The sequence below is a fragment of the Azospirillum sp. B21 genome (assembly GCF_008364825.1).
Taxonomy (GTDB): domain Bacteria; phylum Pseudomonadota; class Alphaproteobacteria; order Azospirillales; family Azospirillaceae; genus Azospirillum.
The window spans coordinates 55806-110542 of sequence record NZ_VTTO01000019.1 but is presented as its reverse complement, the minus strand read 5'-3'; the positions used below and the strand labels follow the sequence as shown (position 1 = coordinate 110542).

44 protein-coding genes and 3 tRNA genes (1 of these 47 only partly in view) are annotated in these 54737 nt (G+C 68.6%); 24 read left to right on the top strand and 23 right to left on the bottom strand.

Features of this window, described 5'->3' with window-relative positions; all coding sequences use genetic code 11:
• Positions 1 to 110 precede the first annotated feature (110 nt).
• Positions 111 to 187: transfer RNA gene (locus tag FZ983_RS28665), tRNA-Met, on the top strand.
• 150 nt (positions 188 to 337) lie between these two features.
• Positions 338 to 1243 carry an NAD(P)/FAD-dependent oxidoreductase gene (locus FZ983_RS28660; protein WP_149227816.1) on the top strand — a complete coding sequence of 302 codons (906 nt, stop codon included), beginning with the start codon at positions 338 to 340 and terminating at the stop codon, positions 1241 to 1243.
• 78 nt (positions 1244 to 1321) lie between these two features.
• Here the strand turns inward: FZ983_RS28660 and gyrB are convergent, their stop codons facing one another.
• The 5 genes from gyrB to FZ983_RS28635 form a co-directional block, all read right to left on the bottom strand.
• Positions 1322 to 3811: a DNA topoisomerase (ATP-hydrolyzing) subunit B gene (gene gyrB / locus FZ983_RS28655; RefSeq protein WP_149227814.1), complete on the bottom strand. Its 2490-nt coding sequence runs from the start codon at positions 3809 to 3811 to the stop codon at positions 1322 to 1324.
• 90 nt (positions 3812 to 3901) lie between these two features.
• Positions 3902 to 5080, bottom strand: a complete 1179-nt coding sequence (gene recF / locus FZ983_RS28650) for a DNA replication/repair protein RecF (protein ID WP_149227840.1) — start codon at positions 5078 to 5080, stop codon at positions 3902 to 3904.
• 64 nt (positions 5081 to 5144) lie between these two features.
• The gene (dnaN, locus tag FZ983_RS28645) at positions 5145 to 6275 is read right to left on the bottom strand and encodes a DNA polymerase III subunit beta (protein WP_014249284.1); all 1131 of its coding nucleotides are present in this window, start codon (positions 6273 to 6275) and stop codon (positions 5145 to 5147) included.
• A gap of 290 nt (positions 6276 to 6565) precedes the next feature.
• Positions 6566 to 8278, bottom strand: coding sequence for a hypothetical protein (locus FZ983_RS28640; protein WP_149227812.1), 1713 nt, complete (start codon positions 8276 to 8278; stop codon positions 6566 to 6568).
• A 168-nt stretch (positions 8279 to 8446) separates the two neighbouring features.
• Entirely contained in the window at positions 8447 to 9322 is an 876-nt protein-coding gene (locus FZ983_RS28635; protein WP_149227809.1) for an SDR family oxidoreductase, read from the bottom strand.
• Positions 9323 to 9431: 109 nt separating this feature from the next.
• Between FZ983_RS28635 and FZ983_RS28630 the strand changes: the two genes are divergently transcribed.
• Positions 9432 to 10256: a tetratricopeptide repeat protein gene (locus tag FZ983_RS28630; RefSeq protein WP_149227807.1), complete on the top strand. Its 825-nt coding sequence runs from the start codon at positions 9432 to 9434 to the stop codon at positions 10254 to 10256.
• A gap of 240 nt (positions 10257 to 10496) precedes the next feature.
• On the opposite strand, the gene trxA is transcribed toward FZ983_RS28630, so the two are convergent.
• The 9 genes from trxA to FZ983_RS28585 all read right to left on the bottom strand — a co-directional run bounded on the left by trxA (position 10497) and on the right by FZ983_RS28585 (position 21258).
• Entirely contained in the window at positions 10497 to 10820 is a 324-nt protein-coding gene (gene trxA / locus FZ983_RS28625) for a thioredoxin TrxA (RefSeq protein ID WP_149227805.1), read from the bottom strand.
• Between the two features lie 149 nt (positions 10821 to 10969).
• Positions 10970 to 14491, bottom strand: coding sequence for a double-strand break repair helicase AddA (gene addA / locus FZ983_RS28620; protein ID WP_149227803.1), 3522 nt, complete (start codon positions 14489 to 14491; stop codon positions 10970 to 10972).
• A 97-nt stretch (positions 14492 to 14588) separates the two neighbouring features.
• A complete protein-coding gene (locus FZ983_RS28615; RefSeq protein WP_247884021.1) occupies positions 14589 to 14849 on the bottom strand; it encodes a BrnA antitoxin family protein in 261 nt (86 codons plus the stop codon).
• Positions 14836 to 15165: a BrnT family toxin gene (locus FZ983_RS28610; protein ID WP_247884020.1), complete on the bottom strand. Its 330-nt coding sequence runs from the start codon at positions 15163 to 15165 to the stop codon at positions 14836 to 14838. The genes FZ983_RS28615 and FZ983_RS28610 overlap by 14 nt, the downstream gene beginning before the upstream one ends.
• Positions 15166 to 15349: 184 nt before the next feature.
• Complete coding sequence (addB, locus tag FZ983_RS28605; protein ID WP_149227799.1) at positions 15350 to 18310, bottom strand: double-strand break repair protein AddB; 2961 nt, start codon at positions 18308 to 18310, stop codon at positions 15350 to 15352.
• Positions 18311 to 18503: 193 nt separating this feature from the next.
• Complete coding sequence (locus FZ983_RS28600; RefSeq protein WP_149227797.1) at positions 18504 to 19244, bottom strand: nucleotidyltransferase family protein; 741 nt, start codon at positions 19242 to 19244, stop codon at positions 18504 to 18506.
• A gap of 1 nt (position 19245) precedes the next feature.
• Entirely contained in the window at positions 19246 to 20274 is a 1029-nt protein-coding gene (locus FZ983_RS28595; protein ID WP_149227795.1) for a phosphotransferase, read from the bottom strand.
• On the bottom strand, positions 20274 to 20756 hold the full coding sequence (gene tsaE / locus FZ983_RS28590; protein ID WP_149227793.1) for a tRNA (adenosine(37)-N6)-threonylcarbamoyltransferase complex ATPase subunit type 1 TsaE: 483 nt from the start codon (positions 20754 to 20756) through the stop codon (positions 20274 to 20276). Before tsaE ends, FZ983_RS28595 begins: the two co-directional genes overlap by 1 nt.
• Positions 20757 to 20823: 67 nt before the next feature.
• On the bottom strand, positions 20824 to 21258 hold the full coding sequence (locus FZ983_RS28585; protein ID WP_149227791.1) for a hypothetical protein: 435 nt from the start codon (positions 21256 to 21258) through the stop codon (positions 20824 to 20826).
• A 313-nt stretch (positions 21259 to 21571) separates the two neighbouring features.
• On the opposite strand from FZ983_RS28585, the gene FZ983_RS28580 reads away from it, so the two are divergent.
• The 4 genes from FZ983_RS28580 (at position 21572) to FZ983_RS28565 (ending at position 26239) form a co-directional block, all read left to right on the top strand.
• A complete protein-coding gene (locus FZ983_RS28580; RefSeq protein ID WP_149227789.1) occupies positions 21572 to 22609 on the top strand; it encodes an NAD(P)/FAD-dependent oxidoreductase in 1038 nt (345 codons plus the stop codon).
• 322 nt (positions 22610 to 22931) lie between these two features.
• Positions 22932 to 24437 (top strand): ABC transporter substrate-binding protein, encoded by a 1506-nt coding sequence (locus tag FZ983_RS28575; RefSeq protein ID WP_149227787.1) that lies wholly within the window; start codon positions 22932 to 22934, stop codon positions 24435 to 24437.
• 27 nt (positions 24438 to 24464) lie between these two features.
• Positions 24465 to 25415 carry an ABC transporter permease gene (locus FZ983_RS28570; RefSeq protein ID WP_149227785.1) on the top strand — a complete coding sequence of 317 codons (951 nt, stop codon included), beginning with the start codon at positions 24465 to 24467 and terminating at the stop codon, positions 25413 to 25415.
• Positions 25412 to 26239 carry an ABC transporter permease gene (locus FZ983_RS28565; protein WP_149227783.1) on the top strand — a complete coding sequence of 276 codons (828 nt, stop codon included), beginning with the start codon at positions 25412 to 25414 and terminating at the stop codon, positions 26237 to 26239. Before FZ983_RS28570 ends, FZ983_RS28565 begins: the two co-directional genes overlap by 4 nt.
• A gap of 30 nt (positions 26240 to 26269) precedes the next feature.
• Here FZ983_RS28565 and FZ983_RS28560 read toward each other — a convergent pair whose 3' ends face one another.
• Together FZ983_RS28560 and gpt are read right to left on the bottom strand one after the other, a co-directional pair.
• Positions 26270 to 27922 (bottom strand): hypothetical protein, encoded by a 1653-nt coding sequence (locus FZ983_RS28560; protein WP_149227781.1) that lies wholly within the window; start codon positions 27920 to 27922, stop codon positions 26270 to 26272.
• Positions 27923 to 28088: 166 nt separating this feature from the next.
• Entirely contained in the window at positions 28089 to 28583 is a 495-nt protein-coding gene (gene gpt / locus FZ983_RS28555) for a xanthine phosphoribosyltransferase (protein WP_014249303.1), read from the bottom strand.
• 231 nt (positions 28584 to 28814) lie between these two features.
• Here gpt and FZ983_RS28550 point away from each other — a divergent pair.
• Together FZ983_RS28550 and FZ983_RS28545 are read left to right on the top strand one after the other, a co-directional pair.
• Positions 28815 to 28891: transfer RNA gene (locus FZ983_RS28550), tRNA-Arg, on the top strand.
• Positions 28892 to 29076: 185 nt separating this feature from the next.
• A tRNA-Arg gene (locus FZ983_RS28545) sits at positions 29077 to 29153 on the top strand.
• A gap of 310 nt (positions 29154 to 29463) precedes the next feature.
• Here FZ983_RS28545 and FZ983_RS28540 read toward each other — a convergent pair.
• The 3 genes from FZ983_RS28540 to FZ983_RS28530 are packed head-to-tail and all read right to left on the bottom strand — an operon-like array spanning position 29464 to position 31439.
• Complete coding sequence (locus FZ983_RS28540) at positions 29464 to 29748, bottom strand: hypothetical protein (RefSeq protein ID WP_149227779.1); 285 nt, start codon at positions 29746 to 29748, stop codon at positions 29464 to 29466.
• Positions 29749 to 29808: 60 nt separating this feature from the next.
• Entirely contained in the window at positions 29809 to 30630 is an 822-nt protein-coding gene (locus FZ983_RS28535) for a hypothetical protein (protein ID WP_149227777.1), read from the bottom strand.
• Between the two features lie 53 nt (positions 30631 to 30683).
• A complete protein-coding gene (locus FZ983_RS28530) occupies positions 30684 to 31439 on the bottom strand; it encodes a M48 family metalloprotease (protein ID WP_188092565.1) in 756 nt (251 codons plus the stop codon).
• A gap of 368 nt (positions 31440 to 31807) precedes the next feature.
• Here FZ983_RS28530 and FZ983_RS28525 point away from each other — a divergent pair, with 368 nt between their 5' ends.
• The 8 genes from FZ983_RS28525 (at position 31808) to FZ983_RS28490 (ending at position 39736) form a co-directional block, all read left to right on the top strand.
• Complete coding sequence (locus FZ983_RS28525; RefSeq protein WP_149227773.1) at positions 31808 to 32587, top strand: LuxR C-terminal-related transcriptional regulator; 780 nt, start codon at positions 31808 to 31810, stop codon at positions 32585 to 32587.
• Positions 32588 to 32707: 120 nt separating this feature from the next.
• Positions 32708 to 33658, top strand: a complete 951-nt coding sequence (gene pip, locus FZ983_RS28520) for a prolyl aminopeptidase (RefSeq protein ID WP_149227771.1) — start codon at positions 32708 to 32710, stop codon at positions 33656 to 33658.
• 255 nt (positions 33659 to 33913) lie between these two features.
• Positions 33914 to 34756: a bifunctional DNA-formamidopyrimidine glycosylase/DNA-(apurinic or apyrimidinic site) lyase gene (gene mutM, locus FZ983_RS28515; protein WP_149227769.1), complete on the top strand. Its 843-nt coding sequence runs from the start codon at positions 33914 to 33916 to the stop codon at positions 34754 to 34756.
• A gap of 12 nt (positions 34757 to 34768) precedes the next feature.
• Positions 34769 to 35200 carry a hypothetical protein gene (locus FZ983_RS28510; protein ID WP_149227767.1) on the top strand — a complete coding sequence of 144 codons (432 nt, stop codon included), beginning with the start codon at positions 34769 to 34771 and terminating at the stop codon, positions 35198 to 35200.
• A gap of 106 nt (positions 35201 to 35306) precedes the next feature.
• Complete coding sequence (locus FZ983_RS28505) at positions 35307 to 36083, top strand: enoyl-CoA hydratase (protein ID WP_149227765.1); 777 nt, start codon at positions 35307 to 35309, stop codon at positions 36081 to 36083.
• Positions 36084 to 36278: 195 nt separating this feature from the next.
• Complete coding sequence (gene rpsT / locus FZ983_RS28500) at positions 36279 to 36539, top strand: 30S ribosomal protein S20 (protein ID WP_044549314.1); 261 nt, start codon at positions 36279 to 36281, stop codon at positions 36537 to 36539.
• Between the two features lie 612 nt (positions 36540 to 37151).
• Positions 37152 to 38693 (top strand): chromosomal replication initiator protein DnaA, encoded by a 1542-nt coding sequence (dnaA, locus tag FZ983_RS28495; RefSeq protein ID WP_149227763.1) that lies wholly within the window; start codon positions 37152 to 37154, stop codon positions 38691 to 38693.
• Between the two features lie 116 nt (positions 38694 to 38809).
• Positions 38810 to 39736 carry a diguanylate cyclase gene (locus FZ983_RS28490; RefSeq protein WP_188092564.1) on the top strand — a complete coding sequence of 309 codons (927 nt, stop codon included), beginning with the start codon at positions 38810 to 38812 and terminating at the stop codon, positions 39734 to 39736.
• 26 nt (positions 39737 to 39762) lie between these two features.
• Here FZ983_RS28490 and FZ983_RS28485 read toward each other — a convergent pair whose 3' ends face one another.
• Together FZ983_RS28485 and FZ983_RS28480 are read right to left on the bottom strand one after the other, a co-directional pair.
• Positions 39763 to 41250 carry an ATP-binding protein gene (locus FZ983_RS28485; RefSeq protein ID WP_149227759.1) on the bottom strand — a complete coding sequence of 496 codons (1488 nt, stop codon included), beginning with the start codon at positions 41248 to 41250 and terminating at the stop codon, positions 39763 to 39765.
• Positions 41247 to 41990, bottom strand: coding sequence for a response regulator (locus tag FZ983_RS28480; protein ID WP_149227757.1), 744 nt, complete (start codon positions 41988 to 41990; stop codon positions 41247 to 41249). Before FZ983_RS28480 ends, FZ983_RS28485 begins: the two co-directional genes overlap by 4 nt.
• Before the next feature lie 256 nt (positions 41991 to 42246).
• On the opposite strand from FZ983_RS28480, the gene FZ983_RS28475 reads away from it, so the two are divergent.
• The 4 genes from FZ983_RS28475 to FZ983_RS28455 all read left to right on the top strand — a co-directional run bounded on the left by FZ983_RS28475 (position 42247) and on the right by FZ983_RS28455 (position 47609).
• Positions 42247 to 42900 (top strand): Spy/CpxP family protein refolding chaperone, encoded by a 654-nt coding sequence (locus tag FZ983_RS28475; protein WP_149227755.1) that lies wholly within the window; start codon positions 42247 to 42249, stop codon positions 42898 to 42900.
• Between the two features lie 336 nt (positions 42901 to 43236).
• Positions 43237 to 45765, top strand: coding sequence for a helicase-related protein (locus tag FZ983_RS28470; RefSeq protein WP_247884019.1), 2529 nt, complete (start codon positions 43237 to 43239; stop codon positions 45763 to 45765).
• A gap of 206 nt (positions 45766 to 45971) precedes the next feature.
• On the top strand, positions 45972 to 46403 hold the full coding sequence (locus tag FZ983_RS28460; RefSeq protein WP_149227751.1) for an RNA-binding S4 domain-containing protein: 432 nt from the start codon (positions 45972 to 45974) through the stop codon (positions 46401 to 46403).
• Positions 46404 to 46517: 114 nt separating this feature from the next.
• Positions 46518 to 47609 (top strand): Tim44 domain-containing protein, encoded by a 1092-nt coding sequence (locus FZ983_RS28455; RefSeq protein WP_149227749.1) that lies wholly within the window; start codon positions 46518 to 46520, stop codon positions 47607 to 47609.
• 123 nt (positions 47610 to 47732) lie between these two features.
• Here the strand turns inward: FZ983_RS28455 and FZ983_RS28450 are convergent, their stop codons facing one another.
• The gene (locus FZ983_RS28450) at positions 47733 to 48800 is read right to left on the bottom strand and encodes an ABC transporter ATP-binding protein (protein WP_149227747.1); all 1068 of its coding nucleotides are present in this window, start codon (positions 48798 to 48800) and stop codon (positions 47733 to 47735) included.
• A gap of 186 nt (positions 48801 to 48986) precedes the next feature.
• Positions 48987 to 50186 (bottom strand): extracellular solute-binding protein, encoded by a 1200-nt coding sequence (locus FZ983_RS28445; RefSeq protein ID WP_188092563.1) that lies wholly within the window; start codon positions 50184 to 50186, stop codon positions 48987 to 48989.
• 334 nt (positions 50187 to 50520) lie between these two features.
• Between FZ983_RS28445 and FZ983_RS28440 the strand changes: the two genes are divergently transcribed.
• The 3 genes from FZ983_RS28440 to tssM all read left to right on the top strand — a co-directional run.
• The gene (locus tag FZ983_RS28440; protein WP_149227745.1) at positions 50521 to 52938 is read left to right on the top strand and encodes a penicillin-binding protein 1A; all 2418 of its coding nucleotides are present in this window, start codon (positions 50521 to 50523) and stop codon (positions 52936 to 52938) included.
• Positions 52939 to 53172: 234 nt separating this feature from the next.
• Positions 53173 to 54396, top strand: a complete 1224-nt coding sequence (icmH, locus tag FZ983_RS28435; protein ID WP_149227743.1) for a type IVB secretion system protein IcmH/DotU — start codon at positions 53173 to 53175, stop codon at positions 54394 to 54396.
• 10 nt (positions 54397 to 54406) lie between these two features.
• A protein-coding gene (tssM, locus tag FZ983_RS28430) for a type VI secretion system membrane subunit TssM (protein ID WP_149227741.1) crosses the window boundary here: on the top strand, positions 54407 to 54737 show its 5' portion. The gene runs 1727 nt beyond the window's last position; 331 of the gene's 2058 nt are visible here — the first part of the coding sequence; its start codon is at positions 54407 to 54409; its stop codon lies off the right edge, out of view.

The window sequence follows — 54737 nt, the reverse complement described above, 5'->3', positions numbered from 1 at the left end:
TAAGACGTGGGAGAGTAGGTCGCCGCCAGGTCACTCAGGCTCAAGAGACGTCAAACCAAAGCATATACGCTGGCATCGTCACGACATCCATCATCCCATACTGAGACATCCGCGGGGTGGAGCAGCCCGGTAGCTCGTCAGGCTCATAACCTGAAGGCCGCAGGTTCAAATCCTGCCCCCGCAACCAAATCAGCAAAAAGCCCGCCGAGCTTACGCTCGGCGGGCTTTTTGCTGTGCATATTTTGTCCGATGGGCGCGGGGCGTGACATCCGGCCGCTCCGCTTGTCTATGAGCCGAAGGGCACGCTTCGTTTGCCCGGTTCAGGACAAGGAACGCGATGCCATCCATGCTCGATTGCCTGATCGTCGGCGGTGGTCCTGCCGGGCTGACTGCCGCCATCTACTTGGCCCGCTATCGCCGCTCGGCCCTGGTGGTGGACGAGGCGAAGAGCCGCTGCGCCTGGATTCCGACCTCCCACAATCTCGCCGGCTTCACGGGAGGCATCCGCGGCACTGATCTGCTCGCCCGCATCCGCGCCCAGGCCGAAACCTATGGCGGCCACATCGAAACCGGGTCGGTGGCCGCGCTGGAGCGGGTGGCAGGCGGCTTCCGCGCCACGCTGGGAGACGGCAGGGAGGTAAACGCGACCGCCGTTCTGCTCGCGACCGGCGTCATCGACGGCCAGCCGCGGGTACATCATCTTTATGAGGCGATGCAGCGCGGCCAAATCCGGGTCTGTCCGATCTGCGACGGCTACGAAGTCATCGACAAGCGGATCGCCGTTCTCGGCCATGGCGCACAGGCCGTCGGAGAAGCGCGCTTCATTCGTACCTACAGTCCCGCGGTCACGCTGCTGACACTGGGCGAACCGATGACTTTGACGATGGAGGAGCGCACCGACCTCGATGCCGCTGGCATCGCGGTGATCGAGGAGCCGGTGACTGCAGTCGATGCCGGGGCGGACCAGAGCACCCGCCTGACCTTGGAAAGCGGTCAAATCCTTGAATTCGATACGCTCTACTCGGCGCTGGGCATAACCGCCCGGTCCGGTCTGGCCGAGCAGGTCGGTGCCGAGATGGATGCTGATGGGCGCCTGATCGTTGACCGGCACCAGCGCAGTTCGGTTCCCGGCTTCTATGCCGCCGGCGATGTCGTCTCAACTCTCAACCAGATCGCCGTCGCCATGGGAGAGGCGGCGATCGCCGCAACCGCCATCCACAACGATTTGCGGCACCGCGGTTGATCTGCAAAGAAATCCGCAAAGAAAAAGGAGCGGAGCCTTGCGGCACCACCCCCTTTCCGACGTCTCAGGGTACGTGGATCAGACGTCCAGGTTCGACACCTTCAGTGCGTTGTCCTGGATGAACTCGCGCCGCGGCTCGACGATGTCGCCCATCAGGGTGGAGAACACCTCTTCCGCCTGATCGGCGTGGCTGACGCGGACCTGGAGCAGCGAGCGCTTGGTCGGGTCCAGCGTGGTTTCCCACAGTTGGTCCGGATTCATCTCGCCCAGACCCTTGTAGCGCTGGATGGTGACGCCGCGACGGCCCAGTTCCATCACCGTGTCGAACAGGGCGACGGGACCGGTCAGCGCGCGGGTCTCCTTCTGCTTCTCGAAGGCCTTGCCGGCGGTGCCGAACACCCGCTTCAGGTCGGCGGCCAGCCCGTCCAGCCGCCGCGCCTCGCCGCTCTTCAGCAGGTCGACGTCGAACAGATGGCGGTGGGTGACGCCACGGCGGGCGCGGATGACCGCATAGCCGCCCTGGGGCAGGGCCTCGCCGCGCCAGCCGCCATCAACGTCCATCCTGTTCATCCGCTCGGCCACCGCCCTGGCCGCGGCTTCGGCGGCGACCTTGTCCTCGGCCAAGCTGGCGGAGAGTGTGCCGGCTACCGCCGCTTGCTCCACCACCATGGCGTTGCCGACCTTGCGCGACAGCGTGTCGATCGCCGGCCGGGCGGTGCGGGCCTGATCGACCAGACCGGACAGCTGCTCGCCGATCAGCAGGGTTCCATCGGACAGCTGGACCGACAGGTCCCCCAGCGCCGCTTCGACCAGATACTCCTCCAGCGCCCGGTCGTCCTTCAGGTACCGCTCCTTGGCGTTGCCGCGCTTGATGCGGTAGAGCGGCGGCTGGGCGATGTAGAGATAGCCGCGCTCGATCAGGTCAGGCATCTGCCGGAAGAAGAAGGTCAGCAGCAGGGTACGGATGTGGCTGCCGTCCACGTCCGCGTCGGTCATGATGATGATCTTGTGGTAGCGCGTCTTGTCGGCGTTGAACTCGTCGCGGCCGATGCCGGTGCCGAGCGCGGCGATCAGCGTACCGATCTCCGCCGAGCCCAGCATCTTGTCGAAGCGGGCGCGCTCCACGTTCAGGATCTTGCCGCGCAAGGGCAGGATGGCCTGGAACTGGCGCGAACGGCCCTGCTTGGCCGAGCCGCCGGCCGAGTCGCCCTCGACGATGAACAGTTCGGACGCCGCCGGGTCGCGTTCCTGGCAGTCGGCCAGCTTGCCGGGCAGCGAGGCCATGTCGAGCGCGCCTTTGCGGCGGGTCAGCTCGCGCGCCTTGCGGGCGGCCTCGCGGGCGGCGGCGGCTTCCACCACCTTCTGGACGACGCGCCGGGCGTCGGCCGGATGTTCCTCGAAATACTGGGCCAGCGCCTCGCCCACCACCGCCTCGACGACGGGACGAACCTCGCTTGAGACCAGCTTGTCCTTGGTCTGGCTGGAGAATTTCGGATCCGGAACCTTCACCGACAGGACGCAGGTCAGGCCTTCACGGGCGTCGTCGCCCGACAGGTTGACCTTCTCCTTCTTGGCGATGCCGGACTCGGTCGCATAGTTGTTGATGGCACGGGTCAGCGCCGCGCGGAAGCCGGCGAGGTGGGTGCCGCCGTCCTTCTGCGGGATGTTGTTGGTGAAGCACAGCGTCGTCTCGTGGTAGCTGTCGTTCCACTGCAGCGCGCATTCCACCGTCACCACGCCGCCATGCTCGGTCGGGCGCTCGTTCTTCAGCGTGATCGCCGGCTTGTGCAGCGGCGTCTTGGAGCGGTCGAGCCAGCTCACGAAGGCTTCCAGGCCGCCTTCGTAATGCAGGTCCTGCACCTTCGGCTCCACTCCGCGCGCGTCGGTCAGAACCAGACGGACGCCGGAGTTGAGGAAGGCCAACTCGCGCAGCCGGTGTTCCAGCGTGGCGTAATCGAACTCGATGTTGGTGAAGGTCTCGGCCGAGGGCATGAAGGTGACTTCCGTGCCCGACAGCTGCTTGCCCTTCTCCGGCACCATCGGCGCCTCGCCGACGTCGGCCAGCGGCGCCTCGGCGACGCCGTGGCGGAAACGCATGGTCCAGGTGCGGCCGCCGCGCCAGATGCGGAGATCCAGCGTTTCGGAGAGCGCGTTCACCACCGACACGCCGACGCCGTGCAGGCCGCCGGAGACCTTGTAGCTGTTCTGGTTGAACTTGCCGCCGGCATGCAGCTGGGTCATCACGACCTCGGCCGCCGAGACGCCTTCCTCCGAATGGATGTCGGTCGGAATGCCGCGGCCGTTGTCGCGCACCGTGACCGATCCGTCGGCGTTCAGCAGAACCTCGACCTTGTCGCAATAGCCGGCCAGCGCCTCGTCGATGGCGTTGTCGACCACCTCATACACCATGTGGTGCAGGCCGGACCCGTCGTCGGTGTCGCCGATGTACATGCCGGGGCGTTTGCGCACGGCATCGAGCCCGCGCAGAACGGTGATCGACTCCGCCCCGTAGTCCGCCTGCTGGGGCTCCGACTGCGGGAGGTCGTTCTTCAGTGCTTCCTGTGCCATGCGTCGACTATAACAGATTCGGTTGCGGATTCGGCGGTTTAGCGTGCGTGAACACGCCTTTTTTTTGGGTCACGGCCCAAATTTCCACCCCTATCCGGGGCGAATGTGGGCGTCTTCGATGCGGAACCGGCGGGCGTCGTCCCCAAGCGGGTCGAAAACCCCCTCGTCGGTGCCGGTCATCCAGGCCTGGGCGCCCAGAGCCAGGATTTCGCCGAACAGCGCGGCGCGCCGGTCGGGGTCGAGATGGGCTGCTACTTCGTCCAGCAGAAGGATCGGCGCCGCGCCGCGTTCGGCGGCCAGCAGCCGGGCGTTGGCCAGCACGATGGCGATCAGCAGCGCCTTCTGTTCGCCGGTGGAGCAGAAGGCGGCCGGCATGTCCTTGGGCGCATGGCGGACGGCGAGGTCGCTCTTGTGCGGTCCCACCGTGGCACCGCCGGCATCGGCATCGGCGCGGCGGCCGGAGCGCAAGCTGTCGCGCAGCGCGTCCTCGGCCGCCAGCGCCGGACCTTCGTCCAGCCAGCGTTCGACCGTACCGGCGACGGCGAGGTCGGCGCCGGGGAAGGGACCGACCGAGCGGGCGCAGGCGGCGCGCAGCCGCTGCACCACCTCGCGCCGAGCCGCGGCGACGGCGATGCCGGTGGTCGCCATCTGGTCCTCCAGCGCGCCGAGCCAACCTTCGTCGAAGCGGCCGTCGCGCAGCAGCCGGGCACGTTCGCGCAGGGCATGCTCGTAGCGCGACAGCCGGCCGGCATGGGCGGGATCGAAGCCGAAGACCAGCCGGTCGAGGAAGCGGCGCCGTCCGCTCGACCCTTCGATGAACAGGCGGTCCATCTGCGGGGTCAGCCAGACCATGGCGACATGGTCGGCAAGTGCCGTCTGGCCCTTGGCCGGATGGCCGTCGATGCGCACCAGCCGGCGGTCGCGCTCCGAATTGCGGCTGCCGTCATGGGGTTCGCGGCCGGTGCCGATCTCCACCGGGCCCATCGGGGTGTCGAGCGTTGCCGCCACCGCCCAGCCGGCGCCGGGGGGCGAGCCCAGCCGTTCCACCTCGGCCAGCCGGGCGCCGCGCAGACCGCGGCCGGGGGCAAGGAAGCTGACGGCTTCAAGCAGATTGGTCTTGCCGGCGCCGTTCGGGCCGATCAGGGCGACGGGGCGGCGGTCGGGCTCCAGGCGTGCCGACTCGTAGCCACGGAAACGCGTCAGCGTCATCCGCCGCACGGCCAGGGCCGGCGTCAGGGGGGCGGCGGGCACCGAAGCGCCGCCGTTCATCGAAACTGCCGTGTGCTGCAACTGGTCCGTTCCGCCTGGGGCGGGGAGGATCCCCGCAGCCCCATCACACACGCATCGGCATCAGGACGTAGAGCGCGGTGGAGTCGGCGACGTCGCGGATGATGGTCGGCGACGCGGCGTCGGCCAGCGTGAACTGGGCGCCCTCGCCCTCGATCTGCTGCGTGATGTCCAGCAGATAGCGAGAGTTGAAGCCGATTTCCAGCGGGGACTCGGCGTAATTGACCTCCAGCTCCTCGGTGGCGCTGCCGGATTCGGGGCTGGTGGCGGACAGGGTGAGCGCGCCGCGTACCAGCGACAGCTTCACCGCCCGGCTCTTTTCGGTGGAGATGGTGGCGACACGGTCGACGGCGGCGGCGAACAGCTTGGCGTCCACCTCCATCACCTTGTCGTTGCCGACCGGGATCACCCGCTCATAGTCGGGGAAGGTGCCGTCGATCAGCTTGGAGGTGACGACGACGCTGTCGAAGCCGAAGCGGATCTTGTTATCGGACAGCGACAGCTCGATGCGGTCGGCGGCCTCGTCCACCAGCTTGCGGATTTCGGTGACGGTCTTGCGCGGAATGATGACGCCGGGGATGGCGTCCGCCCCATCCGGCAGCGGCATCTCGACCCGGGCCAGCCGGTGGCCGTCGGTGGCGACCGCGCGCAGCACCGGCGTCTCCAGGCTGCCCATCTTGCTCTTGGCGGCGTGCAGGTAGATGCCGTTCAGGTAATAGCGCGTCTCCTCGGTGGAGATCGCGAAGCGGGTGCGATCGATCAGCCCGCGCAGGTCGGCGGCGGCGACCGAGAAATTGTGCTTCAGCTCGCCGCTGGACAGCTGCGGGAAATCCTCCACCGGCAGGCAGGACAGCTTGAACTGCGACCGGCCGGACCGCAGCGTCAGGATCGTGCCGTCGCCGCCGATGTCCAGTTCCACCTGGCTGCCGTCGGGCAGCTTGCGGACGATGTCGAACAGGGTGTGAGCCGGGGCCGTGGTGCCGCCGGGACGCCCGACCGTCGCCGGGACGGTTTCGACGATCTCCAGGTCCATGTCGGTGGCGGCCAGCGACAGTTCGCCGTCGCCCGCGCGCAGGAGGACGTTGGACAGGATCGGAATGGTGTTCCGCCGCTCGACCACACTCTGCACGTGACCCAGGGAACGGAGAAGGGCGGCGCGTTCGATGGTGATGTTCATGCTGGCGTCGTCTCGGCCGGAGGGAGAACTTTTTGCGGACCCACCGGGGTTGCGGACCGTTGTCCGGCCGTCCCGCCCCGAGCGGGCGCGCATCATACCACATCGATGGTTGCGTCGAACCAAATTGTTGCGGCTAAGGCCTTCGGCTGGAGAGTGGTCGCAGCGGGTGCCCCCTCCCCAACCCTCCCCCACTTCGTGGGAGAGGGGGCCAAGTGCGAAGGCAGCGGAGTTCCCTCTCCCGCGTAAGCGGGGGAGGGTTGGGGAGGGGGCATCCGCGCGACCGCTTCGCCTCACTCCCCCCGCCGTCTCCCCTCATGCAGCCGCAGAATGTCAACGAAATCCGCGCTCTGCCAGTTCCTCGACCGGCTCAGCTCGCTGCGCACGCTGCAGACGAAGGCGTCGATCACCGCCCATTCGTCGTCGGCGATCTCGCCCACCGCTTCCAGATAGCTGTGCACCACCCGGTGCAGGCCCTGGCTGACCGGGCTGATCCAGCCGTCCACCGTCTCGCCCATCGCCGCCATCAGCCGGCGGATGCGCAGCAGGTGGGCCATGCGGTGGGCCGGCTTCTCATGCGGTTCGGCCTTCATGGCCTGGAGGAAGGCGAGGCGCCCGGTCTCCACCGCATAGAGGCGCAGCGACTTCAACTCCGGGTTGGCATAGCCGGCATTGCCGAGAGTGCGGCCCCAGCGCCACACCAGTTCCAGCAGCCAGACGATGTCCTCATGGTCGGGCACGGGAGCGTGGCGGGCGGTCATCGCCGCCTGCAGCCGGGCGGCCAGCGCCGGCATCACCGTGCCGGTCAGGTCGCGGCTGACCGCCGCCAGCTCCGCCCGCAGCGCGGGTCCCGTGGAGCGGCTGGCGAGAAAGCCGGTGCCGGACAGCGCCGTCAGCGCACGGTCGAACCGTTCCACCGCCTCGCCCAGCAGGGCCCGGGTCGGGGCGGGAGCCGAGAGGACTCCGCCGTCCTGGATTTCCATGTCGCCCAACATGCCGTCCACCACCTCGCGGATGGTGGTGCAGGCGGCGTGGAAATGGCAGAGCAGGGCGCGCAGCAGCGGGTGCGACTCGCGCACCGCCGGGCCGCCATGCTCGCGCACATGGCGCAGGAACACGTCGTAGCGCCGCTTGACGTTCAGCCCATAGAGCGGGGCGAACCAGGCCAGCACCTGCGACTGGTCGCGGAAGGGCAGGCCGAGATCGCGCACCCGGCGGACGAAGCCGACCATCAGCGCCGACTGGCAATCCACCTCGGCCGACCGCGGGTCGCCGGTGCCCTGCATTTCCTCGATATCGCGGCGCATCCGCTCGGTCAGCGGCACCAGAACCTCGTTGTGCTCCAGCAGGGCGCGGACGAAGCCCAGCAGGTCGCCGTCGATCGGCGCCTTGCGGCCGAGATACTGGGTGCGCAACCCGGCGTCGTGCAGAGCCTCGTCGTTCGCCATCGCCAGGAAGCGGTCGGTCAGCTTGCGGTCGCCGGACATGGCGTAGAGGAAGTCGAGCGCCTCCCGGCGCATCAGTTCGCGCATCACCATCGCGTCGGGGCTGGCCAGCACGGCGTCCAGCATCGACTCGCGCGCCATGGCGTCCAGCCGGCTCTGCACCTCCGCCGCGAGACCGGGAAAGGCGTAGCGGGCCAGCGCCGCCCAGATGCCGCCCATGTCGACCCGCTGGATCAGCGCCGGCACCGACTCCGGCGAGCGGTACAGGATGGGATCGTCGACCAGAAAGGGTTCGAACAGGCTGGTGAACAGCCGGCGCGCCTTCATCGGCCGCAGGCGGTTGAAATGCTCGACCAGCGCGTCGCGCAGATGCCGCGCCCGCTCGCCGTTCGGGCTGGCCGCCCCCTCCACCGCGTCGAGCACGGAGCGGATGGCGTGCATCGGGATGCGGGAGACGACCTCGTCCATCTGGCGGCGGAAGGCGCTGGAGTCGATGGCATCCACGCCCGCCGCGGGGGTGGCGGAGGGGAGGGAGGTCGTGACCGTCGGCGTGCTGTTCATGCGCCCAACACCTCGCGGGATAGTCGTCGCCCGGACGCTTATGATCCCGCGAGATTATTAAATAAGTTTTGCCTTTTCCATGTGTGTCTTTGGCTAAATCTTACGATTGCCGGTATATGCCAATCATTTGCTTTGTAACCTTAGCTTTACCTTTCCCCGGATTTCCGGTCACAGCCCGGTCGCCAACTGCGCCTCCAGTCCGGCGCGATAGTCGGGGTAGGCCAGCGTGACGCCGAGCTGGCGCTTGATGCGGTCGTTTTTCACTCGGCGGCAATCGGCGTAGAAGCTGGCGGCCATCGGCGACATCTCCGCCTGATCGAAGGGAACCAGCGGCGGCGGCTCCACCCCCAGCAGGCGGCAGGCATACTCCACCACCTCGTGCGAGGGGCTCGGCAGGTCGTCGGCCACATTGTAGACCGCGCCCAGCGTCGGCCGCGTCATCGAGGCGCGCAGCGTCCTGGCGATGTCCTCGACATGGATGCGGCAGAAGACCTGACCCGGCTTGTCGACCCGCCGGGCGGTGCCGTCGCGCACCGAATCGATGGCGCTGCGGCCGGGCCCGTAGATACCGGCTAGACGGAACAGATGCATCGGCACGCCATACTGGCGGTACAGGTTCAGCCAGCCGCGTTCCGCCTCCACCCGCCGCTTCTGGCGTTCGCCAGTCGGCTTCAGCCACGCTGCTTCGCTCACCCACTCGCCGCCGGTGTCGCCGTAGACGCCGGTGGTGGACAGGTATCCGGCCCAGTCCAGCGTGCGCAGGTCGGCCAGATCGCGGGCATGCTGGTCCAGCACCGGGTCGCCCTTGGCATCCGGCGGGATGCTGACCAGCAGATGGGTGGTGCCGGCCAGCGCCGCCTTGGCATCGGCCAGCGGCCGGCCGCGGTCGAACAGGAAGGCCTCTATCCCCTGGGCCTCCAGCTCCGCCTTCTTCTCCTCGCTGCGGCAGGTGGCGGCGATGCGCCATCCATCGGCGCGCAGCGCGTCGGCGAAGACGCGGGCGCTGTAGCCGGGGCCGAAGACGAACAGGCGGGGATCGGTCATTGCGGGCGGTTCCGGTTGGGGCAGGGGAATCCGTAACGCCGGGGCGTGGCTTGTGGGCTCGGCTTGCGGGCTTGCGCCCTGCCCGGCGATGGCGGAGTGTAAAGGCACCATGACCCGACGCAATCCTTACCTTTCCGGCGCGCTGGCCCTCGGGCTGTTCGCAGCCCTGCCGGCGGCGCATGCCGCATCCGGTCCCTCGTCCGCCCTGGACCGCAACCGCGAGCTTCAGGCCTGCGCCGCCAAGGCGGAGGCGAACCCCGACGGTGCCAAGGCCGACGCCAAACGCTGGCAGGAGCAGGGCGGCGGCGACCACGCCAAGCTCTGCGAAGCGCTGGCGCTGTTCCACGCCGGCGATTTCAAGGCGGCCGGCACCCAGATTGAGGCGCTGGTGCCGACGCTGGGCAAGGACGATCCCAGGGCCGCCGCCTCGCTGCTCGGCCGGGCGGGCTGGGCGTGGCTGCGTGGCGGCGACCAGGGGCGGGCGGAACAGCTCTACAGCAAGGCACTCGACAAGACGCCGGGCGACGTGGATCTGCTGATCGACCGCGCCTTCGCCCGTGCCGAGGGCGAACGCTTCTGGGACGCCATCGCCGATCTGGACGCGGCGCTGTCGCGCGACCCGCGGCGGGCCGACGCCTATCTCTATCGCGCCACCGCCCACAAGGCGCTGTCCAACTACCGGCAGGCGCTGTCCGACATCGACCATGCGCTGGAGTTGAAGCCCGGCGATCCGGAGGCGATCCTGCTGCGCGGCAACGTCAAGGCGCTGGGCGGAAACCTGGGGGCCGCGCGCGACGACTGGGCGCTGGCCCGCCGCGTCGCCCCCGACAGCGAATGGGGCCGCGCCGCCGCCGACAACCTCGCCCGCACGGCGGAGGTCGCGGGGACTGCGGGTAAGGATAAGGCGAAGGAGCCGCCGAAGAAGGTGCAGTGAGGGGAGGTGTCGGCTGACGATGCCCCCTCCCTAACCCTCCCCCTCCTCGGCGGACCGAAGGTCCGCCCGATCGAGGGAGAGGGGACTGCCGCAGCTCGCAAACTCCACCCTCTACCGCGAAGCGGGGGAGGGAGGGACCCGCGGCGAAGCCGTGGGAGGGAGGGGGCACCCCCAACGAAAAAGCCCCGCCGCGGCAACCGCGGGCGGGGCTTTTTCCTTACCTGAACGGACCCGAACGGCTTACAGCGCCGAGTCGACCCACTGGAACAGCGCACCCTTGGGCAGGGCGCCGATCTTGGTGGCGGCGACGCTGCCGTCCTTGAACAGCATCAGCGTCGGGATGCCGCGCACGCCGTACTTGCCAGGGGTGCCCGGGTTCTCGTCGATGTTCAGCTTGGCGACCGTGACCTTGCCCTCATAGTCGCGGGCCAGCTCGTCGAGCGCCGGGGCGATCATCTTGCAGGGGCCGCACCATTCCGCCCAGAAATCGACCAGGACCGGGCCGGTGGCCTTCAGGACGTCCTGCTCGAAGCTGTCGTCGGTAACCTTGATGGTGGTGCTCATGTGACCTCTAGCCTGGATTCGGAAGCGCCGCGGACCGGTTGTGGAAGGCCGGCGGCCATCGCCCCGTCAGTGGAATTGAGCAAAATGTAGGGCGGAGGCGCCCGGCCGGTCAAGTCACCCCATCTTTCGGGGGACCCGCCGGCCGTTCCTCACGCCACCCTGTGTGCCAGTCCGGCCGCCGCCGCGTCCAGCACCGATGGCGGCAACTCCATGGTGTATGGGCCGTCGGTCCACAGCAGCACGCAGCGCACCCGGCGCCCCGGATAGACCGCCCGCAGCGCCTCGCGGTAGGCAGCCATCTGGCGCCGGTAAACCATTGGCACGTCTTCCAGAGCCCGCGGCGGCGGCCGGTTCGTCTTATAGTCGACGATCCACACCGTGTCCCCGGTCAGGGCCAGCCGGTCAATGCGGCCGGCCAGTGCCCGGCTGCCGTCACCCAGCGCCACCACGCCGACCAGCGGCACCTCCGCCCGCGAATCGGGGCCGAACAGATGCGCGAACTCCGCATGGCTCAGCACCGCCAGCGTCTCCCGCGCGATGGCGTCCTGCTGCTCCGGCGTCAGCTTGTGCGCCGGCCGCGCCAGGAAGCGGCGGCAGGCGGCCTCCCGCGCCCCCTCGGCCAGATTGGGCAGGGTCTGCAACAGCCGATGCACCAGCAGGCCGCGGCGGAAGCGCTGGCCGTCATCGTTGCCGAGCGGGGAGCGCACTGCCGGTTCCTCGCCATCCGGCCGCGACGGGGTTAGCGGGCGCGACGGCTCCGGCTCGCCCGGGGCCGGCTCGGCGATCCAGGGCGGCGGCGGCTCGGCGGACGCACTCTCTTCCGTTTCGACATGGCGCGGCACCGCTGCGGTCTGGGCGCCGACCAGCCGCCAGCCCTCGCCGGCCCAGCCATCGGGGCACAGGCCGGTGAAGTTGAAGTCATGCGGCACGCCGTTCTCGCGCATCGCCTCCTCGACCAGCCGGTACCAGCACTCGTCGGACGGCTCGCGCTTGCCCTGGTGGCCGCAGATGTAGAGCCGGTCCTCGGCCCGCGTCAGCGCGACATAGAGCAGCCGGCGGTATTCCTGGTCGCGCCGCCGGTTGGCCCGCGCCCGCGCCTCGGCGCACAGCGCGTCCTCCTGCGACCGGCGGGCGGCGAACAGCGGCACGGGGCAATCCTCGTCCGGCCACAGGATCGGCGGGCTCTGGGTCGGGCTGCCCAGCGTGTCGGGCAGGAAGACGATCGGCGCCTGCAACCCCTTGGAGCCGTGGACGGTCATGATCCGCACGGTGCCGCCGCCCTGTTCCAGCTCGCGCTTGATCTCCGCGTCGCTTGCCGCCAGCCAGGCGAGGAAATTCTGCAGCGACGGCGGTTCCGTCTTCTCGAAGGCGAGACAGACGGCCAGGAACTCCTCCAGCGGGTCCTGGGCATCGGGGCCGAGCCGCTTCAGGATCGCCCGCCGTCCCGATCGCCCGTCGGCCGGGCAGGGCCGGTTGAGCAGCCCGGCGAACAGCTCATAGGGGGCCGAGAAGTCGGTGCGCGCCAGCAGGTCGCCCAGATAGCGCCGGGCCGGGCGGAAATCCGGCTCGGTCTCCGCCAGCGCCACCAGGGAGCGCCACAGCGTGCCGCGCCGGCCATGGGCGACGCGGAACAGCTCCTCCTCGGTCAGCCCAATCAGCGGCCCCTTGAGCACGGTGGCGAGCGTCAGGTCATCGTCGGGCAGCAGCAGGAAGTCGGACAGCGCCACCAGATCCATGACGGCAAGCTGTTCGGTCAGCACCATGCGGTCGACGCCGGCCACCGGCACGCCGCGGTCCTTCAGCGCCCGCACCAGTTCGGTGACGAAGGCGGTGCGGCGGCGGACCAGAACCATCACGTCGCCGGGCTGCACCGGCCGTCCCTTGGCCTCCAGCCTTTCGCCGCTGTCGATCCAGCCATGCACCGTCGCCGCAATGACCGAGGCGAGGCGGGCCGAGGGGGAGTCGGCGGACTCGCGCGCCACCGGCGGTGCCCAGGCCGGCGTCTCCGTCGCCTCCACCGGCTTCACCGGCGGCCAAAGCTCGACCAGTCCGGCCTGCCCGCGGCGGAAGGCGCGGTGGCGGATCACCGGGCTGGCCTCGGACGCCACGCCGTCGCGGGCACGGTCCAGCGCGAAGACGGCATCCACCGTCTCCAGCACCGCAGCGGTCGAGCGGAAGGAGATGTCGAGGTCCACCCCCGCCCACAGCCGCTCGGCCGACTCCGCCTTGTCCTGGAAATGGCGGCGCATGCGGGCGAATTCAGCAGGATCGGCGCGCTGGAAGCTGAAGATCGACTGCTTCTCGTCGCCCACCGCGAAGACGGTGCGGATCTTGCCGTCCGGGGCGGCGGCTTCCAGCTCGGCGAAGAACTCGCCGGCCAGCGACGCGACGATGGCCCACTGGTCGGGGTTGGTGTCCTGCGCCTCGTCGATCAGGATATGGTCCAGGCCGCCGTCCAGCTTGTACAGCACCCAGGGCACCCGCGGCGTGCCGTCCTTGCCGCTGAGCAGCCGGTTGGCCGCCAGGATCAGGTCGTCGTAATCCAGCAGGGCGCGGGCCGCCTTGCGGTCGCGGTAGGCGTCCAGCATCGCCTGCGCCAGGGTCAGCAGCGCGGTGGTCGATGCGGCGACCCCGGCGGCCTTCACCCGCTCCGCTATCTCCACCAGCCGCTCCGCCTCCTTCTGCAGGGACAGCAGAGCCTGCGGGTAGGCGGTGGCCGGCTTCTTGGTGATCAGCGTCTTGCGCGGACTGCCCTCGGCGGTCAGGAACAGGCGCTTGTAGGCCTCGAAGGCGCGCACCCGGCGGTCGGCGGCGTCCAGCCAGTGCTGGATGGCGATGCCGCGCTCCTGGTCGCCGGCGCTGCCGCCCGACAGCGCCCGGCAGGCCTCGCGCAGGGCCGGCGGGTCGCATTGGTCATCGTGGCAGGCGTGGGTCAGGATCGATTCCTCGGTCACGCCGGGCGGCACCTGGAGGGTATCGTGGATGGCGTCGATCAGCCCGTCCAGCCCGCCGAAGTCTTTCAGCAGCCTTTCCACCTGTCCGCGCTGGCTGGCCAGCTCCGCCAGCAGCTCGGCGAAATCCTCGGGATTCAGGTCGCCGGTCAGCCGGCCCATGGCGCGGCCAAGCGGGCTGTCCGGTTCGGTCCGGCCGGCATGCAGCACGGCGTCGCGCGCCTCGGTCAGCAGCCCGTCGGCGGTGCGCTCGTCCATCACGTCGAAATGCGGCGCCAGCTCGGCTTCCAGCGGGAAGCGGCGCAGCAGCGATTGGCAGAAGGCGTGGATGGTTTGGATTTTCATGCCGCCGGGGCAGTCGACCACCTGGGCGAACAGGCGCCGGGCGTTCAGCCGCGCCTCCATCGACGGCCGCTCGCCGCAGAGGTCGGCCAGCCGATCCTCCAGCGCCTCGTCGGGCAGGGTGGCCCACAGGCCGAGCGTCCGGTTGATGCGGATCGCCATCTCCGCCGCGGCGGCCTTGGTGAAGGTCAGGCACAGGATCCGCGCCGGCGGCGTGCCCGACAGCATCAGCCGCAGCACCCGGTCGGTCAGCACCTTGGTCTTGCCCGACCCGGCAGACGCCCCGACCCACACCGACGCGGTCGGATCGGAGGCCCGCCGCTGCGCCACGTTGGGATCGAGCGGCAGGCTGCGGGGGGGCAGGTCGGTCATGGTCATGCGTAGAGCTTCCGGTGCCGGGTCAGGGCCGGATGCTGATCCAGATGCCGGGGGCGGGGCAAGGGCGAAAGATCAGGTGACCGGGTCGGATCAACCGTCACTTCGACAGGCCGGCGGCCTGCCGCAGCGCGGCGTTGATGCGCGTTTGCCATCCCGGCCCGGTTTCCCGGAAATGCTTCAGCACGTCGGCATCCAGCCGAAGCTTGATCGCTTCCTTGGGCGCTTCGACCGGGGGGCGACCACGGCGGGCCGGCTTGCCGCCCTCCATCACCGTGCCGCGTGCGAACATCTCCGCTGTGATCTCCGGGATCTCGTCGTATTCCTCGGGCTGGATGACATGCTCGTCAACCTTTGCCAAGTCGCTCTTCAGAGAGTCGCTGCCCAAAGCGCGTTTGCTCCCGGTCATTGGCCTTCCTCATCGAAATGATGCGGCGTGCGTCTCCCGCCGGCGTCCAGACCACGATCACCATCCGCCCTCTCAGGTGTCCGATGGAGAGGATGCGAGCCTCGCCATAGTCGAACCGCTCATCGGGAATGTCGATCGTCCGGCCGGCAAACACCTCGGCCGCGTCGGCGAAGTCGAGTCCTCGTTCGCTCAGGGTCCGGTCACGCTTGGCGGGATCGAATGTGATCTTTAGGTGAATTATCGTACCCCCGAAAAATTCCGGCAGCAAGAGAATTTATGGGGGTACAGGAAATTGGGCTATGGCGACGTTTACGATGCCGCTACATCCGGTCCTGAGATGCCTTGCCTGTCTTCCCCAATCCATCCGGCCAATGAGCTGCTGGAAATTGAACGCTCACACAGACGTATGGCAATAAGGCGGCAATTAACCTTCCGGTTGATTTTGATAAGGATCACTCTCCCTCCCCGCCGCCCGACGACCATTCCTGGACACGGGCCAAATGCGCATAGTCGGTGTAGCGCGGCGCCATCGCCGGGCGCGGGCGGGAGCGGTAGGGGGTGTTCGGGTCGTCGAACTGCGCGATCAGCGCTTCCAGTCCGGCCCGCGCTTCTTCCCCCAACACCGCCGGGTCGCCCTTCACCGGCTTTTCCTCGCCGGCCGGGTCGCCGCCGGACAGGCGCCAGAAGGTCAGTTCGGCCACCGCGCCCTTGTCGACTCCGCTGAAGCCGCCGGCCGCGGCGATGGCGGCCTCCAGCGGCAGCTGCGGGGCGAAGCCCAGTTCGATCTCACGCGTGCTCGGCGGGGTGCCGGTCTTGTAGTCGATCACCACCAGCCCGTCGGGGCCGCGGTCGATGCGGTCGGCCTTGGCGGTCAGGGTGAAGGGGCCGCCGGGACCGGACAGCTCCAGCCGGCCCGGCACCTCGGTCGCCAGCGGGCGGATGCGGGGGCGGCGCTCGCGTTCCAGATCGACGAACCAGCCGGCCACACGCTCGAAGCGCGGCCACCAGAAGGCCCAGACATCTGGATGGCTGCGCAGCAGCGGGCCGAAGCGTTCGCGCCCCAGCGCGATCAGCCGGTCGAGCGCATTATGCGGCAGCGGGCCGGGATACTCGCGGACGAAGGCGTCCAGCGTGTCGTGGATGATCTGGCCGCGGTCTGACGCGCCGGGATCGGCGGCGATGGGGTCGAGCGCCCGCAGCCGCAGGGCGTGGCGGGCATAGATGGCGTAGGGGTCGCGCATCCAAGTCTCGATCTCCGTCACCGACAGCTTGCGCGGCCGGGCAGTCAGAGGCGGACGCGGTTCCGGTGCGGCCACCGGCTGCACCCGGTCCGGCTCGTCCAGCCCGCGGGCCCAGCCGAGCCAGCAGGCCCCGCGCTCTTCGATCACGCCGTCCAGATCCAGCGCCTTCAGCACGGTTTCCAGCCGCAAGAGCCAGCGCGACGGCACGGTCGGCGTGCCCTCCACCCGCGCGGCGCGGGTCAGCACCACCTCCGGCGCGCCGCAGGCATGGGCGAAGTCGTGGGCCGACATGCCGACCAGCCGTTCCGGGCTGGGCAGGCCGAAATCGCGCCGCATCGGCCGCGACATCCAGGGATCGGCAGATGCCGCCGGCGGCCATGTCCCCTCGTTCAGCCCACCCAGAATGGTCAGGTCGGGATGCTGGAGACGCGCCTCCATCGGACCCAGAATAGACAGCCGCGGGTGCAGGCCATAGCGGGGACGCACCGCTCGCGCGCTCATCAGCGCGTCGAGCAGCGCCGGGTAATCCTTGGCCGGGATCGCCGGGAAGCCCTCCGCCGCGTCGAGCAGATCGTGGACGAAGCGTGCGGCCTCCTCGCCGTCGTCCTGGCGCCACAGCCGCTCCGCACCGGTCAGCGCGTCGTCGGCGGCCAGCGATTCGCAGAAGGCGACATGGGCGCGCACGAGGTCGGCCAGCGGCGTCTCGGTTGTCAGCGCCTCCAGAAAGGGGGCGGCGCGCTGGCCGATGTCGACCAGCCATGTGCGCAGGAACTCCTGCTGCTCCTCATGGTCGAAGCGGTCGGCCTGTTCCAGCGCCGCCAGCACGCCGTCAAACCCCTCGGCCGGGCGGGGGCCGCGCAGCACCACACGCTCCAGCGCGCGGGCGGCGGCGCGGAAATCCGCCGAGTCGCGGCCGCCGGCCGCCATCGGGTGCTTGGCCAGTGCCAATAGGGCCAGCGGATGGACGCGGCTGGCCACCAGCTCCGCCGTCAGGCGCAGATAGGTGCCGACCGCGGTGTGGGCGAGTGGCTGGCCGCCCGAGTCGTTCACCAGGATTCCCCAGCGTGCCAGCGCCATGGCGACCCGGCGTCCAAGGTTGCGGTCGGGGGTGACCAACGCCGCCCTCTTGCTCGGAGTCTCCAGCACATGGCGCATCAGCAGCGCGATGACCTGCGCCTCTTCCTCCGAGGTGGCGGCGTCGATGCGGGTCAGCCCATCCAGCGCCGAGGCGTCCACACCCGACAACTCGCGCCAGCCCTCGGTGGTCGCCGCCGGTCGCATCGCCTCAGCGATCAGCCGGGCGCGGGCACCGAGCGGCTCCGGTGCGTCGGTCCAGGGCCGCACCTCTTGCCGTTCCACGCCGAGATGGCGGATCAGTTGCGACAGCCCGTGCTGCGGGTGAGATTCATCCTGCTCAATCGCCTGCCAAATCTCTTCCTCGGCCCCGGTGTCGAGGCCAGGCAGCACCACCGCCCCGTGAGGCAGCCGGGCGATGACCGATAGCAGGTCGGACGCGGCTACGATGGAGCCGGTGGAGCCGGCGGCGATCACCATGCCCGGCGGTGGGGCCGCCTGCCAGAGAGCGGCCTGGGTCTCCAGCGTCAGATTGCGGCGCTTGGCCGGGTCGGCTTCTCCGGTCGACTCGAGGATGGCGGGCCAATTGGTAATGATGATGTTGAGAAAATCTAAGGTCTTCTGCCAGTGTTCTGCGTAATCATCGGGAACAAGGTTATGGAGCCGCTCGAAATCGATACGTTCTGTCCATACCGCATCAATTAGCCGTCCCAAATCTGCTCCGAGACGCACCGCCTGCGCCGTGGTTGCCGGCAGCGGGCTTGCCAGGATCAGCCGCGCAAGCGTCATCTGCCGGTTGAGCGGCGAGATCGCTTCCGGCAGGTCGAGCGGAACGTCGGGCAGCTCCTCCTCAGTCAGGCTGAGGTCGCCGGCGTCGAGTTCGCCCAGCGGCGCCATCCGCGGCAGCAGGGTCGGCTGTCCGCCCGAGCGGCGCAGGAAGGCCGCCTGCAGCGCCCGGCAGGCACGCCGCGTCGGCAGCAGCACCGTGACCCCGGCCAGCGCCATCGGATCGCCGCCGACCCGCTCCATGATCCCGGCCGCCAGCATGTCGACGAAAGGCGCGCCCGCGGGGATGCTGTAGACTTTGGGGTGGGTCATGGAGTGTCCGGACTGATGCTTGATGGTGCAGTCGCCGGTTGCCCCCTCCCTAACCCTCCCCCGCCGTTGGCGGTGGAGGGGACTGCCGCCGCTTCGCGGAAGGCACCCTCTCCCGCGTTAGCGGGGGAGGGCTGGGGAGGGGGCACTCAGCAGCAACTCATTCGACAGAATGGATGATACCCCAATACCGCCCTCAATGCGCCACCGCCCGCACGCCGCCGATGGCCAGCAGGTCCTCGGCCTCTTTCAGCCCGGCGGGCGTGCCGATGTGGAACCACAGCCCGTCATGGGCAAGGCCGAACAGCCGCCCCGCCTCCTGCGCGCGGTCCCAGATCAGGTTGGTGGAGAAGGCGCCGTCCGGCGTTTCGGCCGCGAACAGCTCCGGCTTCACGATCTGCACCCCGGCATAGACGAAGGGCGCCAGTTCGCGCTCGGCCCGGCGGGTCAGGCGGCCCAGCGGGTCCATGTGATAGTCGCCGAGCCAGTCATAGCCGACCGCCTTGGTCGTCGCCATCAGCAGCAGCAGCGCGTCCATCTCCGCCGGGTTCCAATGGGATGCCAGGCGGCGCAGAGCCGGCACCGGGCCGTCGAGCCAGAAGATGTCCGCATTCACCGTATAGACCGGCGCCGTGCCCAGATGGGGCAGCGCCTTCTTCACCCCGCCGCCGGTCTCCAGCAGCGTATCCTCCGGCGACAGGGTGATGGCCGGAGCCACCCGGTCCTTCAAATGCTCCCCGATCATCGCGCCCAGATAGTGGTTGTTGACCACCGCCCGGCCGACGCCGGCCGCCGCCAGCCGGTCCAGCGCATGGTCCAGCATGGGCTTGCCCAGCACCGGGATCAGGGGCTTCGGCATGTGGTTGGTCAGCGGGCGCATCCGTAGGCCCTGGCCGGCGGCAAGAACCATAGCGGTGTCGGGAATGATCACGGTCATCTCAGATCGTCTCCGGAACGACGAAGGCGGCGCGGTCCTCGGGTGGCAGATGGCGGTCGAACCAGGCGGCGACCGGCCCAAGCTCCGGCTTCGCCAGCTGCGCCTCCAGCAGGCGCCAGACCCGCGGCAGATGGACAAGGTAGGACCGCCGGCCCTGGCTCAGCGCCAGACGGACGAAGATGGCGACGATCCGCGTGTGGCGCGCCGCCCCCAGAACCGCCATGGCGCGGCGGAAGGCGGCGGCATCGGTGTCGGGGAACGCGGCGAGGTAGCGCACGACCATCGCGTCCGCCAGATCGGGCGCCACGTCGCGCCGCGCATCCTCCAGCAGCGAGACGAGGTCGTAGGCCCGCGGCCCCCAGCCCGCGCTTTGGAAGTCGATCAGCCCGGCCGCCCTTACTGCCGGCCGCGGCAACCGCATCAGGTTGTCGACATGATAATCGCGCAGCAGAAGCGACGGCGCCCCGGCGCAAACCGGCTCCAGCACCGTCCGCCAAGCCGTATCGAAATCGGAACGATCCTGTTCGCTCAGGGGATGCCCCAGCGCCACCGGCACATAGGCGTCGATGAACAGCCGGGTCTGTGCGATGAACAGCGCCGGATCGTAGACAGGCAGGGCCAAACGTCCCGCCGCTCCCTCGGGCAAGCCGTGATGGAGGACGATCAGCGCGTCGGTCGCCATTTCGTAGAGCGGTTGCGGATCGGCACCGTCGGCCAGCAGGCGGGAGAATGTTTCGCTTCCGAAATCATCCTGTATCGCCAAGCCTCGTTCCACATCCGATGCGATCACGGTGGGAACAGACAGTCCGATGCCGGCCAACTCGGTGCCGATGGCGATGAAGGGCACGAGGTCGTCGGCCGGAGCCGGCGTGTCCACTAGGATCAGCGTTCCGCCATCGGCCTTGCGGAGGCGCTCATAGCGGCGGGCGGAAGCATCGCCGGCCAGCGGTTCCCGCACGGCTTCGGCCAAGCCGTTGGCGGCCAGGAAGGCGGCGATCTCCGCCTCCCGCGTGGAGGACAGGTCAGCCATCACAGCGTCCAGTCGGCGGCGGCCACCCGCGCCGCCAGCGCGCCATGGCCGGTCAGCGTGGCGCGGCGGGCGTCGGGTCCGTCATGCTCCATCGTCACCTCCACCCGGTCGGGCGGCAGCAGCGGACCCAGCCGGTCCGGCCATTCCACCAGCGCCACGGCCTCTGCCCGCGCATCGTCCCAGCCCAGCTCGTATACCTCGTCCGGTCCCGACAAACGGTAGAGGTCGAAATGCCAGACCGGGCCGATTGCGGTGTCGTAGGTCTGCACCAGCGTGAAGGTGGGCGACGGCACCTCGGCGTCCTCATGGGTGACGCTGCGGATCAATGCCCGCGACAGCGCCGACTTGCCGGCGCCGAGATCGCCGCGCAGCGCCACGAGGTCGCCCGGCCGCAGGAGGACGCCCAGCCGGCGGCCCAGTGCCGCGGTGGCGGCTTCGTCCGGCAGCGGTACGGCGAGGGTGTAGGGGGAGATGTCCGACATGGCGCGGATACTGTGCGAAGCCGCCGCCCGCCCGCAAGCCGTAAAGAAGGGTGGGTCAGCGGCAGGCTTACCGGCCGACCCGCCGCTTCGGCGACAGCCGGTCCGCCGCACCCGCTCCCGGTCCGGCTCCTTCCGCAGCACCGGCCACCACCAGCCGCGGCGCCTTGTTGAAGTTCATGGTGATCATCAGCGTCAGCGCACCGTTGATCAGGTGCAGCATCTTGTCCGATGCCACCGGCAGGGGAATGCGCCGGCCCATGCAATAGCCGACCAGCGCCGCCGTCACCTCGGCTTCGGCCAGCACCAGTTCGGTCACCGCGCCGTCATCGTCGGTGATGGATAGGCGGGTCTCGATGCCCTCCTGCTCCGGCCCCTCGTTGCGGTGGTAGACGATCCTGGATACGGTGCCGACCGGCAGCGGATCCTTCACCCGGCGCCGGCGGTCGAGCACGGCCCGCACAACCTCCTGGTCGGTGAAGACCAGACAGCGAAGTTCCTTCATTCCGGGCCTCCACCCGACTGGCATCCGGACCGGCCTCCGGGCTGCCAGGCCCGGCCATCCGCCGTACGTTCCTACTGTCGGTCTTGCACTCTCCGGTGCGCAATCGACAAATTTAAGCGAATTTATGCGAAATTGCGAAACCTGCGCCGCCATCCCCCGCCGCACCCGGCCCCATGCGCGACACAGCACCGCTTTCCCTTTGCTGGGGGTTGACCCGGCCGGGAAATGCGGACAATGGAAGGACCATTCGCGCACCTTCATCCCCTCACCCGGCATCCTCCACCCGGCACCCCGTCTCAAGGAATTGGCTTTCATGTCGCAGACCGCATCCAGCAACGACGTCCTCACCACCGATGTCGTCATCGTCGGCGCCGGCCCCGTCGGCCTGTTCGCCGTGTTCGAATGCGGCATGCTGAAGATGCGCTGCCATGTGGTGGATGCGCTGGACATGGTCGGCGGCCAGTGCACCGCGCTCTACCCGGAGAAGCCGATCTACGACATCCCGGCCCACCCCTCGATCGAGGCGGCCGACCTGATCGACCGGCTGGCGGAACAGGCCGCTCCCTTCGCGCCCACCTATCACCTGGGCCAGCAGGTGGAAAAGCTGACCCGCCAGGACAGAGGGCGCTGGCTGGTGGAGACCAGCATCGGCACGAAGATCGACGCCCAGGCGGTGATCATCGCCGCCGGCAGCGGCGCCTTCGGCCCCAACCGCCCCCCGCTCGACGGGCTGGAGGCCTATGAAGGCAAATCGGTCTTCTACATGGTGCGCCGCCGCCAGGACTTCGCCGGCAAGAAGGTGGTGATCGCCGGCGGTGGCGACAGCGCGGTCGACTGGGCCATTTCCCTGGCCGATGTGGCGGAGCGCGTCTACGTCGTCCACCGCCGTCCGAAATTCCGCGCGGCGCCCGAAAGCGTGGCCCGCATGGAAACCCTGGTTCGCGAGGGGCGGATCGAGATGGTGGTGCCCTACCAGCTCTCCGGTCTGGACGGCGAGAACGGCCAATTGACCGCCGTGCGCGTCGCCACGCTGGACGGCGAGGAAAAGGCGCTGCCGGCCGATGCCCTGCTCGCCTTCTTCGGCCTGTCGATGAATCTCGGCCCCATCGCCGACTGGGGCCTGGATCTGGAGCGGAGCCACGTCGCGGTTGCCCAGCCCGGCTGCGCCACCAACGTGCCGGGCGTCTTCGCCATCGGCGACATCGCCACATATCCGGGCAAGCTGAAGCTGATCCTCTGCGGCTTCGCCGAGGCGGCCCAGGCCGCCCACTCCATCCGCCCGCTGGTCTATCCGGGCGAGGCGCTGCATTTCGAATATTCCACCTCGAAGGGCGTGCCCGGCGCGGCCTGATCCCGATTCCGTTCAAGTACTGGAGACGCAGAACAAGATCGACACGGATGTCACGGATTTGAACACGGATTACACGGATGTGGCGTTGCCGCAGCATCGCTTTCCCCGGAAGTCCGGAGCGCAACCAAGCTCAAGAAAAATCCGTGTAATCCGTGTTTAAATCCGTGACATCCGTGTAGATCTTGCCCCCCGTCTCTACCCCTTCCGGGAAGAGGGCATCCAGACCGCCGCCGAAGCCGCTTCGCTTGCGCTCTCCCGCGCCGCACCGCATCATCGCGGCAACGAAAACGTCGCCAACGACGAGACGGGGGAGTTTGCCATCATGTCGACCGCCAAGCAGCGCGTCACACAGCGCGTCACCCTGGCCGCCATCGCCGGACTGGCGCTGGCCGCCGCATCCCAGGCCGCTCTGGCCCAGCCGCGCACCGACCTCGTCGTCGGCATGGCGCTGGAGCCGCCGCACCTCGATCCGACCGCCGGGGCGGCGGGCGCCATCAAGGAAGTCACCTACGCCAACCTGTTCGAACCGCTGCTGCGCGTCGATGGCGACGGCAAGCTGGTTCCCGGCCTGGCGGAGCGCTGGACCGTCTCGGAAGACGGGCTGACCTACCGCTTCACCCTGCGGTCCAACGCGAAATTCCACGACGGCACCGCCGCCGATTCCGCCGACGTGAAGTTCACCCTGGACCGCGCCCGCGCCGGGGACTCGGTGAACGCGCAGAAGGCCTATTTCGCCCCGATCGCCAAGGTGGAAACGCCGGACCCGCAGACGGTGGTCGTCACCCTGTCGCGCCCCGACGGCCTGTTCCTGTTCCACATGGCCAGCGGCGACGCCGCCATCGTCGCCCCGGAATCGGCGCCGACCAACAAGCAGAAGCCCGTCGGCACCGGCCCCTTCAAGTTCGACCGCTGGGTGGCCGGCGACCGCGTCGTGCTGGTCCGCAACCCCGACTATGACGGCGTGAAGCCCAAGCTCGACCGCGTCACCTTCCGCTTCGTCAGCGACCCTGCCGCCCAGGTGGCGGCGCTGAAGGCCGGCGACATCGACGCCTTCACCCTGTTCAGCACCTACGAGGCGCTGCCGGAGTTCCGCAACGATCCGAAATTCGCGGTGACGGTCGGCTCGACGGAAGGCGAAACGGTCCTGTCCACCAACAACGCCCGCAAGCCCTTCGACGATGTCCGCGTCCGCCGCGCCATGGCCCACGCCATCGACCGCAAGACGCTGATCGAGGGTGTGCTGTACGGCAACGGCGCCGCAATCGGCAGCCATTTTCCGCCGCACCGCGAGGGCTATGTCGACCTGACCGGCCTCTACCCCTACGACCCGGCCAAGGCGAAGGCCCTGCTGGCCGAGGCCGGCTACCCGAACGGCTTCGACACCACCCTGCGCCTGCCGCCGCCGCCCTATGCGCGGCGCGGTGGCGAGCTGGTCGCCGCCATGCTGGCCGAGGTCGGCATCCGCGCGAAGATCGAGCCGGTGGAATGGGCGGCCTGGCTGGAAAAGACGTTCAAGGGCAAGGATTACGACCTGACCATGATCGCCCATACCGAGCCGCTGGACATCGACATCTACGCCCGGCCCGACTACTACTTCAATTACAGGAGCGAGCGCTTCAACGCCCTGAACGAGGAGCTGAACCGCAGCCAGGACGCGGCCAAGCGCAACGCGCTCTACGGCGAGCAGCAGAAGATTCTGGCAGAGGATGCGGTCAACGGCTTCCTCTTCATGCTGCCGTCGGTGACGGTGCAGAAGGCCGGCCTGACCGGCATGTGGGTCAACCGCCCGGTCCAGGCCAACGACGTCACCAACGCCGCCTGGAAATAGCGTCGAGCAAGTAAGGATAGCCCCAGCGTGCTCGCTTTCCTGCTGCGACGGCTGGCCAGCCTGATCGTCACCGTCTGGCTGGCCACAATCGTGGTCTTCACCGTGCTGCAGCTGGTTCCCGGCGATCCGGCGCTGCTGATGCTGGGCGTCAATGCCCAGCCCGATACGCTGGCGGCATTGCGCAGCCAGATGGGTCTCGACCAGCCGATCCTTACCCGCTACCTCGACTGGGCCGGCGGGCTGGCGCGCGGCGATCTCGGCGTCAGCCTGACCTACGCCCGCCCGGTGGCGGAGCTGGTGGTGGAACGGCTGACGGTGACCCTGCCGCTGGCCCTATTGTCACTGGCGATCAGCACGGTGCTGGCCCTGCCGCTCGGCCTCTATGCCGCGGCGCGGCGGGGCAGGGGCGGCGACTGGGCGGTGCTGGGCTTCGCTCAATTGGGCGTGTCGATGCCCAGCTTCTGGATCGCCATCCTGCTGATCCTGCTGTTCTCGCTGACCCTGCACTGGTTCCCGGCCGGCGGCTTTCCGGGATGGGGCGGCGGCATCGGTCCGGCGCTGCATGCGCTGGTGCTGCCGGCCCTGGCGCTGGCGGTGCCGGAGGCCGCCATCCTCGCCCGCGTCACCCGCACCGCCGTGCTCGACACGCTGGGCGAGGACCATGTCCGCACCGCCCGCGCCAAGGGGGTGGGCCGCACCGCCGTCCTGCTGCGCCACGCCCTGCCCAACGCGCTGATCCCGGTGGCGACGGTGCTGGGACTGCAGATCTCCTTCCTCGTGGCCGGGGCGGTGGTGGTGGAGAATGTCTTCACCCTGCCGGGGCTGGGCCGGCTGCTCTATCAGGCCATCGGCCAGCGCGACCTGATCGTCGTGCAGGGGGTGGTGGTGCTGCTGGCATTGTTCGTGGTGGTGGTGAGCGCGCTCGTCGACATCGCCTGCGCGCTGGCCGACCCGCGGCCGAAAGGGGTGTCGTCTTGAGGCGGCAGCTTCCCCTCTCCCTCCATCTCGGCGCCGTCCTGACCCTGCTGCTGGTCGCCATGGCGCTGCTGTCTCTGCTGTGGACGCCCTATCCGGCGGAGCAGGTGCGCGTGATCGCCCGGCTGAAGCCGCCCAGCGCTGCCCATTGGCTCGGCACCGACCATTTCGGGCGCGACGTGCTGTCGATGATCATGGTCGGCGCCCGCAACTCGCTGTCGGTGGGGGCGGCGGCGGTCGGGCTCGGGCTGTTGGGCGGCGTTCCGCTCGGGCTGCTGGCCGCCGGGCTGGGGCGCTGGGGGGACGAGGTGGTGGCGCGGCTGGGCGATCTGGTCTTCGCCTTTCCCGCCGTACTGACGGCGATCCTGCTGACCGCGGCGGTGGGTGCCGGGGCGATCAACGTCGTGGTGGCGCTGGCCCTGTTCAACGCCGCGGTCCTGGCCCGCGTCACCCGCGGCGCGGCGCTGGCGGCGTGGCGGCGGCCCTTCGTCGGTGCGGCGCTGGCGCTGGGGCGGGGACCGCTGTCGGTGACGCTGGTGCATGTGCTGCCCAACATCGCCGGGATCATCGTGGTCCAGGCCACGGTCCTGTTCGCCGTCGCCATCGTCAACGAGGCGGCGCTGAGCTACCTCGGCCTCGGCATCCAGCCGCCCAGCCCCAGCTGGGGCAAGATGCTGGGCGACGCCCAGACCTATCTGTTCACCGCGCCGCTTCAGGCGGTGTTTCCCGGTGTCGCCATTGCGCTCTGCGTGATGGGGCTGACGATGCTGGGGGATGGCCTGCGCGACTGGCTCGACCCGCGGCATCGGTCGTCGGGGGTGATGTGAGGGGGTAACGCTGCAAGGAGCGGCAACATCTCACCCCACCGGCCGCGTCCGCTCCGACAGCTCGATCAGGTCCATCAGCTCGTTGCTTTTCCAATAGCGCGACTTGCCGACTTCGGTACGCGCCGTGGCGACGAGGTCGTCGATGATCGCCTGCTCCTCCGCGCCCAACTCCCCGCCGCGCTCCAGCCGGTGCGACAGCAGGCGGGTCATGTTGTGGCTGAAGGTGGGGATCCAGGCGCTGACGCGCTGGCCGAACACGCCGGCGATGGCGTTGATCCGCAGGAGATGTTCCATCCGTTCGTCGAGCGGGTCGGCATCCTCGAACTTCATCGCCTTCTCGACGTTGGCGCGCAGCTCCTCCAGCAGGTTTTCGCGCCATTTCACCAGATCGTAGGTCTCGAACCCGAAGTCGCGCGACATCGCCTGCCAGCGCCACAGCAGCCGGTCGAGCCACACCACGTCGCCATGGTCGATCACCGGCTGGCGCCGGGCGGCGGCGGCCTGGGCGGAGCGTTCCATCGCCACGGCAGCCACCCGCGCCCCGATGATCTTGGCCGCCTGGGTCCAGGCATTGCGGAAAGCCGGCTCGCTGCGCCGATCCTCCATCAGCCCGGCGGAGATGGCGGCGTGGACCAACTGGTCCAACCGCTGCACCAGCGCCTCCAGCCGCGCCTTCTCCTTGGCGCTGGGCCGGATGGCGGAGCCGGGAACCCGGTCGTTCAGCTTGAGGATGACGGTCAGCGCCGCGGTCAGCGCGCGGGTGACGCCGACGAAATGGCCGGTCAGCGCCGCGGTCATGGCATCGCCGCGGCCGGGATCAACGCCGCTCTGCCGGATATAGAGCGCCGCGACCGGATAATTGCGCTTCACGGTCAGGACCGACAGCGGCAGCAGGTTCGCCAGATCGTCGCCGCAACGGTCGCGCAGCTGCTCCGTCGCGTCCTGCAGCAGGTCGGCCAACCGGTTCGCCTCCGCCTCGCTGCCGCAGGTGGCCGGGAACTCCTCCAGCCGGTCGGCGACAGGCTTCACCGGTCCTTCGGCATTGGCCAGAACCAGATGCATCAGCCGCAGCGTGCCGATGTCGATGGCCGGCGTCTTTTCCAGGAATCCTGACATCAGGCGGGTGCGGCGCGGCCGGTTGCGCGACAGGCCGGCCAGCAATTCGTCCGTTGCCTTCTTGTTCGCCAGCACGGCGTCCAGATGCTTCACCGCGGCGACGCGCATCCGCTCCTTCATCACCATGGCGACGGGGGAGCGCAGGATGCGGTCGATCACGTCGCCGCGCGCCATCTCGTCCAGCGTCTCCTGCGCCTCCACCGCCAACAGCGGGAAGGCGTCGCGGCTCAGCGCCTCCCACAGGGCGCCGACATCGACGCGCTGCAGCATGCCGGGGATCGACAGGCCGGCGTGGTACAGCACGTCGTCATCGATCAGGAAGGCTTCGAACAGGTTGGTGAACAGGCGCCGAGCGCGGTTGGTGCGCTGGCGGTTCAGATACTCGATGACATATTGGCGGACGAGCTGGACCCTATCGGTCGGCTCGCTGTCCATGCCCTCGATCTCGCTCAGCAGGCTGTAGACGAGGCTTGCCGGCAGCCGTGCCACCAGCGCGTCGATCTTCTGCCGCAACTCGTCCTGGTGCAGGTCATCCGGGCGTATATCGCCGGTCGAATCGTCGGTCATGCGCGGGCCGCCACGCGATGTTGGTAAGGCGCTGGCGGGCGCAGACGCTCCGCCGGGCGCCATTTAGGACGCAAACGGTAAATTTTTATGTAATGAGCGGGAAAACGGGAACCGGCGCACCGGCATGGCCCCCGCAGCCGCGGGGAGCCGTGCCGGTGGCTGGCCGTCAGCTCTGCCGCAGCTTGGCGATCGGCTGCGAGAACTGCAGCTCGATGTCCCAGGGGAAGTGGATCCAGGTGTCCTGGCTGACTTCGGTGATGAAGGTGTCAACCAGCGGCCGGCCGGCCGGCTTGGCGTAGACGGTGGCGAAATGCGCCTTCGGCAGCATCTTGCGCACGACTTCCGCCGTCTTGCCGGTGTCGACCAGGTCGTCGATGATCAGCCAGCCCTCGCCGTCGCCGGCATTGGCGCCCTCGACACCCTTCAGCACCGTCGCATTGCGCTGCTGCTGGTGGTCGTAGCTGGAGACGCAGACGGTGTCGATCATGCGGATCTCGAGTTCGCGCGCGATGATCGCCGCAGGAACCATGCCGCCGCGCGTGATCGCGATGATGCCCTTCCACGGGCCACGGTCGATCAGGCGCCAGGCCAGCGCCTTGGCGTTGCGGTGGAGCTCTTCCCAGGACACCGGGAAATGCTTGTTGAAGGGGGCTTCGGCCACGGGACTGACTCTCCAAAAACAGCAAGGGGACTGTATAACCCAGCCGCCGCCGCCCGGCAATCGGGGGCGATTCGTACGCGGTGGACCGACCGTCGCAGGGGGCGCGCAGGGGCGTGGGAAGGCAGGCGAAAATTCGTGAAAAAAGCGCTTGCGGGGCAGGGGGGCTTTGAGTATGTTGCGCGCCTCGACGCCGACGGCCTGCCGCCGACGCCGGGACAGACGGTGGATAAGGCGCCCGTAGCTCAGCTGGATAGAGCATCAGACTACGAATCTGAGGGTCAGGAGTTCGAATCTCTTCGGGCGCGCCATCCTTTCTGTTCGACAAGACGGGCCACCTCCGCGGTGGCCTTTGTCGTCTGGGATACCGTCGAAATCCGCAAGAAAGCTTCGCGTTTTTCGTCGTGAAAAGCTCTTGCCTTCGATGACGGATTTGAGTAGGTTGCGCGCCTCGACGCCGGGGGACACTTCGACGGCGAGACGTTTGGTGGACAAGGCGCCCGTAGCTCAGCTGGATAGAGCATCAGACTACGAATCTGAGGGTCAGGAGTTCGAATCTCTTCGGGCGCGCCATCCTCCAAGAAAACAGGTATTTACGAATGGGCGGCCTCTGGCCGCCTTTCGTGTTTCCGGGGTTTCCTACCGCGCTTCTTCCTGCGCCCCTTCATCCCTGGCGGGCAGTGGATACCGAAAATGCGGGAAAAGCTGTCGGAAACCGGCAGAACGCAGTCGAGCGGAAAGCCCGACTGTTCGGGATTTCCGCTCGACTTTGGTCAATTGGCGCAGTTCCCAGGCAATTCTCCTTCGCGGGCACGGGCCCGTGGAGACATCGTTGCTGCCCTGTTGCTTGCGATGCCGGGGGCCGGCCTTGCGCCTGTCAGGATCAGACGGACTTGAACCACGCCCACGACTTCAGGAACGTGAAGCGCCCCAGAATCATGGCCAGAAAGGTCATGACGGACAGAAACCCGAAAATGCTTCCCGTGGCGCTGTTATGAAGAATCATGGACAGCACCGCGAGCACGCCGGACGCGAGCAGGATCAGCAGACCCTTCTTGCGCCCTTGCGAGGTGAAACCCCTGGCCCACATCGCGCTGCAGTGAGCGCAGGTGTCGAATCCGTTCCGCACGTCGCTCCCGCAGAAACCGCAAATACCGTCGTGCCGCATGTTCGGTGTCTCCTGAAAAAATCGTTCTGATGACTGGCCCGGCTGAGGCCGAGGCCTCCGTCACAGCTTCGGCGCCGCCGCCGGCGTAGCCGATTTGCGGTAGAGTTCCTCGCCGGCCTTCTGGAACTGCTGGAATGCCTCCTCCAGCGTAAGGACCTTGTTGGCGACGTAGTTCGCTGTGACCTCCAGTGTCCGCACCCGGTTGCCATCGGATGAATGGGTGAACGCCGTGGCCATGATCTCGACGGCGTGTCCGGTGGCGAGGCGGCGCTTTTCGTCGGCCAGTTGATCGACTTGGAAGGAGGAGTAGACAACCCAGCAGCCGGATGTCGGGCATGGCTTTGGGCCTTTCGTGTCGAACACCCAGGTCAGCCGGTACATCTCCGATGCCCGTCCGGTGACAGCGGGCTTGTTGTGCGACGGGTTTCCGTATTTCGAGACGAGTTGCGCCAGCACCGCGCCGGCTTCGGGTGCCGTGCGCGCGTCCTCGAACGTCAGGCGGCGGGTCATGTTCACGACCGTGTTGCCGGTGGCCGGAGTGCCGAACAGCACCGAAATCTCGTCGCCTGGCTTCGTGGCGGCGATTCTCGTGGTGTAGACCTGCGATTCCAACGGAATGGACTTATAGGAAATCCCGATCGTTCCCTCGGAGACGTTCAGGACATCGCCATATTCCTTGATCAGCGCGGCCTTGGCCTCCGCTGCCGACATGGTCGGACCGAGGGTCAGGATCCCCATGTCCAGGCCGTTGTATTTGGCTTCGATGGCGGAGGCGCTTTTCTGAAGCGCCAATTCCTCCGCCCGTGCCGGCGAGAACACGGAGACGACGGCAGCGAGTGCGAGAGCGGCAGCGGCAGCGGTCGAAAGCCGTTGGGTGGACATCCGCGATTCCTTCCGTTGCTGAATGGGTGGTGAAGTGGGGCGCGTCACGGGGATCAGCCCTTGAGCGCCCGCTCGTCCATGCGCGCTGCGCGGCTGGCCGGATCGGGGTGGGTGGCGAGCATCTGGGCGATGGCGTTCGAATGGCTCTGGGACAGCGCCGCAAGTTTGCGCAACGCGGCGGCGGGGGCGGTCTTCGAGGCTCCGGCGCGGACGGCGACGTCGTAGCCGTAATCGTCGGCTTCGCGTTCGTTCTCCTGGGAAAACTGCGCCTTGACCACTTCGGAGACGAGCGCGCCAGCCTGCGACGCATTGACGTTCAAGCCGCCGGAGGATGACGCCAGCTTGACCAGCCCGGACATGGCGTAGGCCGTTTGGAAGCGCTTGCGGGCATGGCCATGATAGACGTGCCCGATCTCGTGCCCGATCACGAACAGCAACTCGTCGTCGCTCATGTGATCCATCAGGGCGCTCATGATGCGGATGCTGCCGTCCGGCACCGCGAAGGCGTTGATGTCCTGGGAGATGTAGACCTTGAAGTTCAGCGGTCGTCCGTTGACGCTGTCGTAAGCCTTCGTGAGCTTGGCGAGCCGGCGTGCGTATTTGCTTTGCGCCGGTGCGATCCGGTTCGAGGCGTCCATCGAACGGATGCCAGCAAGCGACGTCTGCGCCATTTGCTCGTCAGTCATCGTGGCGGCATTGAACATCTCAAGGCCGGTATTGAGCAGGTTGGCGTTCATGGGGCCGGTCTGACAGCCGGACAGAAGCAGGCCGGCACCAAGAAGCGTGGCCAGAGCCAGCGGGGTACGCATGCGGGTTTTCCTTTTCCAGTTCCAATCTCCGCCTGGGAGGCCTTGCGTCGGAACGCCCCAGCAGCGCGATTGATGTCCCATCTTTTGGTTGTTGATGCCGTGGACGGCCTATACCTTTGATCGGAACGGCAAACGATGTGAAAGCGTGATCAAGAAAATCTTATTTCGACGATCATCCTCTGATTTCATCTGATGCCATCTGCGAAGAACACCGCGCCCGCCGGACGGAGTTTGTGGTGTTCGAGATTGGCTGCGGCAAAAACTCGCGCGCTTTTTAAGTTCTTTTGTTGTGAATCGCGACTACCAGATCTGGTAGGGATCGTCGGCAGGGAGACGGCACCGCCGAAGTCTTGGGGAGCATTCGCCGAATGCGTATAGATTTTCTTGACAATGTAAGATTGCTTGATTCATGCGAAACCGCTGAAGATGTTGTCCACCTTATGGACGGTGTGGCGCGGAAACTCGGCTTTTCCGGTGTCAGTTTTCTAGATGTCCGCATGATATCTTCAGGGGCCAGGACGGAAATCACGCCTTATTACCTGACGACGGCACGGACGGACTTCATCGCCGACTATGCCGCCCAGCGCATGTATGAGATCGATCCGGTTGCCCACGAGGTGCGGCGGACCAATCTGGCCTTTTCCTGGAGCGAGTTGATGCAAAGGCGGGCCAGCGGCGCGCGTTCGGGAAGCGGGGAGGATGCGAATGCCGTGATGGGATTTGCCTTCGACCACGGCTACCAAAACGGTCTGACCCTTCCCTTTCATGGCGTCTCGGCAGATGGCTCCCCCGTTTCCTCCCTGACGACCATGTTCTGGTCGGAGTCGGGGGAAGAGTTCGACAATCTCGTCGCGGATGCGCGGCTGTCGCTGCAAATGTTCATTCACTGCTGCAACGACCGCGTGGCGGTGATCCGGGGAAGCGAGAACACCAAATCCGTGGGCGAGACGCCGACCCTGTCTGCGCGTGAACGCGACTGCCTGTCCTGGGGGGCGCAGGGGAAGACCGCGGCCGAGGTGGGCATCATCCTCGGGATCAGTGAGAATACGGTGAATTTCCACTTCAAAAATGTGATGCGGAAACTATCCGTCCATACCAAGACCCATGCCGTCACGCGGGCCATCTCTTTGGGGCTGATCGCGCCGTAACCTGCGGCGGCCGGCATGGGGCGCTTCCAGGCGGCGTTTGTCGTTTCACGACTTCGTCGCTCTGGCGCGAGCCCCGGTGGCTCCTCTACACTTGTGGCCCGCACCACTGGATGCATGGCCATGCCCCGCAGCGACTTCTATCCGCCCATCGACCCGTTCCAGACCGGCACGCTCGCCGTCGACGGGATCCACACGGTCTATTGGGAACAGGCGGGCAACCCGCGCGGCGTGCCGGTGATGTTCCTGCATGGCGGGCCGGGGGCCGGGGCCTCGCCCACCCACCGACGCTTCTTCGATCCCGCCCATTACCGCATCGTCGTGATGGACCAGCGTGGGGCCGGCCGCTCCACGCCCCTGGGCGAAACGCGGGAGAACACCACGGAGAGGCTGGTCGAGGACATCGAGACGCTGCGCCGGCATCTGGGCATCGAGCGTTGGCACCTGTTCGGCGGCTCCTGGGGATCGACGTTGGCGCTCGCCTATGCCGAAACCCATCCGGAGCGCTGCCTGGGCCTGATCCTGCGCGGCATCTTCCTGATGCGGAAGAGCGAGATCGACTGGTTCCTCTATTCCATGCGCGTCCTGTTCCCGGAAGCCTGGGCGGCCTTCGCCGGCCACATCCCGGAAGACGAGCGCGGCGATCTGCTGGAGGCCTATTGGAAGCGGCTCGACTCGTCCGATCCGATGGTGCGCATGGCCGCGGCGCGGGTGTGGAGCATCTATGAGGGCAGTTGCTCGTCCCTGCTGCCGTCGCCCGACCTGATCGCCGCCAGCGGCGAGGACCGCCACGCCCTGGGGTTGGCGCGGATCGAGGCGCATTACTTCCGCTCCAACCGCTTCACGCCGGAAGACAAGCTGCTGCGCGACGTGTCCCGCATCCGCCATCTGCCGGGGGTGATCGTCCAGGGCCGCTACGACATCGTCTGTCCGGTGATCTCCGCCGACGCACTGCACCGCGCATGGCCCGAAGCCGATTACCGCATCGTTCCCGACGCCGGCCATTCCGCCATGGAGCCCGGCATCCGCGCGGCACTCATCCAGGCGACGGAGCGGTTCAAGGAATATCGGTGACGGGTGCTTCGGGGAGTCGCTGAGTCGGAGGACAAGATTGACACGGATGTCACGGATTTAGACACGGATTACACGGATTTTTCTGGGCTTGGCGGCGCTCCGGACTGTGCCGACTGCGGCCGCTTCGGAGCGCCACATCCGTGAAATCCGTGCTTCAATCCGTGACATCCGTGTTCATCTTGCCCGCCGCTCCCGCGCTCCCCGTTCGCGACAACCACCCTTGCACCCGTCCCCCACCCACCCCACACTCTGCCGATGCCTGAACTTCCCGAAGTCGAGACGGTGTGCCGGGGCCTCGCCCCGCATCTCGAAGGCCGGCGGCTGGTCCGTGTGGAGCAGCGGCGACCGAACCTGCGCACCCCCTTTCCGCCGCGCTTCTGCGAAAGGCTGACCGGCCGGCTGGTCGAGTCGGTGCGGCGGCGGGCCAAATACATCCTGATGCATCTGGATGACGGCGGCGTGCTGATCGCCCATCTCGGCATGTCCGGGCGGATGATCATCGCCCCGGAACGGCCCGAGTCCTTCGACAAGCACGACCATGTGGTGTTCGAGACCGACGCCGGCACCGTCGTCACCTTCAACGATGCCCGCCGCTTCGGCCTGATGGACCTGACGGTCGCGGACGCGCTGGGCGACCACCCGATGCTGCGCAATCTGGGACCGGAGCCGCTGGGCAACGAATTCTCCGGCCCCGAGCTCGCCCGCCGTCTGGCCGGCAAGATGACGCCGATCAAGGCCGCCCTGCTGGACCAGAGCGTCGTCGCCGGTCTCGGCAACATCTATGTGTCGGAGGCGCTGTTCCAGTCCGGCATCCTGCCCACCCGCAGCGCCGCCAGCCTGACCGGTGAAGAGGTCGACCGTCTCGCCGCTGCGGTGCGCGAGGTGCTGGAGCGCGCGATCGCCGCCGGCGGCTCCTCCTTGCGCGACTACCGGCAGGCGTCGGGGGAGCTAGGCTATTTCCAGCACCAGTTCGCCGTCTACGACCGGGAGGGGGAGGGCTGCCCCGATTGCGACTGCGACCGCTCCCGGACGGGGGGCGTTCAGCGGATTGTACAGTCAGGCCGCTCGACTTTCTTTTGTGCGGCGCGCCAACGGTGATATAGCTGGGGCATGACGGCTCTACCGGCCATGCTCCGGGCGGCGTCCGCCGCTTTCCTCCTTGCCGGCCCCGCGGTCGCGGGCCTGGGGAGCTTCCTTATTCCCATTCCTCCGGCATTTGCCGCTCAACTGGTCGCTGCCGACTCCGGGCCGTTCGTCCCCGGCTTCACCGACGTTCCGGTGATGCCCGGGCTGGCGACCGCCGAATCGGAGCCGCTGGTCTTCGACAAGCCGGGCGGGCGGATCGTCCAGGCCGTGCTGTCGGGGGAGGTGCCGCGCCAGGCGGTGCTGGCCTTCTACGACCAGACCCTGCCGCAGCTGGGCTGGCGCCGGGCATCCGACCGCGTCTTCGTCCGCGAGGGCGAGGAACTGCGGCTGGAATTCCCCCAGCAGGCCAAACCCAAGTCCGCGACCGCCGTCCGCTTCACCTTGACGCCGCGCTGACGGCGGGAACACCCGCCATACTCGCGACGATCCTCAACAGACACCCCTACACAACCACGAGTCCCGGAAGCAACCGGGCTCGCGCCATCGGGAGAGTGCTGCAGCCATGTCGTATGAAACCATCCTCGTCGAGACCCGCGGCCCAGTCGGCCTGATCACGCTCAACCGTCCGAAGGCGCTGAACGCGCTGTGCGACCAGCTGGTGACCGAGCTGGGCCAGGCCCTGGACGAGTTCGAGGCCGACAGCGCCATCGGCGCCATCGTCGTCACCGGGTCGGAGCGCGCCTTCGCCGCCGGCGCCGACATCAAGGAGATGGCCGGCTTCTCTTATATGGATGTCTACACTTCCAACTTCATCACCGCGAAATGGGAGCGGCTGGCCAAGTGCCGCAAGCCGACCATCGCCGCGGTGGCCGGCTTCGCCCTCGGCGGCGGCTGTGAACTGGCGATGATGGCCGACTTCATCCTGGCGGCCGACACCGCCAAGTTCGGTCAGCCGGAGGTCACCATCGGCACCATCCCCGGCGCCGGCGGCACCCAGCGCCTGACCCGCTTCGTCGGCAAGTCCAAGGCGATGGAGATGGTCCTGACCGGCCGCATGATCGACGCCGCCGAGGCCGAGCGCTGCGGCCTCGTCTCCCGCATCGTCCCGGCCGCCGAGCTGGTCGAGGAGGCGGTGAAGGTCGCCACCAAGATCGCCTCGCTGTCGCAGCCGGTCATCGCCATGGCCAAGGAGGCGGTGAACGTCGCCTATGAGTCGACCCTGGCCGAGGGCATCCGTTTCGAGCGCCGCCTGTTCCATTCGACCTTCGCCACCGAAGACCAGAAGGAAGGCATGGCCGCCTTCGCCGAGAAGCGCCAGGCCGGCTGGAAGAACCGCTGAGTCGCTGCACCTGCGTTGACTCTGCCACCTGGGTCGTCCCCTGCATCTTGCGGGGGACGGACCAGATCCCATCAAGATGTCGTCTGAGTACGATTAGTCAAAATCATCGGGCGTCCACGCCTTGACTCGAGGTGCGCTGCCGCGTATAAGGCGCGCTCGCATCACGACAGCCGTGTCGTTCGGAGTAGGGTTTCCATGGCCAATCATAAGTCCGCTGAAAAGCGCATTCGTCAGACCGAGCGTCGCACGGAAGTCAACCGTGCCCGCATCAGCCGCATCCGTTCCTTCGTGAAGAAGGTCGAGGGCGCGATCCAGAGCGGCGACAAGTCCGCCGCCGCCGACGCGTTCAAGTCCGCTCAGCCGGAGCTGATGCGCGGCGTCTCCAAGGGCGTGCTGCACAAGAACACCGTGTCGCGCAAGCTGTCGCGTCTGTCGGCTGCGATCAAGGCTCTCTGATAGAGCTTTCATCCGCTGGTTTCAAAAAGCCGCGCCCGTGACTCGGGGCGCGGCTTTTTGCGTTTAAAGTAAATGTATGGGTACTCGACAATTGTCTTAGATTGTTGTTAGGCGCGCTTATGAGATTCGAGATCGGCCTTGTGGTCGGAGCGATGGGTTTTATCTTTTTAGGCCGTTCGCCATCTGTCCCATTGCCAGATTTTGTTGGTATGGTTAGACTTTTGCTCCAATTCGGCGGGGCGAAATAGGGTGATGCAACACTCTGTGTCCTGCCGAACACAGAAGTGAAATACTGAAGGTCTTACGCCGGATCAGGGCTTGTTGAGTCCCGGTCGATCGCACGATCTTCTTTTACTTACAAGCTGTCGCGCTTGGGGCGGGATTTACAATCCCGTCGACTCATGCGTGTGCGTTTTGGGTATAATGTTCCGTTCGGGGTCAACCCTGCCTGTACACATACGGGCGGGACCAGGCGGGCGGCCGGGGCACCAGTCGGCGGGCACACCATCGGTGTGTTCGGCACCGGTGAACGGCGGTTCCGGCCGCGGGGTCGATCCCGCGCCGCCTCGGCGGTGGGGGCTGGCCGGGGGGAAGGAGCGGGAGTAAGGGAGCATGTCGGTCGGCGTGTCGTTGGATCAGCAGTGGGCGCGCATTCGCGGACGCCTGAAGGAAGAGGTCGGCGAGATCGCCTACCGGAGCTGGCTTCAGCCGCTGTCCGTCGCCAGCCTTGTCGGCGGCGAGGTGTGCATCGTCGTGCCCACGCGCTTCATGCGCGACTGGGTGCTGACCCACTATGCCGACCGAATCCGCGCCCTCTGGTCCGGCGAGAATCCGGAAGTCCAGTCGATCGACGTCATCGTCGCTTCCACCAACCCGCCCGCGGCGCTGGTCGCCGACAATGACGACAACGGCGACGACCGCCCCGCTCCGGCGTCCCGTGCCCAAGGCGCCCAAGATTCCCGTTTCGCCGAGTCGCGCCCGGCGCCCCGTCCGGCACCGCCCCCGCGTCCGGCCGATGGCGGCTTCTCCGCGGATTCGGCACCGTCGACCGTCTACACCTCGGCTTCCTATGGCGGGGCGTCGGACGAGTCGCCGAACGCCGTCCCGGCGATTCTGGAGGACCGGTCCGACCTGTCCGCCGCCCTCGACCCGCGCTTCACCTTCGAGAATTTTGTCGTCGGCAAGCCGAACGAGCTGGCCCATGCCGCCGCCCGGCGCGTTGCCGACGCCACCACCGTGACCTTCAACCCGCTGTTCCTTTATGGCGGGGTGGGCTTGGGCAAGACCCACCTGATGCACGCGCTGGCCTGGCAAATCCGCAAGAACGACCCGAACCGCAAGGTGCTGTACCTGTCGGCCGAGAAGTTCATGTACCAGTTCATCCGGGCGCTGCGCTTCAAGGACACGATGGCCTTCAAGCAGCAGTTCCGCTCGGTCGACGTGCTGATGATCGACGACGTGCAGTTCATCAGCGGCAAGGACAGCACGCAGGAGGAGTTCTTCCACACCTTCAACGCGCTGGTCGACCAGAACCGGCAGGTCATCATCTCCGCCGACAAGAGCCCGTCCGACCTGGAGGGCATGGAGGAGCGGCTGCGCTCCCGCCTGGGCTGGGGGCTGGTCGCCGACATCCACCCGACCACCTACGAACTGCGCCTCGGCATTCTCCAGGCCAAGGCCGATGCGCTCCAGGCCTCCATCCCGCTGAAGGTGCTGGAATTCCTGGCCCACAAGATCACGTCCAACGTCCGCGAGCTGGAAGGGGCGCTGAACCGCATCGTCGCCCATGCCGATCTGGTCGGCCGCTCCATCTCGCTGGAGACGACGCAGGAGGTGCTGCACGACCTGCTGCGCGCCAACGACCGCCGCGTCACCATCGACGAGATCCAGAAGCGGGTGGCGGAGCATTACAACATCCGCGTCGCCGACATGCATTCCGCCCGCCGCGCCCGCGCGGTGGCCCGCCCGCGCCAGATCGCCATGTATCTGGCCAAGCAGCTGACCGCCCGCTCCCTGCCGGAGATCGGCCGCAAGTTCGGCGGCCGCGACCACACCACGGTCATGCACGCGGTCAAGAAGGTGGATGAACTGCGCGCCACCGACCCGTCCTTCGCCGAAGACGTGGAGCTGCTGCGCCGGATGCTCGAAAGCTGAAGATCGTTTGATCCGCTGATCAACCGCGGCGTGTCGCCACGCCGCTATCCCATCGCCATGGGAAGTTTGCTAAGGTCCGCCCGCACGGATTCTTTGCGGACGGCATGGGTGTTGCGGTGGAAACAAATATTCTTGTCGCCGACGATTCCGAATACTTCCGTGAACAGATTCGTGCAGATCTGGAAAGCAACGGCTACCGGGTGCTGCTGGCCGAGGATGGGGCGCAGGCGCTGTCGATCTACCGCAGCCACGACATCCACATTCTGATCACCGACCTTGAAATGCCGGTGATGACGGGGCTGGAACTGTGCTGGCACGTCCGGGCGGAGGATGACCAGCACCGCACCTTCACCATCCTGATGACCGGCGACACCGAGACCGCCCGACGGATCGAAGCGTTCGACTCGGGCGCCGACGAATTCCTGGCCAAGCCCATCGACCTGTCGATGCTGCGAGCCCGCGTGCGGGCCGGCGAACGCATCACCCGCATGCACCGGGTGATGGTGGAGATGCTGCACACCGATTACCTGACCGGCGTCCTGAACCGCCGCTACTTCATGGAGCGGCTGGAGCAGGCCTATCGCGCCGCGAAGGAGAAGGGGACCGCGCTGGCGGTCGCCATGTTCGACATCGACCATTTCAAGACGATCAACGATACCCACGGCCACACCAACGGCGATCTCGCGCTGAAGCGCTTCGCCGACCATTGCGCCGCCCAGGTGCCGGACGGCGGCTTCCTCGGCCGGCTGGGCGGGGAGGAGTTCTGTCTGTGCCTGCCCGCCGGCGACCTGGAGACGGCGCTTGCGCGGGTCGAGGCGATCCGCCGCTCCACCGCCGAACTCATGGTGGAAACCGGGACCGGGGCCAGCTTCGCCTTCACCGTCAGCATCGGCATGTGCCTGGTTCAGGACACCGACTCGGTCAACGATCTGATGACCCAGGCCGACGAGGCGCTCTACTTCGCCAAGCGCAGCGGCCGCAACCGCACCGTCCTGCGCGGGGCGGAAGGGGTGACGGTCAAGGCACGCTTCTATGTGATGTGAGGCGGCCGGGATCAGAGCGGCCGGGATCAGAGCGGCAGGGTCACCGTCGCGCGCAAACCGCCCCCGCTCCCACCGCCGCCTTCGCGGTTGGACAGGGTCACGTCGCCGCCATGGCCGCGGATGATGCTGCGGGCGGTGGACAGGCCCAGCCCAACGCCGCCGGTATCGCGCGAGCGCGAGCGTTCCAGCCGGTAGAAGGGGGCGAAGACCTTTTCGAACTCCGCCTCCGGGATGCCGGGACCGTCATCGTCGATGTGGATGCGCGCCTGCCGGCCGGACGCCTGCCCGTCGATCCCCGGCCCATCCTCCAGCCGCACGGCGAAGCCGCCGCCATACTTGATCGCGTTGTCCATCAGGTTGGCGAAGGCCCGGCGCAGGGCCACCGGGCGGCCTTCCGCCACCACATGGGCGGGACCGTCATAGACGGCGCAGTGGCCGGCATCGACGCGGTCGTCGCACAGGCTCTGCAGCAGGTCGGCAAGGTCGAAGCGGACGCGCGGCTCGCGCTGGGCATCGTCGCGGGCGAAGGCCAGCGTGGCGGAGATCATCGCTTCCATCTCGTCCAGGTCGGCCAGCATCCGCCGCTGCATCTCCGGATCGTCGACCAACTCGGCGCGCAGGCGCAGGCGGGTGATCGGCGTGCGCAGGTCGTGGCTGATCGCCGCCAGCATCTGGGTGCGGTCGGCGACGAAGCGGGCGAGCCGCGCCTGCATCCGGTTGAAGGCGCGGGTGGCGGCGCGCAGCTCGCGCGGGCCCTCCTCGGGCAGGGGTTGGGCCTCGCCATCGACGCTGAGCCGTTCGGCGGCGGCGGCGAAGCCGGCGAGCGGCGCCGTCACCCGGCGGGCGGCCAGCAGCGAGACCAGCAGGATCACCGCCACCACTGCCCCCATCCAGAACAGGAAACGGACGATGCCGAAGGGGCCGGCCAGCGGATCGCCGCCGGTGAAGCTCAGCCAGGACCCGTCGCCGAGCCGCACCGAAAGCCGGACATGCGGACCCCAGCGCCGGTTCTCGTCGCCCATGAAGGGCGGGTGATGGTGGTCGTCATCCCGCGGTGGGCGCTGGACCTCGATCATGATGTTGCGGTCTGGCGTGTCCAGCGACTCGCGCAGCCGGCGTTTCAGCCCGTCGAAGCGGCTGCTCGAATAGGTCTCCGCCGGCAGGGGCGGGGGACGGTCGGCGCGCCATTCCACCCGCAGGACCGGATCGTCGATGGCGCGCACCACCCGCTCGCGGCCCGTCGGCGGCGTGCTTTCCACCAGCTGGACGATGGCGGTGATGCGCTGGACCAGCACGTTGGGTCCGTGGATCGGCGGGCCCTCGCTGCGGTCGGTCAGATAGACCAGCGCGCTGATCGCCTGGGTCAGCAGCAGCGCCAGCACCACCGTCAGCGCGATGCGCGCGGCGAGGCTGTCGGGAAAGCGGAGGCCCAGGCGGCGGAAGGCGCGGCGGCGGACCGACGGGCGCCGCGGCGCCTCCGGCTTTCCGGCGATGTCGTCCGGCCGGGCCGTCATGATGCCGGTCCGCCGCTGGTCACCGACGGGGTGAAGAGATAGCCGCCGCCGCGCACCGTCTTGATCAAGGTCGGTTCTGCCGGGTCGGGTTCGATCTTGCGGCGCAGCCGGCTGACCTGCACGTCGACGGAGCGGTCGAAGGGAACCGCCGAGCGGCCGCGCGCCAGATCCAGAAGCTGGTCGCGGGTCAGCACCCGCTGCGGATGCTCGACGAAGGCGACCAGCAGGTCGTATTCGCCGGCCGACAGCTGGACCAGCACGCCGTCGGGCGAGCGCAGCTCCCGCTTGGTGAGGTCGAGCGACCAGCCTTCGAAGCGCAGCACCGTGCCGGCCGCCGCCGGGGCGCCCGCCACCGGCGGGGCGGAGACGCGGCGCAGCACCGCCTTGATGCGGGCCAGCAGCTCGCGCGGGCTGAACGGCTTCGCCAGATAATCGTCGGCGCCCATCTCCAGCCCGACGATGCGGTCGGTCTCCTCCCCCATGGCGGTCAGCATGATGACGGGGGTCTGCGCCGTCTGCGGCGTCGCGCGCAGGCGGCGGCAGAGCGACAGCCCGTCCTCCCCCGGCAGCATGAGGTCGAGGACGATCAGGTCGACGCGGGCGCCGTCGAGCGTGCGCATCATCTCCGCCCCGTCCCGCACACCGGTGACCCGGAAGCCGTGCTTGGTCAGGAACTGGGCGACGAGAGAGCGGATTTCGCGGTCGTCGTCGACGACGAGGAGGTGGGGCGTGCGGTCCATGGCTTTCATGATCGGGCGAGGCGCGCCGGGCGTGAAGGGGAAATGTGTAACGCCGGGTTACGGGACGGCCGGCGGTTACACTCTGTTACCAAATGGCGGGTTTGCGGACATTCGACCGCAACGTTCGGCGCCCATTGTCTGGTCATCGGGACAACGGCGGCGATGCAGCCGGCAAGGTCCCAACGGAATAAGCCCCCTCCATCCGGGGTTTAGTCAGCACCGTGATACACGGTCCAAACACTGAGGAGTTGTCACCATGAAACGCGCCCTTCTGACGTCCGCCCTGCTGGTCGCCGGTCTCGGCGTGGCCGTTCCGGTCTTCGCCCAGGGTGGCCCGCAGCCGGGTGGTCCCGGCCCCGGCATGGGTCCCGGCGCCGGCGGACCCGACCGCCACTTCGCCCGCATGTGCGAGGACCAGGAGGCCCGTCTGGCCGGCAAGCTGGCCTATGCGGAGAAGAAGCTGAACATCACCGAGCAGCAGCGCGCCGCCTGGACCAAGTTCGCCGACGCCGCCCGCTCCAGCCTGAAGCCGACCCAGGATCTGTGCGTCAAGTTCAAGGATGCCCCTCGTCCGGCGGCCCTGCCGCAGCGCCTGGAACGCGCCGAGCAGATGATGCAGGCCCACCTGCAGCAGGTCCAGACCGTCCGCCCGGCCCTGACCGACCTCTACGCCCAGCTGACGCCCGACCAGCAGAAGCAGGCCGACCGCATGCTGAACCAGGGTCCCGGCGGCCATATGGGCGGTCACATGGGTAAGCACATGGGCGGCCATCATGGCGGCTGGGGCGACCACGACGGCCCGCGCCATCACGGCATGGGACCCGGTGGGATGGGGCCCGGTGGGATGGGTCCGGGAAACGGCCCGGGCAAGGGTCCGGCGCCGGCACCGCAGGAGCAGCCCAAGGGCTGACGTAACAGACAGGCTCCCGGCGGCAACCCCAAGCCCCCCAACGCAGCCGCCGTGAGACTGAGGGCCGCCGAATTCCCGTTCGGCGGCCCTCGTCGTTTCTGGGAACAAACACCCTCTCTCTCCCCCGGGGAGAGGGAGGGGACCCACGAAGTGGGGAGGGTGAGGGGGACGCACATGCCGGACCCTTGTCGGCATCCTACGATGCGTCCCCCTCACCCTAACCCTCTCCCCGGGGGAGAGAGGGGATCTCTTGCGGTTTGGGCAGGGCGATAAAGATAAGCCGCCGCTTGCATTGCGGCCTCGCGCACCCCAAAGCTTAACCCCATGATCTCCTCTATGGCTTCGGCCTCTCACGCTTCGGCGGGCGGCGGTCTCGGGCGGGGGGGCCGTGTGGTCGCCGTGCTGGGGCCGACCAACACCGGCAAGACCTATCTGGCGATCGAGCGCATGCTCGGTCACCGATCCGGAATGATCGGCTTTCCCCTGCGCCTGCTGGCGCGGGAGAATTACGACCGCATCGTCTCGATCAAGGGAAAGAACGCCGTCGCGCTGGTGACGGGGGAGGAGAAGATCCTGCCCCCCAACCCGTCCTATTGGGTCTGCACCGTCGAATCGATGCCGCTGGACCGCGCCGTCGATTTCCTCGCGGTGGACGAAATCCAGCTCTGCGCCGATCCGGAGCGCGGCCACATCTTCACCGACCGGCTGCTGAACGCCCGCGGCATGGTCGAGACGATGGTGCTGGGCTCCGATTCGATGCAGCCGATGATCCGCCGGCTGGTGCCGAAGGCGGAGTTCATCAGCCGGCCGCGCTTCTCCCAGCTGACCTATGCCGGCTACAAGAAGCTGACGCGCCTGCCGCCGCGCTCGGCCGTCGTCGCCTTCTCCGCCACAGATGTCTATGCCATCGCCGAAATGATCCGGCGCCAGCGCGGCGGCACCGCCGTGGTGCTGGGGGCGCTCAGCCCGCGCACGCGCAACGCGCAGGTCGGGCTCTATCAGGCGGGCGAGGTCGATTATCTGGTGGCGACCGACGCCATCGGCATGGGGCTGAACATGGACGTCGACCATGTCGCCTTCGCCCGCATCGTCAAGTTCGACGGATTCGCCCCGCGCCGGCTGAGGCCTGCCGAAGTGGCGCAGATCGCCGGCCGCGCCGGCCGCCACATGCGCGACGGCACCTTCGGCACCACCGACGAGGTGGGGGAACTGGACGCCGATCTGGTCACCCGCGTTGAGAACCACGAATTCGAGACGGTCAAGACGCTGTCCTGGCGCAACAGCGCCCTGCGCTTCGACACGCCGGGCTTCCTGCTGAAATCGCTGGAGGAACGGGCGCCGATCCCGGAATTGAGCCGCGTGCGCGAGGCCGACGACCATCTGGCCCTGCAGGCGCTGGTGCGCGATCCCGATATCATGGACCTCGCCCGCGGCCGGGACGCCGTGAAGCTGCTGTGGGAGGTCTGTCAGGTCCCCGATTTCCGCAAGGTGCTGTCGGATGCCCATACCAAGCTGCTGGCCCAGGTCTTCCGCAGCCTGCGGGGGGCCATGCGCCGGCTGGACGACGATTGGGTGGCGAAGCAGATCGCCCGGCTCGACCGGACGGAGGGCGACATCGACGCGCTGGTCGCCCGCATCGCCCATATCCGCACCTGGACCTACATCTCCAACCGGCCGACCTGGCTGAAGGACCCGCTGCACTGGCAGGAGCGCACCCGCGCCATCGAGGACCGGCTGTCCGACGCCCTGCATGAACGGCTGACCCAGCGCTTCATCGACCGCCGCTCCGCCACGCTGGCGCGGACGCTGAAGGACGGGCGGTCGCTGCTGGGCGGCGTGCGCGCCGACGGCGAGGTGGTGGTGGAGGGGCATGTGGTCGGGCGGCTGGAGGGCTTCCGCTTCGTCCCCGACGCGCCGGACCGCTCCGACGAGGCGAAGTCGCTGCTGACCGCCGCCCGCCGGGCACTGCGCGACGAACTCGCCAAGCGCCTGCGCGCCTTCGAGGCCGAGCCGGACGACGTCTTCGCGCTGGGGCCGGACGGAGTGCTGAGCGCCGACAATTTGCCGGTGGCGCGGCTGGCCGCCGGGCCGTCGGTGTTGACGCCGCTGGTGGTGCCCTTCGACGAGGGCATGCTGGACCAGGCCCAGCGCGAGCGGGTGCGGGCGCGGCTGGACCGCTGGCTGAAGGACCACATCGCCGCCCGGCTGAAGCCGCTCTTCGCCCTGTCCGCCGCCGAGGGGCTGTCCGGCCCCGGCCGCGGGGTGGCTTTCCAACTGGTGGAAGGGCTGGGCGTTCTGCCGCGCGCACCCGTCGCCGCCATGGTCGAACAGCTTGAGCGCGAGGACCGCAAGGCGCTGAGCAAGCTGGGTGTCCGGCTGGGCGTGTCGCACCTCTACCTGACGGCGCTCGCCAAGCCGGCCGCGGTGGCGTTGCGCGGGCTGCTGTGGGCGGTGTCGAAGGGCCATCCCCTGCCGGTTCCGATCCCGCCGCCCGGCCGCGTGTCGGTGGAAGCCCCGCCGGTCAAGGACGGCGGCGCACCGCCCGCCTTCTGGGAGGCCATCGGCTACCCGCTGGCCGGCGGCCGGGCGTTGCGCGTCGACATGCTCGACCGGCTGGAGACGGAACTGCTGACGGCGTCCAAGGCGAACGCGCCGATCCGCGAAGTGGCGCTCGGCCAGCGCGTCGGGCTCTCGGCGGAGGAGTTGGGCGCGGTGCTGACCGGGCTCGGCTATGTGCGGATCGTGGCCGAGGATGGGGCGGTGACCTGGAAGCGGAAGCGGCCGCAGGCCAACAGGCAGCGGCGCGAGAAGCCGACGAACGAGGACCATCCGTTCGCCAAGCTGCGGCAGCTGTCGGGGATGTGAATAAGTGTGGGGAGTGGAATGAACGCACAGCCGATCAGCGACTTTTCCCCCTCTCCCCCCCGGGGAGAGGGTCGGGGTGAGGGGGATGCATTGCGTGGATTCGGTAAGGGAGCGGAGCCCGCGCGATTGGTGAAAATCCTCGCCGCGCGTCCCCCTCACCCTAACCCTCTCCCCGGGGGGGAGAGGGGATCTTTGGGGGGCGCTCAATGACCGACACCGACGACTCCACCCCCGGCCGGCTGCGGATCGACAAGTGGCTTTGGTACGCGCGCTTCTTCAAGACGCGCAGCCTTGCCGCCAAGCTGTGCAACGACGGGGGCGTGCGGCTGTCGGGGGCGGTGGTGACCAAGGCGCATGCGTCGGTGAAGCCGGGCGACGTGCTGACCTTCGCCCAGGGGCGGCACATCCGCGTCATCAAGGTGGTGGCGCTGGGCAGCCGCCGCGGGCCGGCGCCGGAGGCTCAGGCGCTGTACGAGGACCTCGCCCCGCCGGTTCCGGAGGAGCGGCTGCAGGATCCCTACCGCGCGCCGGTACAGCAGCCCGGCGCCGGGCGCCCGACCAAACGCGACCGGCGGGCGATCGATGCGCTGAAGGGCGATCCCCTGATGGATGCTGCGCTGCAGAATGAAACCGACTAAGCGGCAGTGCCGATTGTTGCTGGAAAAAAGTAAGACCACCTCTTAAACGGGGCGGCCACCACCCCCATGTGGGAAGGCTGGATAACCGACCAGATGCGACAAGCGAGCACGATCATGAGCGAGAAGACCCGACCTTCGAGCCTTTCCGCCACCTCCACCACTGTCCGGGGCGCCCGCGCGGCCACCGCCGTGGCGGTTGCGCTGGTGATGGCGCTGGCCGCCGGCACCGCCGACGCCCGCGCCGGCAAGAGCAGTTCCTCGGGCAGCCGCGGCAGCCGCACGACCGAGGCGCCGGCCGCTACCTCCACCGCGCCCAACGCGGTCTCGCCGATGGAGCGCTCCGCCGCCCCGGCGGCGGCTCCGGGCGTGCAGCGCCCCGGCTCTCAGGCCACCGCTCCGGCGGCGGCGCCCTCGCGCGGCTTCTTCGGCGGCGGCTTCATGTCGGGCCTGATGGGTGGCCTGATCGGCGCCGGCATCGGCGCGATGCTGTTCGGCGGCGGCTTCTTCGAGGGGCTCGGCAGCTTCGCCGGCATCCTGGGCTTCATCCTGCAGATCCTGCTGGTCGTCTTCCTGGTCCGTCTGGCCATGCGCTTCTTCCGCAACCGCTCGCAGACGGCGAACACCGCGCCGGCCGGCGGCCCGCTCGGCAGCCAGATGGGCGGCGGCAACCCGGCCTATGCCGGTGGCCCGCAGGGTAGCCCGCTGAACCGCGACGCGGCCGACGTCCGCTACAACCCGGTGGGTGGCGGTATGGGCGGCGGCAATGCCGGCCCGGCCCAGCGCCGTCAGGCCTCGGACGAGATCGGCATCCAGCCGGCCGACTTCGAGTCGTTCGAGCGTCTGCTCGTCACCGTCCAGACTGCCTACGGGCGTGAGGATGTGGACGCTCTGCGCGCCGCCACGACGCCGGAGATGCTGGCCTACTTCACCGACGACCTGACCGAGAACCGCAACCGCGGCGTGGTCAACAAGGTCAGCGACGTCCGCCTGCTGCAGGGCGATCTGGCCGAGGGCTGGCGCGAAGGGGTGCAGGAATACGCCACCGTCGCCATGCGCTTCTCGCTGATCGACACCACGGTGGACCGCGCCAGCGGCCGGGTGGTGGAGGGCAACGCCTCGCAGCCGACCGAAGCGACGGAGCTGTGGACCTTCGTCCGCCCGCGCGGTGGCCAGTGGCAGCTGTCGGCGATCCAGCAGGCCAGCTGACGACTCGGTCCTCCCAATGCGAAACGCCCCGGCCATCTGGCCGGGGCGTTTTCGTTTGTATGCTCTTACCCACGAAGATGTCCCCTCTCCCCGGGGGGGAGAGGGGGGATTCGGTGCAGTTCCTCACCCCGACGGCAACACCACCGCGTCCGTAGCGCGGAAGCCCAGCCGCACGGTCTGGCCGGGGACGAAGGCCGGCTCCTGACCCAGATGCGGCATCTGCACGGTCAGCCCGCCATCGAGGAAGGCGTTGACGAAGGCGCCCTCGAAGTCGCTGTGGCTGACGCGGGCGCTCAGGCTGTTGTCGCTCTCGCCCGCCTCCAGACGTTCCGGGGCCAGCCGCTCCGGCCGGACGAACAGGGTGGCGCGGTCGCCCACCGCCAACCCCCGCGGATTGCGCCCACGCAGGCGGCCGAAGGCGGTGTCCAGCACCGCCCAGCCTTCCGCCGCCTCTACGATCGGACCGGAGAAGCGGTTCGATTCGCCGACGAAGGATGCGACGAAAGCGGTTTCCGGGTGGTCGTAGATGGTCTTGCCGTCGCCCACCTGTTCCAGCACGCCGCGCGACATCACGCCGATCCGGTCGGACATGGTCAGCGCCTCGCCCTGGTCATGGGTGATGTAGATGAAGGTGACGCCGGTGCGTTTCTGAAGATCGCGCAGCTCCGCCCGCATGTGCTGGCGCAGCTTGAGGTCCAGCGCCGACAGCGGTTCGTCGAGCAGCAGCACCGCCGGCTCCACCGCCAGTGCGCGGGCGATGGCGATGCGCTGGCGCTGGCCGCCGGACAGGTCGGTGACCCGCTTATCCGCGGTGTCGGGCAGCGCGACCAGTTCCAGCAGTTCGCGGACGCGGCGCTTGCGGTCGGCCGACGGCACGCCGCGCACCTCCAGCCCGAAGCCGATGTTGTCGGCCACCGTCATCAGCGGGAACAGGGCGAGGTTCTGGAAGATCAGCGCGGTCGGCCGCTTGTTCGGCCCGATCCCCTTCATGTCCCGGCCGCCGATGCGGACGGCGCCCGCCGTCGGCTCCATGAAGCCGGAGATCATGCGCAGGATGGTCGTCTTGCCGCAGCCGGAGGGGCCGAGAAAGCTGAAGAACTCCCCGGCTCCGATGGTCAGCGACACGTCGCGGACGGCGACGGTGTCGCCGAACCGCATGGTGACGTGGTCGAGTTGGACGTCTTGGCTCATGAAGTTACGCTTGCCCCACCCTGAACCCTCCAACATGGGTCAATTTTGCCCCCTCCCCGACCCTCCCCCACCCTCGGTCGGCCAAAGGCCGATCCGATCGCGGGAGAGGGAGTTAGGCGCAAGGGCGGCGGAGTTCCCTCTCCCACCGCAGGTGGGGGAGGGTTAGGGAGGGGGCAAAAACCTTCCTCACGCCGCCAGGAAGCGATCCTGGTACTCGTTGCGGATGGAGACGTACCACGCCTCCTGGATCGGCCACCACCACAGCTTCTGCAGGGCGTCGCCCGGGTAGGCGTCGGCGAAGAACTGCTTGTTCAGGTCGGTCAGGTGCGCCTCGGCGCCTACCGCGGTGCTGGAGATGCCGGAATGGTTGGTGTACAGCGCACCGGCCTGGGGCGTGTAGAACCAGTTGATCCAGGCATAGGCGTTCTCCAGATTCTCCGCCTTCTTCGGAATGGCGAAGCCTTCCATCCAGGCGAGAGCCCCCTCCTTCGGCGCAACGAAGCGGATCGGCAGGCCTTCCTTGCGCAGGGCGACGGCGCTGCTGTCCCAGGTCTGGCCGATGACGCAGCCGTTGGTGCGGAAGGCGCCCTGGGCCTCGTTCTCGTTGGTCCAGAACTGGGCGACCGACTTCTTGTTGGCGGCGGCCACCTTCAGGATGGCGTCGAAGTTGGCCCGCGCCTTCGCCTCGTCCTTGAACTGGTCGCGGACGGGGTGGGGCAGCTTGCCCTGGCTTTCCAGCCACAGCGCGATGCCGATCAGCGAGGAATGGCCGCGCACCGTCACCTTGCCGGCATTGGCCGGCGCCCACAGGTCGCCGTAGCTGGCGGTGCCGTAGGCCAGCGGCGCCTTCTTCATGTCGTAGGCCAGCGCCTCCGTCCCCCAGTCGGCCGGGGCGAAATAGCGCTTGGCCCCGACGACGCCGCCCATTCCGGCGGAGCCCTCGACCGACGATTTCAGGCAGCCGTCCCACTTCACCTTCGATTCGTCGAGCGGCTGCACCAGCTCGAACTCGACATAGTTCGGCACGCGGTCGACGGTGGGGTGGATGATGTCGAAGCCGGCGCCGCCGGTGGCCTTCAGCTGGTTCAGCAGTTCGTCGTTGGTGCCGTATTCGGTCAGGGTCGCCTTGACGCCGGTCTTCTTCTCGAAATCGGCCAACATGTCCGGGCTGATGTAGCCGGCCCAGGAGAAGATCTTCACCGATCCCGACGCGGCGCGGCCCTCGCGCAGCACGAAGGGACCGACCGAGGCGACACCGGCGGCAGCCGCGGCGCTCTGCAGCAGCAGGCGGCGGGTGAAGCTCTTGGCGGCGCGCTGCGTCTCGGCGCTGGACCGCTGGGTCTCGGTCTGGACCCGATCGGTCTGGGCATTCTCGATCTTGGACATGACGTCCGGTCTCCCTGGCTCTTTGGTGGCGTTTGAAGGGCTGGCGATTCGGCCGGCAAAGCGGCTCCGCTCAAGGCGCAAAGTGTGCCTGAGACGAAAGCGCCCCGTCCATGTCCGAAGTGGAGCCCCCGACAAACTTCATAGAGCCGTCATATCGGCGCGCCGGCAGCTACCCCGCAATTGTGGACAGCGTCATTCTTTCGCCACGGTCGCGGGACAAATAATCGCCGGACCACCACCGGTCTTTCGGCGAAGCGGGTGTGGGCGTATTAGGACCGTTGCGGGGACGTTCTCCCGGCAAGACACCGACCTTACTGGGCTTTGCGAGCGCGCCGTGACCGCCGACCGACCGGACCACATGACGGAGCAGCACCGGACGGGTCAGCTTTATGCCGGCCCCCTCCCTGTCCGCACCCGCGACGACCCGTCGCCGCTCGACAAACTGTCGGGCCGGCTGTCCGCCGGCGGCATCGCCCTTGGCCTTGCCCGCACCGTCGCGTCCGCGGCGCTGGCGTCGCTCGGCCGCGGCAAGCCGCGCCGCAAGGCGCCGCCGCCGTCGGCCGCCCCGCCGCCGACGCCCTACAAGCCGGTCCAGCGGCCGCGCCGCCGGTCTTCCTTCAAGCTGCCCGTCTTCACGCTTCCGTCCTTCACCTTGCCAAGGATCTCCTTGCCCAAGCTCAGCGCGCCCAAACTCCGCTCGTCCAAGCCTTCCGCGCGCCGGTCCGGCGGCTCCCTGCCGCCGCAGCCGCCGGCCCCGCCCGGCGGGCGTCCCGGCCGGGCGCCGCAGCCTCCCCGCAAGGGGGGAGGGTGGGGCAGGCGGCTGGTACAGGGGGGGCTGGTCGCCGCCATCTGGTGCGGCATCGCCCTCGGCATGGTGCTGGCCTGGTTCGCGCTCGACCTGCCGGACATCTCCAAGGTGGCGCAGTTCGAACGCCGCGCCTCGATCACCGTGCTGGCCTCCGATGGGACGGAGTTCGCCCGCTTCGGCGATCTGCACGGCACGACGCTCAGCGTGCGCGACCTGCCGCCGCATCTGGTCGATGCCGTGCTGGCGATCGAGGACCGCCGCTTCTACAGCCATTTCGGCATCGACCCGCTGGGTCTGGCGCGTGCCGTCTACGTCAACTGGCGCTCCGGCCGTGCGGTGCAGGGCGGGTCGACCATCACCCAGCAGCTGGCCAAGAACCTGTTCCTGACGCCCGAGAAGTCGCTGAAGCGCAAGATCCAGGAGGCGATGCTGGCGCTGTGGCTGGAGAGCCGCTTCACCAAGGACCAGATCCTCACCGCCTACCTGAACCGCGTCTATCTCGGCGCCGGCACCTTCGGGGTGGACGCTGCCGCCCGCACCTATTTCGGCAAGCCGGCGACCGAGGTGGACGTCCGCGAATCGGCGGTGCTCGCCGGCCTGCTGAAGGCGCCGTCGCGCTACGCCCCCAGCTCCAACCCCGACGAATCGGCGGAGCGGGCGCGGGTGGTGATGGCGGCGATGCTGGACGCCGGCTACCTAACCCAGGCGCAGTATGAGGCGGCGCGCGCCGCCAAGCCCTCGCCGAAGCGCAAGCCCGGCGGCGACGGCCGCTATTTCGCCGATTGGGTGACCGATCTGGTGGCGGGCTTCGCCGGTCCCGACCATGGCGACGTGATCGTCCGCACCACGCTGGACCTGAAGATGCAGCGCGCCGCCGAACAGCGGATGGAGGCGCTGCTGGCAGGTCCCGGCGCCGCCGCCAACGTCCGCCAGGGCGCGCTGGTCGCCATGAGTCCCGACGGCGCGGTGCGCGCGCTGGTCGGCGGCCGCGATTACGACAGCAGCGAGTTCAACCGCGCCACCCAGGCGATGCGCCAGCCGGGTTCCGCCTTCAAGCCCTTCGTCTATCTGGCGGCGCTGGAGGCCGGCTGGTCCCCCGACAGCCAGATCGACGACGCTCCGGTCCAACTCGGCAATTGGAGCCCCGGCAATTACGACGGCAAGTATCGCGGCACCGTCACGCTGGCCGCGGCGCTGGCCCATTCCTCCAACACGGCGACGGCACGGCTGATCGACCGGGTCGGCACCGACCGCGTGCGGCGCATCGCTTCTAACCTCGGCATCGCCTCGCCGCTGACCCGCGACCTGTCGCTGGCGCTCGGCACCAGCGAGGTGACGCCGCTGGAGCTGGTGCGCGCCTATGCCGGCATCGCCAATCGCGGCGCCCCGGTCTGGGCCTATGCCATCACCGAGATCAAGAGCCGCGACGGCATCGTGCTGTACCGGCGCCAGGGCGGCGGTGGCGGGGCGGTGGTCGATCCCGCCCATGCGGTGCAGCTGACGCAGATGATGGGCGGCGTGCTGGATTACGGCACCGGCCGCAGCGCCCGGCTGAACCGCCCGGCGGCGGCCAAGTCCGGCACCACCCAGGACTATCACGACGCCTGGTTCGTCGGCTTCACCGCCGATCTGGTCGCCGGGGTGTGGCTGGGCAACGACAACAACGACGCGATGAAGAAAGTCACCGGCGGCAGCCTGCCGGCCAAGCTGTGGCGCGACTTCATGATGGACGCCCACGCCGGCAAGCCCGCCCGACCGCTTCCCGGCCTGGACGGTGCCCCCGCCTGGGCGCCACCGCCCGGTGCGGTGCCGCAGGGCGGCGTCCCGGTCGCCTCCGCCGAGCCACGGTCGGGCGGCATCGGCTCCCTGATCGAAAAGATCGCCGGCACCCCCGTCACCGCGCCGCGGGTGCAGTACGACTACAGCAACAGCGGGGTACGGTAGGGGAGGGGGCGTTGCTGCGGTGTGCCCCCTCCCTAACCCTCCCCCTCTTCGAGGTGGAGGGGACTGCCGCAGCTTCGGCATCCAAGCCACGCTTACAAGCATCCTTCCCCCTCTCCCTCGAAGAGGGGGAGGGATGGGGAGGGGGCATCCGCAACGCAGCCCCACCCCCAGGTTCCCCCCACCGCCCCGGCGCTGCTATACCTCCCCCCGAAATTCCCCCACAGCGGACGAGACATGCAGGCGGACGAACAGTTGGACGGAGCGGCGCTGCTGGCGGAGGCCGCGCCCCTGCCCACCCGAGACGCCACCGATCCACCCCCCCGCCCCCGCGATTCCCTCAACCCGCTGCTGACCGTCGCTGCCCCGGTGCTGGCGCTGGCCGGGAGCTTGCGCGACCGCGCCCTCGCCGATCCGCCCCGCGCCGCCGCCGCTGCCGCGCTGGAGCACTTCGACCGCGAGGCCGCCGCTGCCGGCCTCGACCCGGACGACATCGCCGCCGCCCGTGTCGCGCTGTCCGCCACGCTGGACGATGTCGCCCGCGCCGCCGGCCATGGCGGGGCCTCGGTCGCGGAGCCCGGTGCCGGGGTGCGCTTCTTCGACCTGCTCGACGGCATGCTGGGCGACCCGCGCCGCCATCGGCATGCGCTGGAGCTGTTCTACGCCTGCCTGTCGCTGGGCTTCGAAGGGCGGTTCCGCGACAAGCCCGGTGGCGCTCACGACCTCGCCCGCCTGCGCGACGAGCTGTACCGCATCCTGCGCCGGGCCCGCGGCGACGTGGCGGCGGAGCTGTCTCCCGCCTGGGCCGGGGTGGCGGAGCCGTTCCGCCCGCTGGGGGGCGGCACCTTGCCCGGCTGGATCGTCTGGGCGGTGGTGGCGCTGGGCCTGTCCGGCCTCTATGTTCATCTCGCCGGCACCCTGGACCGGCAGGCGGAGCCGGTGGCCGCCCGCATCGCCGCCTTGCTGCCCGACCGCCCGATCGAAATCGCGCGGATGGTCCCGCCGCCGCCGCCCACCGCCGGCCCCGCCCTGATCGCCCGCATCACCGGCCAGCTCGCCCCGGAAATCCGCATCGGCGCCGTTGAGGTTCTGGCAGGGGAGGACGGCGCCCTGGTGATCCGCATCCCCGCGGCGGCGATGTTCGCCACCGGCAGCGACGCCGTGAAGGCTCGCCACCGCGCCATCGTGGAGCGGGTGGGTCAGACCCTGGCGGCGGAGCCCGGCAGCGTCCTGGTGGTCGCTCACACCGACGACCAGACCCCGGCGACAGGCCGGCTGCCCACCGCCCCGGCCCTGACCGACGCCCGCGCCGAAGCCGTGCGCAAGCTGCTGGAGCGCAACATCGCCTCCACCCGCCTGTCGGCCGAGGGGCATGGCGACCAGGAACCTGTCGCCCTGAACGATACGCCCGCCGGGCGCGACGCCAACCGGCGGATCGACATCCGCCTCTACCCGCAATAGGGCGCCCGCCATGGCCGATCCCCGTCCCGCAAAGGCAGGCGCCAAACCGCCCAAGCGCCGCCGCAAGCCCGCCGCCGTTCCGTCGCCGCACCGCTCCGCCCGCACCCGCTGGGCGCTGTCGCTGACCGGGGCGCTGGCGCTTGGACTGGCCGGCTGGCTGCTGCTACCGCGGCTGGCCGCCGTGCTGGCTCCCCATCTGGTGCCGACCGTCCAGGCCGACTGGAGCGTCCGGCTGCTGCCGCTGGTGCTGGCGCTGGCCGGCTGGGTGGCGGTCAACCGCCGGATCGATGCCCGCGAGCGCGCCGCCAACGCCCGCCTGCTGCAAGCGCTGGCCGCCACCC

Coding starts and splice junctions, on each gene's coding strand:
- FZ983_RS28660 (WP_149227816.1), top strand. CDS start 338: ATGCCATCCATGCTCGATTGCCTGATCGTCGGCGGTGGTCCTGCCGGG.
- gyrB (WP_149227814.1), bottom strand. CDS start 3,811: ATGGCACAGGAAGCACTGAAGAACGACCTCCCGCAGTCGGAGCCCCAG.
- recF (WP_149227840.1), bottom strand. CDS start 5,080: ATGAACGGCGGCGCTTCGGTGCCCGCCGCCCCCCTGACGCCGGCCCTG.
- dnaN (WP_014249284.1), bottom strand. CDS start 6,275: ATGAACATCACCATCGAACGCGCCGCCCTTCTCCGTTCCCTGGGTCAC.
- FZ983_RS28640 (WP_149227812.1), bottom strand. CDS start 8,278: ATGAACAGCACGCCGACGGTCACGACCTCCCTCCCCTCCGCCACCCCC.
- FZ983_RS28635 (WP_149227809.1), bottom strand. CDS start 9,322: ATGACCGATCCCCGCCTGTTCGTCTTCGGCCCCGGCTACAGCGCCCGC.
- FZ983_RS28630 (WP_149227807.1), top strand. CDS start 9,432: ATGACCCGACGCAATCCTTACCTTTCCGGCGCGCTGGCCCTCGGGCTG.
- trxA (WP_149227805.1), bottom strand. CDS start 10,820: ATGAGCACCACCATCAAGGTTACCGACGACAGCTTCGAGCAGGACGTC.
- addA (WP_149227803.1), bottom strand. CDS start 14,491: ATGACCATGACCGACCTGCCCCCCCGCAGCCTGCCGCTCGATCCCAAC.
- addB (WP_149227799.1), bottom strand. CDS start 18,310: ATGACCCACCCCAAAGTCTACAGCATCCCCGCGGGCGCGCCTTTCGTC.
- FZ983_RS28600 (WP_149227797.1), bottom strand. CDS start 19,244: ATGACCGTGATCATTCCCGACACCGCTATGGTTCTTGCCGCCGGCCAG.
- FZ983_RS28595 (WP_149227795.1), bottom strand. CDS start 20,274: ATGGCTGACCTGTCCTCCACGCGGGAGGCGGAGATCGCCGCCTTCCTG.
- tsaE (WP_149227793.1), bottom strand. CDS start 20,756: ATGTCGGACATCTCCCCCTACACCCTCGCCGTACCGCTGCCGGACGAA.
- FZ983_RS28585 (WP_149227791.1), bottom strand. CDS start 21,258: ATGAAGGAACTTCGCTGTCTGGTCTTCACCGACCAGGAGGTTGTGCGG.
- FZ983_RS28580 (WP_149227789.1), top strand. CDS start 21,572: ATGTCGCAGACCGCATCCAGCAACGACGTCCTCACCACCGATGTCGTC.
- FZ983_RS28575 (WP_149227787.1), top strand. CDS start 22,932: ATGTCGACCGCCAAGCAGCGCGTCACACAGCGCGTCACCCTGGCCGCC.
- FZ983_RS28560 (WP_149227781.1), bottom strand. CDS start 27,922: ATGACCGACGATTCGACCGGCGATATACGCCCGGATGACCTGCACCAG.
- FZ983_RS28540 (WP_149227779.1), bottom strand. CDS start 29,748: ATGCGGCACGACGGTATTTGCGGTTTCTGCGGGAGCGACGTGCGGAAC.
- FZ983_RS28535 (WP_149227777.1), bottom strand. CDS start 30,630: ATGTCCACCCAACGGCTTTCGACCGCTGCCGCTGCCGCTCTCGCACTC.
- FZ983_RS28530 (WP_188092565.1), bottom strand. CDS start 31,439: ATGCGTACCCCGCTGGCTCTGGCCACGCTTCTTGGTGCCGGCCTGCTT.
- FZ983_RS28525 (WP_149227773.1), top strand. CDS start 31,808: ATGCGTATAGATTTTCTTGACAATGTAAGATTGCTTGATTCATGCGAA.
- pip (WP_149227771.1), top strand. CDS start 32,708: ATGCCCCGCAGCGACTTCTATCCGCCCATCGACCCGTTCCAGACCGGC.
- mutM (WP_149227769.1), top strand. CDS start 33,914: ATGCCTGAACTTCCCGAAGTCGAGACGGTGTGCCGGGGCCTCGCCCCG.
- FZ983_RS28510 (WP_149227767.1), top strand. CDS start 34,769: ATGACGGCTCTACCGGCCATGCTCCGGGCGGCGTCCGCCGCTTTCCTC.
- FZ983_RS28505 (WP_149227765.1), top strand. CDS start 35,307: ATGTCGTATGAAACCATCCTCGTCGAGACCCGCGGCCCAGTCGGCCTG.
- rpsT (WP_044549314.1), top strand. CDS start 36,279: ATGGCCAATCATAAGTCCGCTGAAAAGCGCATTCGTCAGACCGAGCGT.
- dnaA (WP_149227763.1), top strand. CDS start 37,152: ATGTCGGTCGGCGTGTCGTTGGATCAGCAGTGGGCGCGCATTCGCGGA.
- FZ983_RS28485 (WP_149227759.1), bottom strand. CDS start 41,250: ATGACGGCCCGGCCGGACGACATCGCCGGAAAGCCGGAGGCGCCGCGG.
- FZ983_RS28480 (WP_149227757.1), bottom strand. CDS start 41,990: ATGGACCGCACGCCCCACCTCCTCGTCGTCGACGACGACCGCGAAATC.
- FZ983_RS28475 (WP_149227755.1), top strand. CDS start 42,247: ATGAAACGCGCCCTTCTGACGTCCGCCCTGCTGGTCGCCGGTCTCGGC.
- FZ983_RS28470 (WP_247884019.1), top strand. CDS start 43,237: ATGGCTTCGGCCTCTCACGCTTCGGCGGGCGGCGGTCTCGGGCGGGGG.
- FZ983_RS28460 (WP_149227751.1), top strand. CDS start 45,972: ATGACCGACACCGACGACTCCACCCCCGGCCGGCTGCGGATCGACAAG.
- FZ983_RS28455 (WP_149227749.1), top strand. CDS start 46,518: ATGAGCGAGAAGACCCGACCTTCGAGCCTTTCCGCCACCTCCACCACT.
- FZ983_RS28450 (WP_149227747.1), bottom strand. CDS start 48,800: ATGAGCCAAGACGTCCAACTCGACCACGTCACCATGCGGTTCGGCGAC.
- FZ983_RS28445 (WP_188092563.1), bottom strand. CDS start 50,186: ATGTCCAAGATCGAGAATGCCCAGACCGATCGGGTCCAGACCGAGACC.
- icmH (WP_149227743.1), top strand. CDS start 53,173: ATGCAGGCGGACGAACAGTTGGACGGAGCGGCGCTGCTGGCGGAGGCC.